We start from the raw sequence: 57,671 nt of genomic DNA, 5'->3' as shown, positions 1-57,671 counted from the left end.
GTCGACGTGCAGGCTCATACCGTCGCCGGGCTGAGCGACGAACGGCTGGTCGCGGCGCTCTCCACGGAACTCCAGGCGAGCGCGGGCGAATAGTGAAGACGGTCATCGTCCCGGAACACAAGAGCCGGCGGGTGCCGGGCCTCTCCCCCACCGCTTCGGATCTCGCCGCCGTCGAATCGGCGGACCTGGCGAAGCGCATCACGATGCGCTGGCTCCGAAACGGCGACCTGGAAATCGTGGCCGGGTCCCATGTCGGCGTGGTCGATCTCGACTGCGTGTCCGTCCACGTCCAGCCGAAACTGGCCGGGTCGGAACTCGGAGTGCTGGAGATGATCGACTATGCCGCCGGGCTGCGCTCTCTTCGAGAGCTTCCACTGCTGAGGCCTCTGGCGACCGGATTGAGCTTGCGCGACCTCGTGTGCCTGCTGCTGACACGGGAGTGGCGACCGGTTGCTCCGTCATGGGTTGCGGCGCGACTACCTGCGGCGGGAGGACGCGCTTCCGGTGGTCCGTGGGCGCCTGCTGGTAGAGCGGCAGGTGACACGGCGATACGGGATGCTCGACCGGCTCGAATGCAGGTACGACGAGCGCAGCGCCGACATACTCGACAACCGGTTGTGCGGAGCGGCGCTGCATTTCGCGGCCCGTGCGGCGAAGGACGCGGAGGTGCGCACCACGGCCCGGCGCCTCGCCGCCGACTTCGGCGGGGTCTGCACCTTCGACGGTTTCGATGTGCGGTCGGCTGCGGAACACCTCACCTACCATCGGGCGAACGAGCACTATCGCGATGCGCACCGGTGGGCCAGGATGCTGCTGGACGGCTCTTCCTTCACCGACCGGCACACCAGAAACAGCCGGGTGACCCACGCCTTCATGGTCGACATGAACGCGCTGTTCGAGGATTTCGTCACGCGGCTGCTGCAGGACGCCTTCAGCGGATCCGACGTCTCCGTGCGAGCGCAGGAGAGTATGCCCAGGGCGATTCGCGGCGAGGGCGGTGGGTCCTACACCGAGATCCGCCCGGACATCCAGCTAGTTCAAGGGCGGGGAGCGAACGCTCGACGCTGCTCCATCGACGCCAAGTACAAGCTCTACGCGGAGAGGAACGTCGCGACGTCCGACCTGTTCCAGGGGTTCGTCTATGCGCAGGCGGCCGGGGGTTCGGCGGCGGCACCGACCGCCTTCATCGTTTACGCGAGCGACCGCAACGTCCCGTCCAGGACGGTCACGCTCCATCGGGGAGACGACGCGGTGGCCGCCCGGGTCACATATGTCGCGGTCAACGTGCCAGAGGTGCTGGGGTCCCTCGCTGCGCGGGACAAACTCCTCGCCGATCTACGCGGCCTGATGGCGCCGTCGCGCCGAGTACCGTCCGCAGTCGGCGCCTCAGCCGGGTAGCGGCCAACCCGCTCTATCGCGCTCCGATGTGCGGGTTCGTAGTTGAGGGTTGACAGCGTCCGCTGGTTGGTATGTGCTCTCAGCACCGCCCTCAATAACGACCCGATCAGGGAGGGATGCCGCGATAGCGATATGTTAGCGATAACATTTCTGCCTTTCAGGGAAGGGCATACAACGCCTGACCCCTGCAGATGTTCCCAAGGCTCGCTGCTCCCACATGTGAGCGCTAACTCACCTGCCGATCAGAGTAGGTACCGCTGCGCGTCCAGCAGCAGGAATGGAGGGTTTGTACGATGATTCTGTTACGGCCGGCGCACTGGAAAAGGAAACTGCTGTTCGTCGCAACGGTCGCCGCGGTCGGGATCGCCGGTCTGGTGGGGATGCCGGGGCGGTCCCTGGCGGCCGGGACGCTGCCGTGCGACATCTACGCGTCCGCCGGGACGCCCTGCGTCGCCGCGCACAGCACCACCCGGGCGCTGTTCGGCTCCTACGGCGGCCGCCTCTACCAGGTGCGCCGCGCCTCCGACAACGGCACCCGCGACATCGGGGTGGTCGGCGCCGGCGGGTACGCCGACGCCGCCGCGCAGGACGCGTTCTGCGGCGGCACCACCTGCGTCATCACGGTCATCTACGACCAGACGTCCCGCCACAACGACCTGACCCCGGCCCCGCCCGGTGGCGTCGGCGGCCAGGACGCGCCGGTCCCCGCGGACGCGCTGCCGATCACCGCCGGCGGCCGCACCGTCTACGGCGCCTCGTTCTCCGGCCACATGGGATACCGCGACAACTCCACGTCCGGCATCGCCACCGGAAGCCAGCCCGAGGGCATGTACATGGTCACCACCGGGACGCATTACAACAGCAGTTGCTGCTTCGACTACGGCAACGCCGAGACCAACAACCTGGACAACGGCAACGGCCACATGGACGCCATCTACTTCGGCACCCTGTGCTGGTTCTCGCCCTGCCACGGTTCCGGCCCGTGGGTGATGGCCGACCTGGAGAACGGGCTGTTCCAGTCGAACACCGGCGGCAGCCAGAACACCGGTTACACGGGCAACCGCAACCCGTTCGTCACGGCGATGCTGAAGAACAACGGCACGAACTACTTCGCCATCAAGGACGGCAACGCGCAATCGGGCGGGCTGTCCACGCGCTATTCCGGGGCCTTGCCCACCTCGCCCTCCGGCTATTCGCCGATGCACAAGGAAGGCGCGATCATCCTCGGCATCGGCGGCGACAACAGCAACACCGCCATCGGCTCCTTCTACGAGGGCGTGATGACCTCGGGCCTGCCGTCCGACGCGGCGGAGAACGCCGTCCAAGCGAACATCGTCTCGGTCGGCTACGGCGCGCCGAGCCCGGTCGCGGCGGGCACGCTCAACCCCGGCTCGACCATTTCACTGCGCGCGACGACGGCCTGCTGCACCACGCGCTACATCCGCCACCAGAACGACGGCGTCGTCACGTCGGAGATCTCGTCGGGCAGTTCGTCCCTCGACAAGAACGACGGGAGCTGGATCGTCCGCAGGGGCCTGGCGAACAACTCTTGCGTTTCGTTCGAGTCGCGCAACTACCCCGGTGACTTCCTGCGGCACTTCGACTACCAGCTCTACCGGCAGCCGATGGACGGATCGGCCATCTTCCGTGCCGACGCCACATTCTGCCCGCAGGCCGGGAAGAGTGGCAGCGGAACGTCCTTCGCGTCCTACAACTACCCGGACCGTTTCCTCCGCCACTACAACGACACCCTTTACATCGCCAGCAACGGCGGCTCGCACGCCTTCGACGCGTCCGCGAACTGGGCCGCCGATGTCACCTGGGCCGTCACCGCCCCCTGGGCTCCCTGAAAGAGCGCGAGCCGCCCCCGGCCTGGAGGGCGGCTCGCCCGCGTCAGGGGACGATGGTCACGGTCAAGGCGTCGACGCGATAGGTGCCCGGCTGGGGGCGGACGGTCTCGGCGATGGCGTGGCAGACGGCGTCCGGGAGGGTGATCTCCAGGGCATGGTCGGCGTCGTTGTGCGTCACGGACTGGCCCGGGAGAAGCGCGATGGGGCGGCCGGGGCCGCGCAGGATCAGCGGGTTGCCGTGCGGGACGCGCGCCGGCAAGACGCGCGTGAACTGCGGGACATGCCTCGCACCGATCTCCAGCGTCACACCGTTCGACGTGTCGGCGCCGAGCTGGTGGAAGAACAGGTAGCCGGTGCCCGACCCCTCACGCCGCGACCCCTCCCGGACGGTATCGGCGACCCCGGGGACGTCCGCGAGAGACGTGCGATCCAGGTTCGTCACCAGCAGCGGGAGGTGCGGCGCCATCGCGTCCATCAGGCCCGCGACGTGCCAGGACTGGGCCGCGTGCAACTCGTCGGTCGTGATGCCGACGAACTGGAGGAAGGCGACCTCGCCCAGGGGCGTCCCGGCGCGGCCGAGTTCGGGGTCGAGGACGAACGCGCCCGCGCAGACCGCCGAACCGGGGCGCTCCGGGTCGAGCGGGTCCGGGAACTCGATGTAGTGGCCCGGCTCGAAGTCGTTGCCGCTGTTCGACACGTACGACGCCAGCTTCTCCAGGTGCGCCATCGCCCAGTTCGGCGCGGCCGTCTCACCCGGGAGGCGCGGGACGCGCAGCGTGAACTCGTAGCCGCGCTCCTCGAACGGCGCGGTCAGCGCGTAGCCGATGAGGTGCCAGTGCGGCACCGGCTCCGTGCGCGGGTAGACGGCGATCGTGTTGGTGACGAACTGCCCCATCGGCATCGGCCCCATCGGCCGGTAGGGCATCGGCGCGTCCCACTCCAGGCGCTCGGCGTCCCCGTACCGCGCGTTGAGCACCCCATCGATCGCGTTCCATCCGTCGACGTTCAGCATCCTGCTCCCTCTGGACGATCACATGTCCAGGTACAGACGCGGGAGAGCTGATCTTGGTTCAGCCGTCGACGTCCGAGTCCGGGGGCTGCAGCTTGGCCGCGATCGCGTAGTCGATCTGCACGTCGCGGTAGGTGACGTGCTCCTCCACCTCGTCCGGGACGTTCGTGCGGTAGCTGCCGGACGACGACTCGGCGGAGGCGTCACCGGAGAACTCCACCGAACTCTCCGGGACGACCTCGAAGCGCAGTTCATCGGCCTTGATGCTGGCTGTGAAGAGGATGTCGGCCGTCCGCCGGACCTCGGCGTCCGGACGCTCGTCGCCGCTCATGAACGCCCCGCCCCGCCGGAGACCAGCCGGAGCAGCGCCCGTCCCAGATCGCGCACGGACTCTTCGGCCTCGTGGAGCGCCTCCTCCATGGATCCCGACCCGCCGGGCTCACCACCGCCATCGCCTTCATCGGGCCCGCTCTCCGGCGGGTCATCGCCCTTGGCGTCCTCGGTTCCCTTGGCGTCCTCGGTTCCCTTGGCGTCCTCGGTTTCCTTGCGGTCGTCGCCGGACTCCTCGGTCTTCTCCGTGGACGCCTTGGGACGTTCCGTTTCGGACGAGGTATCCGCCTCGCCCGCGGCGCCTGCGGCCTTGCCCGCTGCGCCCGCGGCGCCCGCAGCGCCTGCCTTGCCCGCCTCGCCTGCAGCGCCCGCAACGCCCGACGCGGCCGATTCCGCAGCCTGTCCAGTGCCTTTGCCGACACCTTCGACCGCCCCGCCCGCACCCTTGCCGACATCCTGGACCGCCCCGCCCGCACCCTTGCCGACATCCTGGACCGCACCGCCCGCGCCCTCACCGACGCCTTGCACGGCACCACCAGCACCCTCGCCGACGCCCCGCACTGCGCCGCCCGCGCCTTCACCGACCTCTCGCACGGCGCCACCCGCGCCCTTGCCGACGTCCTCGACAGCACCGCCCGCACCCTTACCAACGTCCCGGACGGCACCACCCGCGCCCTTACCAACGTCCTCGACAGCACCGCCCGCACCCTTACCGACATCCCGGACGGCACCACCAGCGCCCTTGCCCACCTCGCCGACGGCGGCGCCGGTCCCGGAGCCGATGTCGCGCGCCGCCGCCTCCACGCCGCGTCCGACATGCTGGAGAAGCTCCGGGTTGCGGTCGAGGGTGGTCAGGACCCGGTCGACGATGACGGCCACGTTGTCCAGCCGGACGTCGAGCCGCGCCTGCGCCTGAACTCCCTTGATCTCCAGCTTGACCCTGCCGAGGAACACGTCCGCGCCGACGTTCAGCTTGAGCAGGTCGAGGACCTGGGCGACGAGCGAGACGTGCGCCTCCAGGTTCTCGACCTCAAGCGAGATCTCCTCGACTTCGACTTGGGGGACGTTGAGGTAGACGTCGGGCCCCTCGCTCTGCTTCCGCTCAAGCTTCTGCCTGCCAGACGCGTCGCTGTCCATCGCTCCCCCAGAGCCTCGGCCGGTCTCTGCCTCCGTGTCACGACCCGCTACCCGACGCCTACCAGCGAAAACGTCGGGGCTCTCAGGCACTGCTCCCGGCCTTCTCCTTGTCGCGGGCTTCCTTCTCGGCCTCCTGGCCCTCTGGCTCCTCCTTCTCCTTCTGGCCTTCCGGCTCCTCCTGGCCCTCTGGCTCCTTCTGGTCCTTCTCCTCCTCCTGATCCTTCTGCTGCTCCTGGCCTTCCTGCTTCTCCTGTTCCTCCTTGAGGGCGTCCTCATGGGTCTTGACGACCTCGCCGTCGCGAATCTCGCCGCGCCAGCCCTCGACTTCCTCCTGCTTGAGGAGAGCCTGGGTCATCATGTGGCGCTTGATGTGCTTGAAGTCCAGGCGGAGCCGGCGCCCCTGGGCCCGCCACAGGTTCGCGGTCTTCTCCACGAAGCCGTCCGGGTGGTACTCGGCGACCAGCAGGATCCGCGTCATGGTCGGGGCCAGCTCATGGAACGTCACGGCGCCGTCGACGTAGCCCTTGGATCCCTTGGACTTCCAGATGATCCGCTCGTCCGGCACCTGCTCGATGATGTTCGACTCCCAGCTGCGATGCGACAGGAAGATCTGCGCCCGCCAGTTGATCTTCTCGTCCGACTCCTGCTCGACGCTTTCGACCTTCCGCGTGATGGTCGGGTAGTCGGCGAACTGCGTCCACTGGTCGTAGGCGACACGGCGCGGCAGTCCCACATCGAACTGCTCGATGATGTTGACCACCTTGGGACCGCCACCGGTCCCCTTGCCGTCCCCGCCGTCCTTACCGCCACCGAAGGGCAGGGCGTTCTTCACCTTCTCCTTCGCGCCGGTCATGCCCGCGCTGACCCCCGCCTTGAGCGGGGACTCCCCCTCGGCGAGCTTCTTCGCGCCCGCGGCGGCCATCTTCGTGCCGGTGTCCCCACCGTCCGCGGCGTCGGTCAGCCGCTGGGTCATGTCCTGGATCTTCCCGCTGGCCCCCGTGATCGCCCGCACCATGAGCGCCTGGACGAGATCCCGGCCGGCTTCCTTGAGCTGCTCAACGGGTAGCTCCTTGCTCTGGTCTCCGCCGCCCGTGTCCGCCATGGTCATCACTTCGCTCGGTAGACGATGCCTCGTACACCCCCGCCATAGCCCCAGAAATCGCCACGAAACGACCGCCCCCCGCCCCTGACCAGCAAAAAGCAAAGATCTACCGCCCCTTGCCACCCCCACCGCGTCTCCACAGCGCCACCCCTTTCGCCGCAGCAGGGCGTCCAGACACCAAACGGCCCCGCCCACATGCACAGTGGGCGGGGCCGCAGGGAACGTCAGGCGAAGAGGTCTTCGGCCTTGTCTACGAGGGCCGAACGCTTGGCCCAACGCTCAAGCTGATCGGTATCCATGCAGCTCGTAACGCGCTGACGCGTCTCGCCCGAGACAGTGATCCCCCGAGCCTCCAACACAATGAGAACCGCCCTCGCCATCCCCTCAGCACGCACCTCAGCACGCGCCTCAGCAAGGCCTTCGGCGCGGCCCTCAGCACGGTGTTTCTTGGCGAAGTCGGACTTCCACTCATAGCCCTCAAGCGTCATCGTGCCCTCCCGCAATATCGGCAGGACTGAACCAACCGTCAGTCCAGCAGGTCCTCAGCCCGGTCAACGACCGCAGCGCGCCTGAGCCAGCCCTCAAGCTGGTCAGAGTCGACACAACTCATGACGCGCTTACGCACCTCATTGGGAACCGCGATCCCACGACCTTCCAGCACCAGAAGGAGCGCCTTCGCCTCCCCCTCGGCACGTCCCTCGGCACGGCCCTTGGCGCGGTGAGCCTTGGCGAAGTCGGACTTCCACTCGTAGCCCGCAAGCGTCATCGTGCCCTCCCGCAGTATGGGCAGTCCGGGCCGGGCGTCAGTCCAGGAGGTCCTCAGCCCGGTCAACAACCGCAGCCCGCTTGAGCCAACGCTCGAGCTGATCGGAGTCGGTACAGCCCAGGACACGCCTGCGCACCTCGTTCGGAACCGCGATCCCGCGACCTTCCAGCACCAGGAGGAGCGCCTTCGCCTCGCCTTCGGTGCGGCCTTCGGCGCGGTGGGTCTTGGCGAAGTCGGACCTCCACTCGTAGCCCACGAGCATCATCGTGCCCTCCCGCAGTATGGGCAGTCCGGGCCGAGCCTCAGTCCAGGAGGTCCTCGGCCCGCTCGACCACGGCAGCGCGCTTGAGCCAACGCTCGAGCTGGTCGGAGTCGGTGCAGCCCATGACACGCTTACGCACCTCATTGGGAACCGCGATCCCGCGACCTTCGAGCACCACGAGGAGCGCCTTCGCCTCCCCCTCGGCGCGTCCCTCAACGCGGCCCTCAACGCGGCCTTCGGCGCGGTGTTTCTTGGCGAAGTCGGACTTCCACTCGTAGCCGGCGGTCTTCACGATCTCCTCCAGGAGCTTTCGGGCGGCTTCGGAGAACTGCTCAGCCAGGTAATCATCGTACAGACAACCGTGGTCGTGCTCCTTGGCTGCGACGACGGCGATGGCGGCGGCCACGCTGGTCAGGACGGCTTCGGCGTGCGGGCCATCGGCGTGGGCGGGGGCGCTGTAGACCGCCAGTTCGGGGAGTTGGCGGGCCTGGTCGGGGTCGGTGACGGGGGGGCAGCATGCCGGGGTGGACGGTCAGGGGCCGCAGCGCCCATTCGGGATGGCCCATGTCGATCGGCTGGGCGCAGCGCTCCGCGACCGCCGCATTGGGGCAGAAGACCAGCAGGGTCGCTCCGCACCTGTGGCGGTGCCGGAGCAGTGCCGCGTAGGCGGGCCAGCTGAAGATCTTGTCCTCGTCGAACTTGAGTTGGGACTCCACGATGATTCCGTGGCTCGGCTTCTTGGGGTCGTCGAGGACGACGGTGGCGTCGCAGCGCAGCTCGGCCGGGCTCAGACCGGCGAACGACTCCGAGGACAGGGTCGCGGCATCGTAGGGGATGTCCAACCCGAAGACGGTCTGCAGGATCACCGGGGCGAGCACGGGCTTCTCACGGACCAACTCGAGTGGCATCTCGTGATCGGTTGATGGCATGACGAGCAAACTAACGGTAATCATAGGCTCGCGGAGCGTTAAAGGCGCTCGGAGGCGGGTCATTTGACGACTTGGCCCGGGTGGACTGTTTCACCTGGTCAGACAGGGTGATGCGAGGTGTCTGCTTTGCCTGTTGGCTGGGGGTAGATGGGGCCAGAAGGGCGAGTGCCGGATGTACGCGACGCCTACGTCGGCGGTCTCGTGGAGGGGGCCGAGGCCGGAGGTGGGCCGGCCTCGGCGGGGTGGGTTGGGGTGGGTCAGATTTCCAGGGCGCCTTGGGGGTGGCCGTGGGCGCGGCCGCAGGCGGTCAGGGCGAGGACGCCGTGGCCCTCGACGCGGGTGTGCGGGCCGAGTGCCTCCGGGTTCACCGACAGCTGCTCGGCGATCGTGGTGGCGTCGGCGGTCTCAAGGTCTTCGGGGAGGTCGTCGTCCCCGAACTCTTCGAGGTCCGGGAGGTGGTGGCCCTCCTCGGCGGCCAGGGAGCCGAACTGCTCCTCCGGCTCCTCGGAGTCGTAGTAGCGGACGATCTCGCCCTTCTCGGCGATGCACCAGGACGTCCATCCGTCGCCGCCGCTCACGCCGTACCAGTGGACGGTGCCGAAGTGGTCGCTCAGGCTCCGGCAGCGGGCGAGGACGATGTCGCGGAAGGCTTCGTCGTCCTCGTCCTCGTTCCCGTCGTCGCCCAGGCCGCTGATCAGGTGGGCGTCTTCAGAGTGATGGCCGAAGACCAGCGTCCAGCCGTCGAAGGCCGGGGAGACGTACACGCGGGAGCAGCCGCCATGCTCGGCGTCCGCGTGGGTGTCGTTGGTCCATGCCGACTGGCCGAGCCGCATCGTCACCGGTTCGGGGTCGCTGAGGCCGAACGCCTCCAGGACGGCCTTCTGGTCGGTCGTCGGGACGGCGTACCAGGCGCCGCAGAGGTGCATGGGTTCCGGCGTCTCGTTCGCGAGCTTGATGCGAATCAGGCGCCGGATGAGGTCCTGGTCGCGGTCCTCCATGGCGGACGGTCCGGCAATGGCGGCGATGGCCTGTAGGGCGGGCACGCGGCGGCGGCCTGCGGTGCTGGAGCGACGGACATCCCTGAGCAGGGGCAGCACCTCGGGGCCGATTCCCTGGAGGGCCCAGATGATGCGCTGCCGGACGTCGGCGTCGGGGTCGTCCAAGAGGGCGATCAAGTCGGGGGCATAAGGAAGAGCAGCCTCGCCCTTCAACTGCAGCGTGTACGCGACGTCCGCGCGGACGGTCGGGCTCGGGTGCCGCAGACCGGGGACCAGCGCCGACAGGTCGTCGAGCTTCAGGCCGCAGAGCGCCCAGCCGCAGCGGCGGGCGACCTCGGTGGTGGGGGCCGCCGCTATCGCTTCGAGCAGCGGGTCCAGGGAAGGACGCCCGATATTGCGCAGCACGGTTGCGCTGGTGCTCCACTCGACCGGTGAGTCCTCGTCGCAGAGGACGTCCAGGACGGGGCGCACGGCCGGGGCGCCGAGCTGGACCAAGGCATCGCTCGCGGACTTGTGGTCCGGTCCGGCCAGTCGCTCTATAAGAGCCTGTATCTCCACGGACAGGATGATTGCATCAGTCAGTGACTTTCAGGATTCCGTGGGCGCCGGATTCGCCGTGTCGCATGTCGTGGTCGACGAAGGGATAGTGGCCCGCTTCGGGGACGACGGTTTCGACGAAGCCGCCCTGGCCGGGGGCCAGGTCGAGGATCTGCGCGCCGCCCGGGTCGCCCTTGCGCAGCAGGTAGGCGCCCTCCTTGTAGAGGGTGTCGAACTGGGCGCCGACGATGTGGAATGCGGTGCTGGAGGAGGGTCCGGCGTCCACCACCCAGACGCGGACGCGGTCACCGGTGCGGGCGGTGAGCGGGGCGTGGTCGTAGCCGGCGGCGGTGCCGTTGAACATCCACGCGTCCGGGCGGCCGTCGCGCATCTTGCCCACCTGCGCCTCCGAGCCGGGCGTGCCGAGGTACAGCTCGCCTTGGACCAGGACGTACTCGCGGTCGGCGCGCGGGAGGTTCGGTGGGTCGATGACGACGGCGCCGTACATGCCGTTGGCGATGTGCTGCAGCATCGGCATCGTCGAGCAGTGATACAGCCACGCCCCGGCATGCTCAGCGGTGAACCGGTACGTCAGCCGCTCCCCCGGCTGGATCGTCCGCATGGGTACGTCCGGGGCCAGGCTGCCGGCGTGGAAGTCGATCCCATGACCCATGGTCGTGTCGTTGACCAGGGTGATCACGAACACGTCCCCGACCCTGCCGCGCAGCACCGGGCCGGGGACGCTGCCGCCGAACGTCCACATCGTCTGCCGGACGCCTGGCGCCACCTCCAACTCCCGGTCGGTGGCACGCAACTCCACCCGATGCTCCTTCGCCCCAGGGGCGGGCTTGAGGGAGGCGTCATAGGGCTTCCAGCCCGCCGACGGACGGGCCGACAGATCGAGCTGGCCGATGCCCATCGCCTGGTGATCCATCGACGGCGCCGCCGATGGATCATGCCCCGCATGCGCGCCGGTCGTCTTGATCTGCATCGTCATCCCGGCAGCACGATGTCCCGGGACAGTGCACCAGCCGTCCACGGCCCCCTTCAACGGCGGCACGGTCAGCGTCGCCGACTCTCCCTGATCCAACATTGGCGTCGCCTGACCCGACGCCAAACGCAGGTCGTGCTGCATCGCATCCTTGTTGGTCACGCGCAACACCAACCGCGTCCCGGGCGCGGCCTCGATCGTCCCCGGCCGGATCCGCATGTTCGCCAACGTCACGTCCACCACACGCGTCCCCGACGCGGCCACGGTCCCGGGAGACGAATCGCTGCTGCCCGCCGCCACCCCCACAGCCAGGGCCGAAAGGACAACCCCGGCAGTAATGCCCGCGACGACCGGTGACGGCCGGTGCGAGCGGAGAATGGTCGCCACCGCCAGCAGGACGAACGCAGCAAGCGCGGCCAGGACGACGATCCAGCCACCCCGGTTCGCCCATGCCGGCACCGGGAGGACGAGCAGCGGCACCGCGACGTTGATCGCCGCCACCCGGACGATCCAGAAGCGCTCGATGAGCCCGGCGTTCGCCTTCAGCGCCGCCGGGCCGCCGCCCAGCACGACCGGGAGCAGGAAGGTCAGCGCGCCCAGGAGCGTCTGCCCCACGAAGCCGACCAGCACGAGCGGGAGCAGCCCCGAGAGGCTCTGCCGGGATGCGTCCGCCAGCAGTGTCACGGCGAACCAGAGTGTTCCGGCGGCGAGCATCCAGGACGCGGGCGTGTGCGGGCGCCGCTGCAGGAGTGTCCGGACGAACGGGACGAGGGCGAGCGCCGCAGCACCCGCGTAGACCACGAGTCCGGCGACGACGATCCAGCGCAGTTCGGCGAGCAGGCCGCCCACCGCGATCCCCAGACCCGGCACGGCGACGCGCAGCGACCAGCGTGCGATGCGGCCCGTGCCGTCCACCATCCGGGTGCGGAGGACGGTCGGCCACAGCGTGAACAGCGTGCCGAGCACCGCGAGCCCGACCCAGCCGAGGATGTTGACGTGGGCGTGCGCCTCGCGCATCGGCGCGTGCCACTGCGACGGGACGCGGCCGGACGCCATCAGTCCGCCCAGCGTCCCGCCCACGATCAGGGCCGCGCCGGCCCACAGGTACCAGCCGACGACGTGCGCAAACCGCCCGCCCAGGGCGCTTCGGCCGCGCAGGGCCAGCACGCTGATGTGCGCCGCGACCACGCCCACGACCGCGACCGCGCCACCGACCGCCACCCACGGGAAGCCTTCGGAGACCCCGTACAGCACCGCGACGATCCCCGCGTTCAGCGCGGCGAGCCGCGTCACCGGCCACCAGTCGGGCGGTGCCGGGACGCGCAGCAGCGCCGACGCGAAGTGCTCCGTCCACGTCACGATGGCGTTGGTCACCGCGCCGAGCAGGAACAGGTGGATGAGCAGCCAGCGCGGCGCGGGCAGCTCGTGCCGGACGAGCGCGGCGGCGACGGTCAGCGCCAGCCAGACGAGCACGACCCCGTTGGCGGCGGCGTGCCAGGTCGCACGCGGGCGGCGCGGCGTCGGGGGCGGCGGGCCCACCTTGGGGCGGATGCCGATGGACGTCATGACCGTTCCCTTTCGACCGGCCGCGGCGCGGCCCCTCCCGCAGGCCGCGGCGCGGCCCCTCCCGCAGGCTGCTGCCTGACGCCTCCCACCAGCCGCGACGCGGCCGCCGCGCACGCGCCGAAGAGCAGCAGCGACACCTCGCCGAGCACTCCCCCGGCCGTCCGCGCCACGGAAGAGCCCGCCAGGTCGCCACCCACGCGCAGCAGCAGCGAAGCGTGCAGCAGGACCAGCGGCGCGTACAGGACGGGGTGGTACGGCAGCCGGATCCGCAGCACGGCGGGCAGGATCACCGGCGCGTGCCCGAACACCATCGACATCACGAAGCCGAGGAACACCGCGTGCAGGGCGGCGTCGTAGGCGCCGCCGCCGGGACGTCCGGCGATGAGCCAGATGGTGCCGGCGGCGGCGAGCCAGGCGTACCCGGCGAGGAGGCAGGCGGCGGCGAAGCGGGGCAGGCCGGTCCCCCGGACGGTGCGGCGGGCGATGTCGTGGACGGCGAGCCAGCCCGCGAGGGCGGCCATGCCGAGGCCGGTGAGGCGCCAGCCCGGTTCGGCCCACCACACGGAGACGGCGGCGCCCGCGCCGATCAGCGCGGCGGTGGCGACGAGGCCGTCGGAGGCGCGGCGGCCGAGGAACGCGACGCGGGCGAGTTCGAGGCGCTCGCCCGCGATCGTGAGGACGAGGAACGCGGCGAGCCACGGGACGATGTCGCCGACGCCGCGGCCGCCGATCCACAGCAGCCCGGCGGCGTACCAGGCGACGGCGCCGGCGGTCTGGACGGCGAGGTCCCGCCCGGTTCGGCGGCCGAGGACGGCGATGTAGACCGCGACGAGCCAGCCGCCGGCGGCGGTGAGGAGCACGCGTCCGGGGGCGGCGAACCCGGCGGCGGTGGTGAGGGCGCCGAGGCCGGCGAGGGCGGGCGACGCGTAAGCCCAGGGGCGGCCGAGGGCGACGGCGCGTTCGAGGGAGATCAGCGTGCCGAGGAAGCCGAGCGCCATCAGCGGGCCGTGCTGCTGCGCGAACGCGGTGCGCGGCAGCGGGACGTCGACGTCCAGCAGGGTGAGGGCGCCCCACAGCCCGGCGATGAGGGAGAGCAGCGCGCCGGCGAGCAGCGGTAGCCGGCGCGCCGCGAGGCGGGGTGCGGCCCGGGGGCTTCGGCCGTGTACCCCGGCTCCCTGATTCTCCATGGCAGCTATTATAAATACAAGCAGCGTTGTGAAAAATACGCCGGCATCGAGGAGTGCGCATGACCACATCGACCGCGAGCCCGCAGCAGGAGACGGTGCGGGCCATCCTGGACCACCACGAGCGGCTCGGCCGGACCCTGGCCGACCACGCGCTCACCATCGCCCGCGCCGTCGACCAGCTCGTCGCCCCCTACGAGCGGCGCGACACGCTCGTCGCGTTCCTGAAGGAGGAGATCGTCCCGCACGCCGAGGCCGAGGAGGCGACGCTCTACAAGGCGGCGGAGGAGGTGCCGGAGGCCCGGCTGCTGCTGCGGGCCATGCTGCGCGAGCACGCCGTCCTGCGGGACCGCGTCGCGGCGCTGGAGGCGGCCCGCACGCCCGCGGAGGCGGTCGGCGCCGCGGCGGCCGTCAACGCCCTGTTCCAGTCGCACCTGGAGAAGGAGAACGAACTCATCCTGCCCGCGCTCGTGGACGCCGGTGTGAAGCTCGACACGCTCCTCGACGGCATGCACGAGATCCTCGGCAAGGACGAGGGGTCCCACGGCGGCGACCACCACTGCACCTGCGGCGGCCACGACGACCCGGGCACGCCGGGCGCGACCGCCGAGGTCGCCGACGGCGAGCTGGACGTGCGGACGCTCGTCCCCGCGCAGCGCCACCAGCAGATCTTCGCCGCGTTCGGCGGGCTCACCGCCGGGACGGCGTTCGTCCTCGTCAACGACCACGACCCGAAGCCGCTGTACTACCAGTTCGCCGCCGAGCACCCCGGCGAGTTCACCTGGGACTACGAGGAGTCGGGTCCCGAGGTGTGGAAGGTCCGCATCGGCCGTCCCTGACCTCGGGCGAGAGCACGCCTGACGGCCGCGGCGCGGCGGCCGTCAGGCGTTTCGCACGTTCGCGAACCCCGTCAGCACGTTCGCGAAGCCCGTCTGGACGTTCGCGAAGCCCGTCAGGACGGGTCGTAGGCGAGGTTCGGGGCGAGCCAGCGCTCGACCTCGGCGACCGGGAGGCCGCAGCGGACGGCGTAGTCCTCGATCTGGTCCTTGCCGACGCGGCCGACCGTGAAGTACCGGGACTCCGGGTGCGCGAAGATCAGGCCGCTGACGCTGGCGGCGGGCGCCATCGCGAACGACTCGGTGAGCTTCATGCCGAGGCGGCCGGCGTCCAGCAGGTCGAACAGCTGCTGCTTCAGGCTGTGGTCGGGGCTCGCCGGGTAGCCGAGCGCGGGGCGGATGCCGCGGAACCGCTCGGCGTGCAGGTCGGCCAGGTCGGGCTCGGCGCCGGGCTCGAACCAGGCGCGGCGGGCCTCCAGGTGGACGTACTCGGCGAACGCCTCGGCGAGCCGGTCGGCGAGGGCCTTGACCATGATGGCCTTGTAGTCGTCGTTCTGCTCCTCGAACTTCGCGGCGAGGTCCTCGGCGCCGAGGATCGTCACGGCGAAGCCGCCGAGGTGGTCGCCGGCGGGGGCGATGTAGTCGGCGAGGCAGCGGTTCGGGCGGCCCTCCGGCTTGGACGTCTGCTGCCGCAGCATCGGGAAGCGCGGCCCGCCCTCCAGGATGATGTCGTCGCCCTCGGAGTGCGCCGGCCAGAACCCGTACGCGCCGGACGCCTCGAACGCGCCGTCCGCGATGATCTGGTCGAGCAGCTGGTTGCCCTCGTCGAACAGCTCGCGCGCGACGGGCTGGTCGAGGATCGCCGGGTACTTGCCCTTCAGCTCCCAGGCCAGGAAGAAGAACTGCCAGTCGATCATCTCGCGGATCGCGGTGAGGTCGGGCTGGACGATCCGGACGCCGGTGAAGTCGGGCGTCGGCAGGTCGGAGAAGTCGACCTTCTCCCGGTTCTCCCGGGCCCGCTCGATGGTGAGCATGGGCCGGCGCTGCTTCTTCTCGTGCTGCTCGCGCAGCCGCGCCTGCTCCTCGCGGTTCGCGGCGTCGAGCGCGGCGGCGCGGTCCTCGTCGAGGAGGTCGGAGACGACGCCGACGACGCGGGAGGCGTCCAGTACGTGCACGGTCGTCGACGCGTAGGCGGGCGCGATCTTCACGGCGGTGTGCTGGCGGGACGTGGTGGCGCCGCCGATCAGCAGCGGCAGCCGCATGCCGCGCCGCTCCATCTCGGCGGCGACGGAGACCATCTCGTCCAGCGACGGGGTGATCAGCCCGGACAGCCCGACCGCGTCGGCGTTCTCCGCGATCGCGGTGTCGAGGATCTTGGCGGCGGGGACCATCACGCCGAGGTCGACGACGTCGTAGTTGTTGCAGCCGAGCACGACGCCGACGATGTTCTTGCCGATGTCGTGGACGTCGCCCTTCACCGTCGCGAGGACGATCTTGCCCTGGCCGCGGTCCTGCTGGACGCGCCCGGCGGCGAGCGCCTCCTCCTTCTCCTTCTCCATGAAGGGCTCCAGGTAGGCGACGGAGCGCTTCATGGCGCGCGCGCTCTTCACCACCTGCGGCAGGAACATCTTCCCGGACCCGAACAGGTCGCCGACGATCTTCATGCCGTCCATCAGCGGGCCCTCGATGACGTCGAGCGGACGGGCGGCCTGCTGCCGGGCCTCCTCGGTGTCCTCCTCGATGAAGTCGACGATGCCGTGCACGAGGGCGTGCGAGAGGCGCTGCGCGACCGGCGCGTCCCGCCAGGACAGGTCGACCTCGCGGACGGTGCCCTTGCCCTTGACGGTCTCGGCGAACGCCACGAGCCGGTCGGTGGCGTCGGGACGGCGGTCGAACAGCACGTCCTCGACGAGTTCGAGCAGTTCGGCGGGGATGTCCTCGTAGACGGCGAGCTGCCCGGCGTTCACGATGCCCATGTCGAGCCCGGCGCGCACGGCGTGCAGCAGGAACGCCGAGTGCATCGCCTCGCGGACGACCTCGTTGCCGCGGAACGAGAACGACAGGTTCGAGATGCCGCCGCTGGTGCGGGCGCCGGGGCAGCGCTCCTTGATGCGGGGCAGCGCGTCGATGAACGCCTTCGCGTAGCCGTTGTGCTCCTCGATGCCGGTCGCGACGGCGAGGACGTTCGGGTCGAAGATGATGTCCTCGGCGGGGAACCCGATCTTCTGCGTGAGCAGGTCGTAGGCGCGCGCGCAGATCTCGACCTTGCGGTCGGCGGTGTCGGCCTGGCCGGTCTCGTCGAACGCCATGACGACGACGCCCGCGCCGAAGTCGCGGATGCGGCGGGCCTGCGCGAGGAACGGCTCCTCGCCCTCTTTCAGGGAGATCGAGTTGACGACCCCCTTGCCCTGGACGGTCTTGAGCCCGGCCTCCAGCACGCTCCACCGGGAGCTGTCGACCATGATCGGGATGCGGGCCACCTCGGGCTCGGTCGCGATCAGGTTGAGGAACGTCGTCATCTCCCGCTCGCTGTCGAGCAGGTCGGCGTCCATGTTGACGTCGAGGAGGTTCGCGCCGCCGCGGACCTGCTCCAGCGCCACGTCGACCGCGGCCTGGTGGTCGCCCGCCTCGATGAGCTTGCGGAACCGCTTGGAGCCGGTGACGTTCGTCCGCTCGCCGATCATGATGAAGCCGGTGTCGGCGCCGATCTCGAACGGCTCCAGGCCGCTGAACCGGCTGGCCTTCGCCGGCTTGGCCACCTCGCGCGGCGCGAGGCCGCGCACCGCCTCGGCGATCTTCGCGATGTGCGCGGGGCCCGTCCCGCAGCAGCCGCCGACCAGGTTGACCAGGCCGGACTCGGCGAAGTCGCGCAGCAGGGCGCCGGTCTCCTCGGGCGTCTGGTCGTAGCCGCCGAACGCGTTCGGCAGGCCCGCGTTCGGGTGGCTGGCGACGTAGGTGCCGGCGATCCGCGCCAGCTCCTCCACGTGCGGGCGCATCTCCGCGGCGCCGAGGGAGCAGTTCACCCCGACGGCGAGCGGGTCGGCGTGCTCGATCGACCGCCAGAACGCCTCGACGGTCTGCCCGGACAGCGTCCGGCCGCTCAGGTCGACGATCGTCACCGAGATCCACAGCGGCAGCTCGGGGGCGACCTCGCGGGCCGCGGCGATCGCGGCCTTCGCGTTCAGCGTGTCGAAGATCGTCTCGATCAGCAGCAGGTCGACGCCGCCCTCGGCGAGCCCGGCGATCTGCTGCGCGTAGGACTCCTTGACCTGGTCGAACGTGACGGTGCGGTAGGCCGGGTCCTCGACGCGGGGCGACAGCGACAGGGTCACGTTGAGCGGGCCGACCGACCCGGCGACGAACCGGCCGCCGAACTCGTCGGCCGCCTGCCGGGCGAGCCGGGCGCCCTGCACGTTCATCTCGTGCACCAGCGACTCCAGGCCGTAGTCGGCCTGGGCGATGCGGGTCGCGGTGAAGGTGTTCGTCGTGGTGATGTCGGCGCCGGCGCCGAGGTACTGCCGGTGGACGTCCAGGATCACGTCCGGCCTGGTCAGGTTGAGCAGGTCGGGGTCGCCGGTGACGTCCTTGGCGTGGTCGCCGCCGACGCGGTCGCCGCGGTAGTCCTCGGGCTTCAGCCCCGCGCCCTGGAGCATCGTGCCCCAGGCGCCGTCGAGCACCGCGATCCGCTCGTCCAGAAGCTCGCGCAGATTCGTGTGGGTCATAGGTTTTCGAGCACCTCCCAGCTCATGTGGGAGGCGCCCTTGCGGAAGTCGGTGTGCCGGGCCCGAGCGTGGCGGGCTGACGCCCGTTGCAGCGCCTCTCGGACCCGTTCCGAGGTTACCTTCCCGAGATCCGGTGTGTCAGTCGCGTCCCACGATGCGGGCACGATGAGGTGATGCGCGCGCGACCGATCTCACCGTCACGGGTGGTCACCGAACTCTCCGAGCGGATCGCCGCCGCCGGGCGCGGTTCACGGCTCCGGGTCGCGGTCGACGGCGCGCCACCTGCGGCTCCGTGGGATCTCGCCGACGCGCTCGCCGCGCCGCTGCGCGCGCTCGGGCGGGACGTGGTCCGGGTGTCGGCGCGCGGCTTCCTGCGCCCCGCGTCGCTGCGCTACGAGTTCGGGCGGGACGACCCCGACGCCTTCTACGACGAGTGGCTCGATGTGAACGGGCTGGTCCGGGAGGTGCTGGCGCCGCTGGAGCCGGGCGGGACGGGGCGGGTGCTGCCGAGCCTGTGGGACGCCGAGCGCGACCGGGCGACCCGGGCCCGGTACGTGGACGTCCAGCCCGGCGGGGTGTGCCTGCTGGACGGATCGCTGCTGCTCGGCCGGGGCCTGCCGCTGGAACTGACCGTCCATCTGACGCTGTCGGCCGGGGCTCTCGCGCGCCGCACGCCGGATGACCGGATGTGGACGCTGCCCGCCTACGCGCGCTACGACGCGGAGGTGGACCCGGTGCGCACCGCGGACGTCGTCCTGAAGGTGGACGACCCCGAGCACCCGGCGCTGATCACCGCCGCCTAGGCCGCTCCGGGGCGCCATTCCTCCTGGTAGGCGGGGTGCGTGGCGTACGGGAGGGCCAGCAGGCGCAGCACCGATTCGCGGACGGCCTGCGCCGCCTCCGACTCGGACGTGCGATGGCCCTGCCCCAGGATCCAGGCGTTCTTCTCGTAGTCGTCGACGATCCGGCGCCTGGCGGCGACCTCGGCGAGCGTCCGGGCCGGGTGGTGGCGGGCGATGTGCTCGGCGTAGGCGTCGTTCTCGGCCTTGGCGACGAAGGCGGGGGCGTCCGCGTCGGTGTCGACGGTCCCGGAGGGCGTGGCCTTCCAGGGGGCGGACGCGCAGTCGCGGGCGATCTGCTCGTCCCGGGCCAGCCGGGCGCGGAGGAACTCCACCAAGTCCATGGGGCCATCCTGCCCTCTGCGAGGACGGGACGGCCCCATGGAGTTCAAGTGATCGGAATCAGGCGGCGCAGTTGCCGGTGACGGGCTTGCCCGCGAACCGGTCGGACAGGAACGCCATCGCGTCGGGCTCGCTCCAGAGCATGCCGGTCGCGTGCTCGGCGAACGTGTAGGTCTTCCAGGTCAGGTTCGCGCCCTTCGCGCACCACGCCTTGTGCAGGGTGTCGGCCTGCGCGAACGGGATGATCTCGTCGTAGACGGCCTGTGTCTGGAACACCGGGACGGACGGGGCGGTGGAGCCGAGCTTGTTCTCGTCCAGCCGCTGCCGCCACTCGGGCGTGGCCAGCGGGTCGCTGGTGGTGTAGTCGCTGATCTTCTTGAACAGCGTCCCGGCGAGGGTGCCGATGCCGTCGACGCTGACCAGGCAGAGGCTCTCGGCCTTCTTCAGCAGCTCGCGGCCGGCGTCGTTGAGGTACTTCTCCAGGTCCAGCTCGGGGTAGGCGGTGTCGTAGCCGACCGCCGCCATGAACATCAGGCCGACGAACGGGGAGCCGTCCAGGCCCTTGGCGACCGCCAGCAGGTCGGCGGGGACGCCGCCCGCGAACGCGCCCTTGATGTCCAGCTCAGGCGCGTAGCTGTCGGCCAGCTGCGCCGCCCAGCCCGAGGACGTCCCGCCCTGCGAGTAGCCCCACAGGCCGACCGGCGAGCCGCCGAGGCCGGCGTCCGGGAGGCGCTGCGCGGCCCGCGCCATGTTCAGCACGGCCTTGCCCTGGGAGCCGCCCACCTCGTAGGTGTGCTGGCCGGGCGTGCCGAGGCCCTCCATGTCGGTGACGGCGACGGCCCAGCCGCGGCTGAGCGCGTCCGCGACGAAGAACATCTCGTAGTCCATGCCCTGGGTGAGGGTGTAGGACGGGGCGCACGCGTCGCCGAGGCCGCGCGTCCCGACGGCGTAGGAGACGAGCGGGCGCTTGCCCGGGCCCGTCCACGCCTTGGTCGGGACGAGCACCATCCCGGACACGGCGGTCGGCGCGCCCTGCACGGTCTCCGACCGGTACAGGACCTGCCACGACGTGACGCCCTCGTACGGCGAACGGCCGATCGGGTCCATGCTGAACACTGCGGGGCGCGACCTGATGACGTCGCCGGGAGCGCCCGCCGGGAGCGGTGGGGGCGGCGTGTAGAACGGATCCTCGGCCGGGGGGCTGGTGTCCTGCGGTGCTGCGGCGGCGGTGCCCTGCAGGGCGGTCGCCGCCATGGCGAGCCCGACGCAGGACGCCGCCACGGTGCGCAGCACCCGGCGGACGGTGATGGACATGGCGGGCAACCCTTCGTCTTCGCCTGCCGTCGGCGTGACGGCCACCCGACCGTAACGTAATTGGACACTTACTCCAATGAAGCCCGGAACACATCGGCGCCGCCGGTTTTGTCGTGCGGCGACAAAAGCGGCGGCCTCAGTCCCGCAGCGGCGCGCGGACCGTGCGCCCCTTCCACGCGCCGCCCCTGCCGGCGCGGTGGCGGCGCGCGGAATCGACCGTCATGGCGGCGTACATGAGCGCCACGAGCGGCAGCCCGAGGGCGCGCAACGGCGACAGGCCGTAGAACCGGAGCATCGGCACATAGGTGAGGGTCAAGAGCGCCCAGGCGACGGCGCCCGCGGCCAGCGCCGTGCTGTCAGCGGCGACGGCCCCGGCGATGGTCGCGGCGGGCGGGACGGCATAGAGCAGCAGCAGGCCGAGGACGGTGCCCGCCAGCAGCGCGGGCGAGTAGCGCAGCTGGTGGTAGGCGCTGCGGGCGATCATCATCCACAGGTCGGCGAGGCGCGGGTAGGGGCGGCGGCTGACCACGTCCCGGCTCAGGTCGAGGCGGCAGCGCCCGCCGGCGCGCTTGATGAGGCGTCCCATCGCGACGTCGTCGATCAGCGCGCCGCGGATCGCCGCGACGCCGCCCGCCTTCTCCAGGACGTCGCGCCGGACGAGCATGCAGCCGCCGGCCGCGGCGGCGGTGCGGGCCCCGTCGCGGGTGACGCGGCGGAACGGGTAGAGCTGCGCGAAGAAGTACACGAACGCGGGCACGATCACCCGCTCCCAGCGGGTGCGGACGCTCAGCGTCGCCATCTGGGAGACGAGGTCGCGCCGCTCCCCGGCGGCCGCGCGGACGAGCCGCCGCAGGGTGCCGGGCACGTAGGCGATATCGGCGTCGGTGAAGAGGTAGAGGTCGGGTTCGCCGGCGGCGCGGACGCCCTCCGCCATCGCCCACACCTTGCCCGCCCACCCCTCGGGGCGCTCCCGCGCGGGGACGGCCCGCGCTCCGAGCCGGGCGGCCGTCTCGCCGGTGCCGTCGCTGCTCCCGTCGTCGACCACGACCACCCGGAACGCGCCCGGATAGTCCTGGGCGAGGAGCGTCGGCAGCGTCTCCGGCAGGATCGCCGCCTCGTCGCGGGCCGGGACGACCGCCGCGACCTCCGGCCACTCGGGCGGGTCGGGCGCGTCCGGCAGGCCGGGCCCGGTGCGCCAGAAGGCGCCGTGGCCGAACGCCAGGTACAGCCATCCGGCCAGTGCCGCCACCGCCGCGACGTCCACGATCACCATTCTCCGCAGCGTGGCACCGCGCCGGGGCGCCGTCCACCAGCCGGGTCAGCTCAGCGCGTCGAACGCCGAGCGGACGAGGGCGCGCTCCTCGGCGGTCACGTCCGCCGGACGGTGCGCGCACATGTTGTCGATCGCCGTCCGCAGCCGCGCCTCGGCGGCCTCGGCGGCGGAGGTGAGCGCGCCGACGACGGCGAGGGAGGTGGCCGCGCCGCGCGTCCCGGCGTCGAGCTTCTGGTGCCGCTCGAACTCCGCGGCGAGGCTGCGCAGCCCGGCCGCCTGGTCGGGCACCGGCAGCACGATCGCTCCGGCGGCGAGTGCCAGGTGCTCGTGGTAGCGGTCCTGCCAGGGCGTCCACCGCCAGCCGGGCCAGTGCGCGCCGGCCTCGTCGAGGACGCGGTCGAGGGTGCGGAGCGTCCAGACGCCCGCGCTCTCGGCATCGGCGTCGAGGTGGACGCCCTCGTCCGGGAAGGCGGGCCAGGAGACGACCGGCGACCAGCCCCGGTAGGCGTCCAGCGAGGCGACGCCGTTCTCGATCACCATGGACGCGGTGGCGCGGGCCATGTAGGCGCGGGTCACGCCGCCCCGGACGACGGTGACCAGGGTCGCCGGGGACGCCTCTTCGGCCGGCCGCACCGGAGGCACCGGGATCGGCAGCTCCCTCGGCAGCTCGCTACCGGGCGGGTAGACGTCGGGGTTCAGCTCGAACTGGGGCAGCGCGGCCATGAACTGCTCGGGGGTGCGGATGTCGTCCGGCACGGGGATGCCGCTCCAGCGGCGCACGCCCCGCTCGTCCTGCCCGACCGCGCCGGCGATCTCGCGGAGGCCGTCGTAGGCCCAGTCGAGCCGCCAGCCCGCCGGCCAGGTCCGCCGGAGGGCGGCGAGCGCCGCGGCCCGGTAGGCGGGGCCGTCGAGGCAGTCGGAGAACCAGAGCAGCCGCCGCTCGCCGCGGTCGATGAGGGCCGCCCCGCTGCACTCGCATTCGTTCATCCACGCGTCCACGCGCCGCTGCCCGCGCGCGAACCGCTCCGCGAACTCCGGCCCGGGGAGCATGTCCAGCTCGATGGAGTACCCGCCCCACTGGGAGTAGTACAGCTCCCAGGAGCCGCCGTCCTTGATCACATAGTGCGCCCGCTCTCCCATGAACGCCGATGGTAATCGAATCATTACACACCGTTGGGACGTTTCCGGGAATCGGCTCGCTTCGGCCGCCGGGCGACGCGGCGGCGGACGCTAGAGTCACGCGGGTGGACGATGCCCTCTGGAAGGCCCTCTGGAAGGCGGCCGGCACGCTGCGGGGCTCGGTCGACGCGGCGCAGTACAAGGACTTCGTTCTCGGGCTGGTGTTCCTCAAGTACGTCTCCGACGCGTCCGGCGAGGGGTCGTTCACCGTGCCGGACGGTGCGCACTGGGCGGACCTCACCGGCGAGCCCAGAGAGCCCGGAGAGCAGGGCGGGCTCGGCGCGCGGATCGACGCGGCCATGGACGCCGTCATGCGGGCCAACCCCGCCCTCGACGGCGCACTCCCGAAGATCTTCACCGGGGTCGACCAGCGGCGGCTCGGCGAGCTCGTCGCGGTGATCGGCGACGTCCGGTTCGGCGGGCGGGCCGCGCGGGACGTGCTGGGCGAGGTCTACGAGTACTTCCTGGAGAAGTTCGCCCGCGCGGAGGGCAAGCGCGGCGGCGAGTTCTACACGCCGCCCTGCGTGGTGCGGCTGCTCGTCGAGATCCTGGAGCCGTTCAAGGGGCGGGTGTACGACCCGTGCTGCGGCTCGGGCGGCATGTTCGTCCAGGCGGAGAAGTTCGTCCTCAGCCACCGGGGGCGGCTGGACGACATCGCCGTCCACGGCCAGGAGGCCAACGAGCGGACGTGGCGGCTGGCCAAGATGAACCTCGCCGTGCACGGGATCTCCGGCGACATCCGCCGTTCCGACACCTTCCACGCGGACGCGCATCCGGACCTTCAGGCCGACCACGTGCTGGCCAACCCGCCGTTCAACATGTCGGACTGGTACCGCGACCCCGGCGACCCGCGCTGGCGGTACGGCGTCCCGCCCGCCGGGAACGCCAACTTCGCCTGGATCCAGCACATCATCTCCAAGCTCGGGCCGGGCGGCCGCGCGGGCGTGGTGATGGCGAACGGCTCGATGTCGTCCCGGCAGTCGGGCGAGGGCGGGATCCGCGAGGCCCTGGTCGAGGCGGGCCTGGTGTCGTGCGTCGTCGCGCTGCCGGACCGGCTCTTCCGCAGCACCCCGATCCCCGCGTGCCTGTGGTTCCTCGACCGGACCCCGCAGGACCGCGTCCTGTTCATCGACGCCCGGCACATGGGGACGATGGTCGACCGCACCGAACGCGTCCTCACCGGGGACGACATCGCCCGGATCGCGGGCGCGTACCGTTCCTGGCGCAGCGGCGGCCACGCGGACGTCCCGGGTTTCTGCCATTCGGCCGGCTTGGACGAGATCAGGTCCCATGACCACGTCCTCACGCCCGGCCGGTACGTCGGCGCCGCTCGGGCCTCGTCCGGTGCGGAGCCGGCGGACGACGAGGTCGCGCGCCTCACCCGCGAACTGCTCGCGCACCTGGACGAGTCGGCGCGGCTCGACGAGGTCGTCCGGACGGAGCTGGGGCGCCTGGATGGCTGACGTGGCGCTCGGCGAGATCGTCACCTTCGCGAACGGCAAGTCGCGTCCCGCCGGGGGCTCCGCCTACCGCACCTTTGGGGCCAACGGAGTCATCGGCACGTCCGGTGACTTCAACGCCGCCGCGCACACGACCATCGTCGGACGCGTGGGCTCCTACTGCGGCGCCGTCCATTACAGCCCGGAACCGTGCTGGGTCACCGACAACGCCATCATCGCGACGCCGAAGGACGGCGTGAACCCGCGCTACGTCTACTACCTGCTGAAACGGCTCGGCCTCAACCGGTACCGCATCGGCTCGGGGCAGCCGCTCCTCACGCACGGGATCCTGAATCGGCTCACGACCGGGCGGCTGACCAGGGCGCAGCAGGACTCGGCGGCGTCCGTCCTCGGCGCCCTGGACGACAAGATCGCGGTGAACGAGCGCATCGCCGCCTGCGCCGACGAACTCGTCCGCGCCCGCTACGCGTCATCCCGCGCCGGGGCCTCGGTCCGCATCGGCGAACTCGGGGACCTCGTCCGGGCGAACGTCCCGCCCGCGCGGATCGGCGGCGCCGAGAACTACATCGCGCTGGAGCACATGCCGAAGCGCCGCATGTGGCTGTCGGCGTGGGCGGACGCGTCCGGCGTCACCAGCGCGAAACTGCGCTTCGCGTCCGGCGACATCCTGTTCGGCAAGCTGCGGCCCTCCTTCCACAAGGCCGGGCTCGCGTTCGTGGACGGCGTCGCCTCGACCGACATCCTCGTCGTCCGGCCGAAGGAGCCCGCGCACCGGGGCTGGCTGCTCGCGGCGCTGGCGAGCGACGAGGTCGTCGCGCACGCGTCCGCCGTCGGCGACGGCACCCGGATGCCGCGCGCCCGCTGGCCCGACATCGCCGCGTTCGAGATCCCGTGGCCGGGCGACGCCCGCGTCCGGGAGTTCCAGGGCTTCGTGGCGCCCCTGGCCACCCGCGTGGAGGCCGCCACGACCGAGACCCGGGCCCTCACGGCGCTCCGCGACGCCCTTCTCCCCCGGCTGATCCCGTGACGTTCCGGCCGGACCGCGCCATCATCGACGGGTGGAGTATCTGCTGAGCAACCGGCAAGTCGAGGCCGGGGACCGGTTCGCCGCCCTTTCGGAGCTGTTCGACCCGTGGACGTTCCGGCACCTGGACGACCTCGGGGTGGGCGAGGGGTGGCGGTGCTGGGAGGTCGGCGCGGGGTGGCCGTCCGTCCCGACCTGGCTGGCCGGACGTGTCGGCGAGAGCGGGCACGTCCTCGCCACCGACATCGACGTGTCGTGGCTCCGGGACGCGCCGGTGGAGGTCCGGCGGCACGACATCGTGCGCGACGCGCCGCCGGAGGGGCCGTTCGACCTCGTCCACGCGCGCCTGGTGCTGGTGCACCTCGCCGACCGGGACGCGGCGCTCCGCACGATGGTCGACAGCCTGCGTCCCGGCGGGGTGCTGCTCATCGAGGACGCCGACCCCGAGTTGCAGCCGCTCGCCTGCCCCGACGAGCGCGGGCCGGACGAGCGCCTCGCCAACAGCGTCCGGCGCGGGTTCCGCAAGCTGCTCGCCGAGCGCGGAGCCGACCTCGCCTACGGCCGCACGCTCCCCCGGGTCCTGCGGGACGCGGGCCTCACCGACGTCCGCGCTGACGCGTACTTCCCGATCGCGTCGCCCGCCTGCGGGCTGCTGGAGGCCGCGACGATCCTCCAGGTCAAGGACCGGCTCATCGCCGGCGGCCACGCCACGAGCGGGGAGCTCCGGCGGCTGCTCGCGGCGATCGCCGAGGACCGCCTCGGTCTCACCCTGGCGCCGCTGATCTCCGCCTGGGGACGGGTTCCGACCGATTAATGCTTTGCCTCCGGAAATGCCGATCTTTAGCGTGTTCGTGAACAGCGTGTAGCTCAGCAGCAGAGCACCGGGCTTCCATCCCGGAGGGCGCGGGGGCGGGACCCGCCACGCTGGCATGGACGAGGAGCTGCGGGCGAACCCCGGCTACGCCGCCGGACAGCTGGCCAAGGCGCTCGTGACCGCGCGGTCGCACGAGGACGCGGAGACGCGGCGCCGGGCCGGTGAGCGGCTGGACCGCTGGTCGCGCGTGCTCTCCGGCATGGGCGACGGGACGCTGCGGATCGGTTCGCGCACCCCGGTCGCGGGCCTGCCCGCCTGGGTGACGCCCGAGGTCGTCAAGGGCGGCTTCGCCACCGGCGCCCCGGCCGCGGGCGGCGACCTGACCGGCCCCGAACTCGACGCCGCACGGCAGGCCGGGATCCCCGCCAACCGCCGCGCACTGTTCGCGCACCACCTGACCGACGCCGGGCTGGCCCGCCTTGACGCGCTGCTCGACAGCGGGCGGTACGAGATCGCCCTGCCCGAGGAGGCGGCGCTGCTGATCGTCGCGTGGCTGCTGCGGGCCGGGGACCGGACGGCGGCGCTGGACGTCCTGGAGAGCATCGGCCCGTTCGCCGGCACGCTGCGGTTCCTGCCGAAGCCCGCCGCGCGGCCGCCCGGCGACGCGTCCCTGGTCAGCCGGGAGACGGCCGGCGACGTGCGGCGGAGCCTGGCGTCGCGGCGCCCGAACCCGGCGGTCGCGGCGATGAACGAGGCGCTGGCGGTCTGGAACCCGTTCGCGGACGAGCTGCTGGCGCACTGGCTGGAGACCGTCCGGGACGGCCGGATCCTCGCCGCGGAGCCGGACGGCTGGCGGGAGCGGGGCGCCGCCCTGCTCACCCGCTACACGGTCCTCGCGGCCGAGCACACTCTCTGCACCAAGCACCGCAAGCCGAAGTCGAACCCGGCGATCCTCCGCACGTCCCTCGCGGAGGTGCTCGCCGGGCGGCGGCCCTCCCCGCTGCTCCGGCATGCCATCGACTCGATGGTGGCCAAGCGCGGCGCGCCCGGCGAGGCACGGCATGCCGCGCTGCGCGACCGGCAGTCCGCCGACGCGGCGCGGCCCACGCACCACGCGCTGGCGCAGGCCGTGGTCGAGCGGCTGGACGCGGTGCCGCAGGACCGGGGCGTCCCGTCCACGGACCCGTTCACCGCGCCCGTCCCGGTCGACGGCCGCGACGTCGAGCTTCCCGACGGAATCCGGACGGTGGTGGACAGGGCGCTGGAGGCACCGGTCAGCACGCTCGCCGAGCGCGGGATCGTCCGGTCCGCGGAGGTGCTGGCGGACCTGGTGCCGCAGCTGGTGGCGTCCACGACGGCGCTCTCCTACCCGGACCCGGCGCTGCGCACCCTGATGGCGTCCGTCCACCGGGCGTTCCGCAACCGGCGGTCGCTGCTCCTGCTGAACCTGGAGCACCAGGTGCGGGTGGACGAACTCCCCTGGGTCGAGGCCGTCCAGAAGTACCGGCGGACGGACGGTGACGCACGGCAGAACGCGCACGCCGTGCTGACGCAGCTCGGCGGCCTGACCCTGCACGCCTTTCCGGGAACGGCCATTCCGAACCCGATGATCAGCCAGCTCTCCGGACTCGCCAAGCAGGCGGGCATCGACGTCCCCTTCGTCGAGGAACTCGCCGTCGACATCTTCATGGGCACGTTCACGCGCAAATTCCTGGACGCGGCGAAACTGGCGGGCGAACTCCTCGACGGCACGCTCTACGCCCGCTACTACGGCATCGATTACGCGGCCGTCGGTGCGATGCGGAAGGGGTTCGACGAGCTCTGCGCGAAGCGTGCCGGGAACCCCGCCGTGGGGCCGTGGGGCCGGGTCGCCGCCAACGGCACGGTGATCGAGCAGGCGCAGATCATCACCACGCACAACCTGGCCGCGCTCGTCCACCCGATCGGCGTCACGCCCCTGGACGGCTGGGACGGCCTCGCCCGCCGCTCGTTCGGCGTCACGCACCGGCTGGTGCGGCGGATCCAGGGCAACCCGCGCCCGCTGCGCACGGTCAAGGACGCCGCCTACGCCTGGCGCCAGACCGTCTTCTACCTGGCGCTCTGCGGCCTGAAGGAGCAGGTCTCCGCCATCGCCTGGATGCAGGACGAACTGGACCGGCAGCCGGCGCACACCGTCCGGCGGCTCGACCCCGTGCTGGCGGGGCTGCGGCACGTCCTGGCCGGCGACACCCTGGACGACGGGACGGCCTCGCACGCCCGCCGCTTCCTCGGCTGGTCCACGACCGGCCACTGGATGGCGCCCCGGGACTAAAACGTCCACTCGGACGCGCACGAGGCCATACCCGCGCGGGGCCGAAGCGAGGACGCTCACGCCGAGTGACGGTTTGCTGGCCGCGGTAGGCGGGTTGCGTGCGTGCAAGGGTTCGTGACTGGCGTGTCCGGAGTGCGTCAGGCTGTGGGTTGTTCCACTTCCACGTCCGACTTCGACTTGGCCTGAGAACTCATGTTCGCTTACAGCCCGACACGGAGACGTGAAGCTTACGCCGCCATGAACGCATCAGACGCGTGCACGGGGGGCCCGCCGCCGGCCCCCGCGCCATCGCTGGAACTCGGGATCCCGTCCGCCTGGCACAACGGCAAGGCGTCGTCGGGACGGCTCATCGGCGAGATCGACCTCGCGGCGACGCCGCCGGCCGTGCGGCTCGCGCGGTCCTACGTCCGGGAGCTCGTCGGGCAGCACTTCGGCGCCGACCGCTCCGAACTCGGCGACCTCGAACTGCTGACCAGCGAGGCCGTGACCGGTTCGGTCCTGCACGGCCGCCCCCGGCGGGACGGGACGATCATGCTGTCGGTGCTGCACCTCGACCGGTACGTCCGCGTCGAGGTCACCGACGGCGGGCCGGCCCCCGGCGGCGCGGAGGACGAGCACCTGCCGATGCGGGGGCGCGGACTCGCGGTGCTCAAGGCGCTCGCCACCGACTTCGGCGCCCACCGGGGCCGCAACGGGACGTTCACGTTCTGGTTCGGGGTGGGCGTGCGGGACGGGTGGCGGCTGCCGTGACGGCGCCGGCGCGGGCCGTCCAGGCGGGCGGGGGCCTCCTGGACGCCCCGCGGTGACATGACGGCCGCGCTGCTCGCCGCCGATCGCCCGCCCCCGGCGGCCGGCGCTTCGCTAGGATCGAAGCGTCGACAATTGCCACCGCGAGGGCGAGCGATGACAGCGGACGGTGCGCCGAAGTCCCTCTCCGACATCACCCGGGACATGGGCCTCAACATGTCCGACGTGGCGGCCTTCTCCGGGCTCGACGAGAGCACGATCTTCCGGCTGTGGGACAACACCGAATGGCTGGACCGGATCAGCGGGCGGTCCCTGCAGAGCCTGATGTCGTCCGTCCCGGGAATCGCCGAGTACTCGATGGCGCACGCCGTCCGGAAAAGGCGGGACGGGCTCGTCGGCGAACTGCACGGCGAAGGGCTCGCGGTCGACCTGGACGCCCTGGAGAACTCCCCCGTCGCGCAGCAGCACCTGCTGAACGCGCTGGAGGCCGCGCTGCACATCGTGCGCGGGCAGGCGACGCAGAAGACGTCGTCCTTCATCGCCCGTTTCTGGGGCCAGGAGCAGGACCGCGCGCTCGAAGCCATCTATTCGACGGACCGCGGCCTCCTGGAGGACCCGCAGAAGCTCTTCGACGCGTCCGTCGACCTGGCCCCGCGGCTGAACCGCAAGACGTACTCGTTCCATTCGATCCTGGCGCTGAACATCCTCACGCACCAGGTCAGCAAGGTGACGGGGAAGCTGGAGGCCGACCTCGGCTTCGAGGTCCCCGGGCGCCAGGCCGCGTTCATGATGCGCGGCGTCGTGATGGGCTCCCTGATCGGCTCGAACGACTTCGAGCTCGCCGAGCGGTACCGCCGGGAGCTCGACGCGACGCCCGTGTACGCGGCGCTGGAGGAATGGGCGTTCCCGACCTACACCAGAGACGGCCGGATCAGCAGCGACTTCACCTTGCCGAGCTCCCTCTCGCTGCGCAACACGGCCACCGAGGTGCTGCGCGAGATAGCGGTGTACAACGACGCCTACCTGTACTACCTGGCGTCCACGTACATTCCGCTGGCGCTGAAGCGCGACCCCGCGTTCGGCGGCAGGCTCGCCGAGCTCGTCCAGGCGCTCGAGCTGCGCGGGGCCGACTGCCGGGACAGAACGACCAGACAGACCTGCAACGCGCTGGTTCGGCGGCTCAAGGGCCTCGCCTGAACCGGACGTGGAACACGGCCGCACGACGGAATGGGGAGCCGGTGGAGGACTCGGCGCAAGCCATCGCGAATCTGACGCGTGAAAGGTGGGAGGCCAACGCGCAGTACTGGGTCAAGGTCATCAGGGAGCGCCGCGACCGGTACCGGACGGAGCTGACCGACGCCGCCGTCCTCGACGCCGTCGGCCCCTGCGCGGGCCTGAAGGTCCTGGACGCGGGGTGCGGCGAGGGCTACCTGTCCCGCACGCTCGCCTCGATGGGCGCCGAGGTGACCGGCGTGGACGCGGCGCAGGGCCTCGTCGACGCGGCGGCGTCCCACCCGTCCCCCGGCGCGACCTTCACCCGCGCCAGCGTCGACGACCTCCCCATGGAGGACGGCCGGTACGACCTCGTCGTGTGCAACCACCTGTTCAGCCACCTGCACGACCCGACGCGCGCGATCGGCGAGTTCGCGCGGGTGCTGAAGAGCGGCGGGCGGCTGGTCCTGCTGACGCTGCACCCCTGCTTCTACGTGGAGAACTCCGAGCAGGGCGCGATGAACAGCGTCCCGGCGTCGCAGTACTTCGCGTCCCGCGGCGTCGACCAGCGGTTCCTGGTGGACGGCCTGGAGTCCCCTTCGCTCATCACGAGCTGGCTCCGGCCGCTGGAGTACTACGCTGGAACGCTCCGAGACGCCGGATTCGTCATCGCGGACCTCCGCGAGCCGCACCCGACGCCGGAGCAGCTGCGGGACGACCCGTGGTGGCGCAAGGGCTTCCCCACGGCGATGTTCATGCTCCTGATCGCGGAGCGCCGCTAGAGTCGCCCGCATGGACGACGTGCCGGCCGAGCTCGCCGGGCATCCGGACAGGCTCCGGTGGAACGGCAAGTACGGCGACGACCCGGCGCTGTCGCCCGTCCATCCGCTGGCGGAGCGGGCGTTGGCGCTGCCGATGCCGGACGGCGCGGTGCTCGACCTGGCGTCGGGGCCGTCCGGTAGCGCGCTGCTGGCCGCCGGGGCCGGGCGCCGCGTCACGGCCGTCGACATCTCCGAGGCCGCGCTCGGCCGGCTCGGCGCGGAGGCCCGGCGGCGCGGCCTCGAACCGCTGATCACGCTCGTCCAGGCCGACCTCGGGACGTGGCGGCCGCCGCACGGCTACGCGCTGGTCCTGTGCACGGGCTTCTGGGACCGCGCCGTGTTCGGGCGCGCGGCCGGGGCCGTCCTGCCCGGCGGCCTGCTCGGCTGGGAGGCGTTCACCGAGGACGCCCGCCGCGACCGGCCGACCATGCCGGCCGAATGGTGCCTCGCGCCCGGCGAGCCCGCCGCGCTGCTGCCGGACGGCTGCACCGTCCTCGACGAGGCCGACGTCCCGGCCGCCCGCAAGCGCCGCCTCCTCGCCCGCTTCCCCGATTGACCCGAGAGTGCGGGCGGCCTGGTGGAGTGGGCGGCCGGCGGCGTCAGTCCAGGTCGACCACGATCGGGGCGTGGTCGGACGGCCCCTTCCCCTTGCGGGCCTCCCGGTCGACATAGGCGGACCGGACCCGCCCCGCGAACGCGTCGTTCCCGTACACGAGGTCGATGCGCATGCCGAGGTTCTTGTGGAAGGCACCGGCCCGGTAGTCCCAGTAGGTATAAGGGTGGGGGCCCTTCATCGGGGTCGGGACGACGTCGTGGAGGCCCAGCTCGCGGAGTTCGGCGAGGGCCTGCCGTTCGGCGGGCGTGACATGGGTGGAGCCGACGAAGACGGACGGGTCCCAGACGTCGTCGTCGGTGGGGGCCACGTTGTAGTCGCCGGTCGCCATCAGCGGCGCCCCCGCCGACAGTTCCGCGGCCAGCGCGTCGCGCAGGGCCGCGAACCATTCGAGCTTGTACCGGTAGTGGACCGACTCCGGGGTGCGGCCGTTCGGCGCGTACAGCGACCAGACCCTTATACCGCCGCATGTGGCGCCGATCGCGCGGGCCTCGGGAACGAGGAGGGCGGGCTCTGTCAGCTTCGCCTGCGCCTCGGCTTCACCCTCATATACGGGCTCACCGGGAAATCCGTTGGAGACGTCCTCAATGCCGACCCGTGAAAGAACCGCGACGCCGTTCCACCGGCCGTCGCCGTGCGCGGCAGTGGCATAGCCGAGTTCCTCGACCTCGGCGGACGGGAACTGGTCCGCGCGGCACTTGATCTCCTGCAGGCAGACGACGTCGGGTTTCGTCTCGTCCAGCCAGGCCAGAAGGCGCGGCAGCCGGGCCTTCACCGAGTTGACGTTCCACGTCGCGAGGCGCATTCCCCCAGCCTGCCATCCAGAGGGCGTGAGTCATCGCGCCGGCGGGGATATCCTGGCGGCTTCTCCTGTCCCCTGCCGGACGGCACCGCGACCCACGCGTGACCGGTAGATTGCGGGTCGGCCTCCTTTGCACGGTTTTCACGCTGCGCTTAGCCCGGCCCTGGAAGGGTGGTCACGTTCGTGATGTCGTCGAACCCGGAGCAAGTGAGGAACCATGTCCGAGGATGACAAGCCCCGGGGCAAGCCGGCGGTCAAGGCGAAGGCGAAGATCCCGAACGCCCAGAGCATCCGCAGCCCCGAATTCACCCCGCACGGCATCAGCGCCGGGCGGGGCAGCGGGCTGAACCGGCCGTCCGCCCCGTCCGCGCTGACCGCCAAGCAGGCGCGCAAGCGGCGGATGATGATGATCGCCGGGATCGTGGTGGCCGCGCTGGCGATCTCCGGCGGCGTGTACTGGTGGGTCAACCGCCCTGACCCGGTGATCGAGGTGACCGGCAAGTTCGCCGCCGAGCCCAAGGTCGAGATCCCGACCAAGCTCGCGCCCGCCACCGGTGTGAAGATCACCAACCCGATCAAGGGCGACGGCCGCGCGGTCGCCGACGGCGACACCGTCTACGTCCAGTTCGCGACCTACAAGTGGTCCAAGGACAAGGACGACGAGAACTCGCGCGTCAAGAGCACCAGCGAGAAGGTCAGCTCGACCTACGAGCAGCAGGCCCAGCAGCCGAGCGGCGCGCGGCCCCTCGTCATCGGCAAGAGCGGCCTGAAGGAGATCGACAAGAACCTGGTCGGCCAGACGGTCGGCAGCCGGGTCGTGCTCCAGCTCCCGCCGTCCAAGGACCTCAGCCAGCTGAGCCCGCAGCAGATCACCGACAAGGACGCGGTGGTGTTCGTCATGGACATCCAGGCCGCCGTCCCGAAGGACCCGAAGCCCGAGGGCACCCCGAAGAAGCTGGACGACAAGAACCTGCCGAAGGTCGAGGACCAGGGCGCCAAGGAGCCCAAGATCACGGTCCCGGACGCGGACGCGCCCGGCAAGCTCCAGGTCAAGACGCTCGTCGAGGGCACCGGCCCGGCGCTCGCCAAGGGCGACGACGCGGTGGTGAACTACGTCGGCAAGATCTGGAAGAGCGGCGACAAGTTCGACTCCAGCTGGGACAACAAGCAGCCCGCGAACTTCCCGATCGGCACCGGGGCGACCATTCCCGGCTTCGACAAGGGCCTCACCGGCGCGAAGGTCGGCAGCCGCGTGCTGCTCGTGCTGCCGCCGGCGGAGGGCTACGGCAAGGAGGGCAGCCCGCCCAAGATCAAGGGCACGGACACCCTGGTGTTCGTCGTGGACATCCTGGCCAAGATCCAGAAGTAGCGCCCGGCGGGCGCGTGACGGCGGCGGGGTGCCCGGATCGGGCCCCCGCCGCTCCGCGTTGCGGGAAAGCGCGCATTGCGACGTCCGTCACGACAACCGGCGGCGCGGATTGCCCGTCCTCCTATTGGGCGGGCACCGGGTCGCGCATTGGGCGTTCGGCGCACGGATCCCCTCAGGTATGGTCGGTAACGCATTAATCACGGGGGGCTTGTGAGCGACAGCGAAAAGGTCCCGGAGGGCGACGCGTCCACCGGGGCCGCCGAGGTGGACCTGCACGGCTCCGAGGCGGGGACACCGGCCGACCAGGACGGTCCGGCGACCGCCACGCTGACCGCGGAGGCCGAGGAATCCGCCCCGGACGCCGAATTCACCGGCGAGGACGGCATATCTCAGAACGGCGATAAGGCTCCCGAATCGGGTGACTCCGGCGACGATGCGGGCGAATCGGCGGCCGCGGAGCGCGACCCGGAAGACGCTCCGGAAGGGGCCCCGGAAGGCGACCGGGAAGGCGACCGGGAAGAGGACGGCGAAACGGCGCCGGGCGAACCAGGTGATCTAGCCGACGAACCGGACGATCCCGCGGGCGAATCGGCGTCCGCCGGTGTCGGAGCGCCGGACGGCGGTGATACCAAGAGCATGCCCGCCGCCTCGTCCAAGCACGGAGGACCGCCGCCGCCCGGAAGCGACGGCGGCGGAGGCGGCGACGGGAGCGGCGGGGGCCGCGGCCGCGGCCCGCGCAAGCCGCGCAGCCGCAAGGCCCGCATCCTGCGCCGGACGGTCTTCCTGCTGCTCGGGTTCATCGGGTTCTGCGTCGCCGCGTTCGGCGTCGCCTACCTGCTGACCCCCGTCCCGTCCCCGCAGGAGAAGGCGATCGCGCAGGGCCCGACGTTCTACTACGCCGACGGCAAGACCGTGATCGCCAAGACCGGCATCAACCGGGACGCGGTCAAGCTCGACCGGATCCCGGAGAGCACCCGCAACGCGGTCATCGCGGCGGAGAACGGCAGCTTCTACGACGACCCCGGCGTCTCCGTGCAGGGCACGACGCGGGCGTTCTGGTCGACCGTCACCGGGCAGCAGCTGCAGGGCGGGTCCACGATCACGCAGCAGATGGTCCGCAACTACTACGGCGGCATCGGCAAGGAGCGCTCGGTCACCCGCAAGCTCAAAGAGATCATGGTCGCGCTGAAGGTCGACCGGGAGAAGTCCAAGGACTGGATCCTGGAGCAGTACCTCAACACGATCTACTTCGGGCGCAACGCCTACGGGGTGCAGGCCGCCGCGCACGCCTACTACGGCAAGGACGTCTCCGCGCTGACGCCCGCCGAGGGCGCCTACCTCGCCGCGGCGATCCAGCAGCCGAGCAACTTCGCCGACCCGACCGGCGCCCAGCGCACCGCCGCCGAGCAGCGGTGGCGCTCCGTCCTCGGCAACATGGCGCGGGACGGCTACCTGACGTCCGCCGACGCCGCCGCGATGGAGTTCCCGACGCCGGTCAAGCAGAAGATCACCGACGTCCTCAAGGGCCAGAAGGGCTACATGGTCAACGTGGCCAAGAAGGAGCTCACCGAGCGCCGCGGCTACAGCGAGGACGAGCTCAACCGCAGCGGGCTGAAGATCACCACGACGTTCGACAAGCGGCTGATGGACGCGATGAAGCGGGCCGTCAACCAGAACACCCCCGACGGGATGAGCAAGAAGATCCGCACCGGGGCGGTGTCGGTCGACCCGGCCACCGGGCAGGTGCTCGCCTTCTACGGCGGTCGCGGCTATCTGGAGGAGGCGCTGAGCAGCGCGTTCGGCGACTGGGCGCAGGCCGGGTCCGGGTTCAAGCCGATCGCGCTGGCCGCCGCGCTGGAGGACGGCCGCTCGCTCAGCTCCACCTACGACGGCAGCTCACCGCAGACGTTCGCGGGGTCGTCCATCCGCAACGACAGCAACCAGAGCTTCGGGTCGGTGAACCTCGTCACCGCCACCCAGAACTCGATCAACACCGCCTACGTCAACCTCGGCCAGGACATCGGCACCGAGAAGATCGCCGAGATGGCCGAGAAGATGGGCATCCCGGCGAGCCAGATGACCAAGGCGCAGCGCGGCGCCGCCACGTTCCCGCTCGGCATCGTGTCGCTGCACCCCGTCCAGCAGGCGGGCGTGTTCTCGACGTTCGCGTCCGAGGGCGTGTACCGGGCGCCGTTCGTGGTGAAGGCCGTCACCGACAACGACGACCACAAGCGCACGTTCACCGAGAAGGGCAAGCGGGCGCTCAGCGAGCAGAACGCGCGGGACGCGACGTACGCGATGGAGAAGGTCGTCGAGGGCGGCACCGGGACGGGCGCCCAGCTGCCCGACGGCCGCGACGTCGCGGGCAAGACCGGCACGACCGACAAGGGCAAGGCGATCTGGTTCAACGGGTTCATCCCGCAGATGGCGACGTCGGTCGCGATGTTCCGCAGCGACGGCAAGCCGCTGAACATCCCGGGCTACGGCGCGTACGGCGGGCAGCTGCCCGCGCAGATCTGGCGCACCTACATGACCGACGCCGTCGACATCAAGGACTACGAGCCCAAGTCGTTCGGGTCGCCGTCGATGCGGCCCGGCACCGGCAACGGCCTGCCGACCCGCCCGACCAGCCCGGACGGGCCGCAGCCGCCCCGCACCACCGGGCCGTCCCAACCGGAGCCGCCCACGGAGGAGCCGGACATCCCGACCCCGCCGACCGGGCTGCCGACCATCATCCAGCCCCCGGACGGCGGGGGCGGCGGTGACGGCGGAGGCGGCGACCCCGGCGGAGGCGGTGACGGCGGAGGTGGTGACGGCGGCGGTACCGGCGACGGCGGCGGTGGCCGCATCGGCGGCTGGACCCGCTCCGGCGTGACCGGCTGAGCCTGCCCGTGCCCGCCCGCTTCGCGCGGGCGGGCGGGCGGGGCTCAGTCGCAGGCTTTGCCGATCTTGGCGGGCGTCTCCTGCATCACGGTGTCGAGCTGGGAGACGTCGCCGGTGCCGACGGCGGGCGCGGCGGCGCGCAGCCTGCCCGCCTCCGCCTTCAGCGCCTTGCTCAGCGCCGCGTCGTCGGCCTGCTTCGCCAGCCCGTCCACGCGTCCGGCGAGCTGCTCGGTCGCCTGCCGCCACTGCGCCGGCTCGGCCGCCGGCACGCTCCGCACCTGGGTGATGTACTGCTGGAAGGCCTTCTTCGTGTCGGCGCACACCTGGTCGGTGTTGCCGCCCAGCATCCCGCACCCGCTCAGGGTGCCGAGCACCATCACGCCCCCGGCCAGCGCCCGCGCCACCCCGTACCGCATCGCATCCCCTCCCGCTTGATCCCAGAACGGACCCGCATATAATTCCGCATTAGGTCATGAGCGCCAGCGTCAAGCCCCGGCTTGCTGGCCGGCAACCCTTCGTCCGCGATGGGGTGCCCCGGGTGAGGACCTGGCCGGACGCACCACCGCGTCCCGGCAAGCGCGGATCCCGGCCTGTGTCCCGGGGTCCCTGACCCCGGAAGGTCCCGGCATGCCCACGCTGCTCGCCCGCTCCCCCATCACGCCCGCTGAGACGCGCACCGAGGGGGTCCGGGTTCACCGGATCCCGCGCGTGATCGGGGCGGACGTCCCGGTGCCGCTGCGCGACGGCCGCCGCGTCCCCTACGCCAACCTCGACTACGCCGCCAGCGCGCCCTGTCTGGAGGTGGTGCAGGACGCGGTCACCCGCGCGCTGCCGTACTACAGCAGCGTGCACCGCGGCGCGGGCTACGCCTCCCAGGTCACTACCGGCGCCTATGAGGAGGCCCGCGAGACCGTCCGCTCGTTCCTCGGCGCCTGGCGCCGCTCCGCCGTCGTGTTCACCCGCAACACCACCGACTCCATGAACCTGCTCGCGCACGCCGTCCCCGCCGGGACGAGCGTCGTGGTCTTCGAGTCCGAGCACCACGCCTCTCTGCTGCCGTGGAAGCGCGCCGTGCGGCTTCCCGCGCCCGCGACGCCGGCCGAGGCCATCACCGCCGCCGACCGGGCGCTGCGGTCATGCCCGGTCGGGCCGCGGCTGCTCGTCGTCACCGCCGCGTCCAACGTCACCGGCGAGCTGTGGCCGGTCGAGGAGCTGGCGCGGGTCGCGCACCGCAACGGCGCCCGCATCGCGGTGGACGCGGCGCAGCTCGTCCCGCACCGGCCGCTCGACATGACCGCGCTCGGCCTGGACTACGCCGCGTTCTCCGGCCACAAGCTGTACGCGCCGTTCGGCGCCGGCGTGCTCGCCGGGCGCGCCGACTGGCTGCGCGCCGCCGACCCCTACCTGAAGGGCGGCGGGGCGAGCGCGTCGGTCGGCGCGACGACGCGGTGGGCGGCGTCCGCCGAGCAGCGGCACGAGGCCGGGTCGCCGAACGTCCTCGGCGCGATCGCGCTGGCCGCCGCGTGCGAGGCGCTCTCCGCGTCCTTCCCCGACCTCGCCGCGCGGGAGGAGGCGCTCGTCGGACGGCTGCGGGCGGGGCTGGCCGCGATCCCGTCCGTCCGGGAGCTGAGCCTGTGGGGCGGCCGGGCGCCGCGCGTCGGGATCGTGTCGTTCATCGTGGACGGCTGGAACGCGCGCGACGTGGCGCTTACGCTGTCGGAGGAGCACGGCATCGGCGTCCGGGACGGGAAGTTCTGCGCCCACCCCTTCGTCCGGCACCTCGCCGGCGGGGACGCCGCCGCCGTGCGCGCCAGCATCGGCATCGGGACGAGCGAGGAGCACATCGACCGGCTGCTCGCCGCCCTCGCCGGGCTGGCGGCGCGCTGACCTGCGGGGACCCGCGGACGGCCGGGCGAATATGCTCTTTGGTCCTGTTCGCCCATGTAGCGTAGGCAGTCGCGCGGGGACGAGCACGGAGGAAACAGGGGGTGGCGACCGTGGCCGACGCGTGGCGACCCACGTCGGAGCTTGAACACCGGCTTCAGGAGACCGTCCGGGCCGGGGACCAGGAGGGCTACTTCCGCCTCCTCGCGGACAGCGAACTCGTCGTCCCCGTCCCGCCGGAACTGGTGGACGGCGTCCTCGCCAACGAGACGCAGCCGTCGTGGCCGACCCAGGAGGAGGACGGCCGCGTCCACGTGCTGGTCTACACGTCGGCGTCGGCGATGCGCGCCTGCCTCGGGCCGTCCTACCGGCACTTCATGACCGTCCGGTTCGGCGACATCGCTGAGACCTGGCCGGACGCCCGCTGGTGGCTCGCCATCGACGCGCCCGCGCACGGCGTCGGCGCCGTGCTGCCGATCGAGGCGCGGATGCCGGCCTGGTTCGTGCGCCAGGTCGCCGAGGGCGACGGGCGGCCGCCGCGGGTCGGCCGCGCGCCCGCCGCCTGGGAGGAGCTCCGCGACCAGCACCGCGAGCTGCCCCGGCAGTCGCCCCGCCCCGAGTTCCAGCCCGCGAACGACGTCGAGCGCGAGCTGCTGCGGGCCGCCGCGAACAACGACCACGACCTGTTCCTGCAGACGCTCGCGGCCACCGACGTGCTGCTGCCCGTCCCGCCCGACCTCGACTTCGCGCTGCGCCCCGGCCGGCCCGGCTTCCCCTGGCAGACCCGCGAGGTGGACGGCTCCACGGTCGTGCCCGTCTTCACCTCGCCCGAGCGGCTCACGGAGGCGTCGCCGCCGGGCACCGAGTACATCACGCTGCCGTTCACCGTCGTCCTGCGCTACTGGCCGAACCACGACTGGCTCCTCGCCATCAACTCCGGCTCCCCCGCGGGCGGCACCGTCCTCGCCCAGCAGCTCCCCGGCCTCGCCACCTGGGCCGACCAGCGCGCCGCGCAGCGCATGACCGACCGCTTCGAGCCGCAGAACGACATCGAGCAGCGCCTGTTCGACACCGCCCGGCGCCGCGACACCGAGGGCTTCTACAAGATCCTGCTGGGCGCGCAGGTGCTGCTGCCCGCCGACGCCGACACCCCGTGGGGCATCGTCCCCGGCGACCCCGAGTTCCCGTGGCGGCCGATCCCCGTCCACGGCCGGACGTCCATCCAGGTGTTCACGTCGCTGAAGTGGATGAACGACGCCATCGGCTCGTCCCGCTTCATCATGCCGAGCCTGCACGAGATGGTCGCCGCCTGGCCCGACACCGAGTGGACGCTCGTCCTCAACCCGGGCACGCCCATCGACGCGTCGATGCCGGGCGAGCAGCTCCGCACGCTGCGCCTCCCGGCGGCCCCGCCGTCGGCGTCCACGCCCCCGCCGCCGGAGACCCCGGCCGTCCCGGTGGCGCCCGCCGTCCCGCCGGACGCGTCCGCCGACCGCGGCCGCCACGCCGGCCCGCCGCACGAGGACGCACCCGCCCCCGAACCGGCTCGCGGCACCGACGCCGGCCACCACGCGGGCTCCCCGCACGAAGCCGTTCCCACCGCTCAGGCGGCCCCGCCCGCCGCCCCCGAGCAGGCAGGCGCACACGGCACCGACCTCCTGAGCCAGCCCGGCCCCACCGCCCCGCCACCACCGGAAACTCCCCTGGGCGGCCCGACCGGCACACCGCCGCCCCCTGCTGCCACGACGCCCGCCGAGGGAACCGGCGGCCACTCGCTCCCGCAGCCGGAAGCCCCCTTGGGCGACCCGGCCGACGCACCCGCCCTCCCCAGCGCGGACAGCGCCGGACCTGCGCGCCCGCAGCCGGAGGTCCCCCTGCCCGGCCCGGCGGCCGCACCGGATCCCTCCGTCACGACGCCCGAAGAGGTCGCGCCCCCGCCGCCGCACGACCTCCCGAGCCGTCCAGCGGACCCCCCCGGCACGCCCTTCACCAACACCGGCGGCCACACCATGCCGCCACCGGCAGCTCCGTTGACCGGCCCGACCGACGCACCCGCCCCACCTGTGACCGGCACAGGCGGCCACGCCACTCAGCCACCGGCAGCCCCCTTGACCGGCCCGAACGAAGCGCCCGCACCACCCGTCACCAGCACCGGCGGCCACGCCACCCCGCCACCGGAGAGTCTCCTGGGCGGCCCGACCGAAGCGCCTGCCGCGGCCTTCGGCGGCGACACCGGCGGGCTCCCAGTCCCGCCGCCCGGCGCACCCACGGGGACGACTCCGTCCGGTGAGGTGCCAGGGCGTCCGGCCGACGCACCCGGTCACGACGTTCCCGCCCCGCACGAGCAACCGCCGACGGCACTCCCCAACAGCGGACTTTCGGGGCTCCCGGCGGACGCCCCCGGCACGGCCGTCTCGCCTGCGGGCGCTCCGGGCGGCTTCGGAGAGCCCGGCGAGCCCGGGGCTCACCGCGCGGACTTCGGCGGCGCTCCGGCGCAGGGCGTCCCATCCGTCGGACGGGACGCGGGCGCCGAATCCCCGTACGGCGACTTCGGCTCGTCCGACGTCCCGGCCCCCCGTCCCGTCGAGCCCGTACCACCGCCAGTCGAGCCCGCATCGCCGCCGGTCGAGTCCGTGCCCGCGCCGGTCGAGTCCGTCCCCCCGGCCGAGCCCGTGCCGCCGGTCGAGCCCGTGCGCTCGGCCGAGCCACTGCAACCGGCCGACCCTGTGCCGCCGGCCGTGGCCGGTGAAGGCGAGGCGGGTGCGCCGGGGCCGCGCGGCCTGCGGGCCGTCGCGGAGCCCGAGCCGGCGTTCGAGCCAGGGAACCGCATCGACCAGGAGCTCTACGAGGCCGCGTCGAGCGGCGACTCCGACGCGTTCCTGCGGGTGCTGCTGAACGCCAACGTGCTCGTCCCCATCCCGGACGAGGCGCCGCTCGAGGTGACGCCCATACAGCACGAGTTCCGGTGGGACGCGGCGCTGCGCGACGAGTCGTCCGTGCGGGTGTTCACGTCGCTGGTGCGGCTGCGCGAGGTGCTACCCGAGTCGCGGTTCGTGTACGCCGACTTCCGCGAGCTGATCGGCGCATGGCCCCGCGAGGACTGGGCGATGCTCCTCAACCCGGGCACGCGCATCGGGGCGTCGCTGCAGGGCGACCAGGTGCGGGCGCTCAGCGAGTGGGCGGTGCGGGTCGGGCTCGTCCCGGCGCGGCCAGAGGTCCCGCTGCTGCCGCCGCCGCGTCCGGAGCCCGAACCGGAACCCGAGCCGGAAGCGACGCGGCTGCCGTCCGACCTGGACGACCGCGTCTCGTCCCCCACCATCATGCAGAAGGTCGTCCCGCACGGGCTCGTCTCCTGGTACCTGGAGCAGGGCTACGACCGGGTCGGCGGGTTCGTGCACTCCACCGGCGACGTCGCCGAACTGCAGACGCCCGGCCAGCTGTACGAGACGCTCGGGCTGCTGTACGACGGCTCCCCGTTCTCAGTCACCGACGACGGCGTGTACGTCATCCGGTGGCCCGCCTACTGCCCCGGCCTCTACCGCGTCCCCTTCGGCGGACGCGACGAGGCGGAACTGGCCGCGTGGGGCGAGTCCGGCTGGGTCATCGAGCGGCCGCCATTCCTCGGCGGCGGTTTCGCCCCGGGAAGCGCCGGCTCCATCCGCGAGTACAAGGTGGACAGCGCCCGCCTCCCGTACGGGGCGGAGATGTACTACCTCGGCCGCGACCGGACCGAGCGGTTCGTGGCGATGTACGACCCCGACCGGCTCGCCTGGCTGCGGCCGGAGGCGAGCCACGAGGGCCGCGACGGACGGACGGAGGCCGCGCAGTGATCCGGGACGGGTACGTCGCGCGCTGGCTCGGCCGCGACTTCGAGGCCGCGCCGGGCGCCGACGGGGAGGTCCGGCTGTACGCGCCGGGCCCGACCGACGGCTTCGAGGAACTGCGGCCCGGCCGGTACCGCCGGATCGTCCCCGCGTCCGAGATCGAGGACCTCCGGTACGTCCGGACGACCTGCCGCTGGCGCGGCGAACGGTTCGTCATCGTCGGCGAGCATGAAAGCTGGCTGCGCGTCGAGTACACGGGAGGACGCGCCCCCGTCGCCGAGAACATGGGGCTCGACCGCATCGACCAGGGCGTCTGGCAGGCGTGGGCTCCCGCCACCGACGTCGAGGACGTCCGGGAAGAGATGATCTAACCCCCGTCGGGGTTGATTTGGCCCGCGGATGCGTGTTCGCTTGACTGTCGAGGCGACCCCTCGGGCTGTGCATATCGGACACGGGCGCCCAACGGCGACGCGACGGAGGTGCTGCGGCAGTGATCTGCCGATCGGCGATCAAACCGGTGTTCATCGGTCTCGGCACGGCGGCCGTCCTCGCCGCCGGCGGCGCATCCGCTATCGCCGCCGAAGCCGCGTCTCCCAAGCTGACCATCACCGTTGATGCCCAGAAGCAGTTGGAGCCGGGGAAGCCGATCTCCGTCACCGCAACGGTCGCCACCACCGCGGAAGTGGCTTCGGCGGTCCGCATCAGCGAGGTCAAGCTCGCCTCCAGCCCCTCAGGGGTGGAGGCGAAGGTCATCAAGGGATGCGACCTCGATAAGACACTGTGCGACTTCGGCGAAGTGAATACCACGAAGGAGACGGCCACCTCCGTCGTTGGGGTCAGTGACGAGCTCGACGCCCCGGTCACCGTGACCGTCACGATGACGGTCGTGGGCAGCTTCGGGGAGGAGCAGCCGACGGCGACCAGCGAGCCGGTTGCTCTGACTTTCAACCCGGTCAAGCCGGATCCGCCGACCGAGACGCCCACCGATCCTCCGTCCTCGACAAAACCGCCGACGACGTCCAAGCCGACGAAGAAGCCGTCGCGGACGCCGTCCAAGCCGTCGCCCACGCCGACGAAGACGGCGGGGGCGAGCGGGAGCAGCGGGTCCGGCAGTGGCGGGTCGGGGTCGGGGAGCGGGTCGTCGAGCGGGACGGGCGGGTACGTGCCGCCGTCGCCGAACTCGTCGTTCAGCCCGAGGAATCCGCAGGTGGCGCTGCCGCCGATCCAGGCGCCCAGCCCTTCGGTGGCGCCGAGTCCGGTGCCCGGGTCGGGGACGCCGCAGAGCCGGTTGCAGGGTAACAAGGCGCCCGTCGCGCAGGACATCACGTTCGAGCGGATGGCGAGTACGCAGATCGCCTGGCTGGCCGCCCTGATGGTCGCGTTCTCGCTGCTGCTGACGCAGTTGCGGCTCGGACGGCGCCGAGTGCCCGCCGGGGCCGCCGCCAAGCGCACGAAGGGAACGCACCGGCGCCCGCGCCGCGGCATGTTCGGCAAGTGACCAGCGAGGATTCCCCCGTCACCGCCACCACAAGGCCCGCGCAGGGACGCTAGCCGCCGCTCTCCTCGACCGTCCTTGGCCTGCGATGCCGCACGCCTTAATACGTCTGGCCGTCCATTCGGCGCTGCCGTCACCAACGGCGACAGAATGACCGGACTACGGGAACGGGTGGCTACGTCCCGATGAGGGCGGACATCGCCGACCTCGGCACGTCCATCCCCGTGCTGGGGTGACCGGTGACGCCCCATCCCCGCGCTCTTGGAATGGCTGATCCCTCCGCCGGCCGCGTCCCGACCGCCGAAGAGATCGGCCGGAGGTTGAACATCCGGACCGCCACCTGAGACGCGAGACCGGCGCCTCCCCTGCTCAGTCCGACTGGGTCGATGGGACTGCCGTCCGCGCCCTCCAGTTCGCACCGGTACATGACCCATCCGGTCAGCGGATCCCTGGTGCAGGTGCGGATGTCGGCGGTTCCCGTGGCCAGGGCCTCCCCACCATTGTCCAGCAGCGCCAGCGCACCGAAAGCGACCTCCAGCGCCAGCAGGATGCCCGGCACCGCGCAGATCACCTTCACAATTCTCGGCGACCGCTCCAAGTAACGCGCAAATCGGCGGCGACCTTTCTCATCCCAGAGCACCATGACGCCGCCGGCTCCTCGCTTCGGAAGGTGGCGACGGCCGGTGCACGGCTACTGGCACGGCCGCCGGCGAGAGGGAAGGAGCGAGTGTACTCGGGCCGCTGGAAGACAAAAAGCGCCGATGATTCACCGGTTTACAGAATGGCCTGATGCGCCATTCGGGTCATGATCTGGTCAGGGCGTAGCAGGCTATTGCGGCGGCGGCCACGACGTTGAGGGAGTCGACGCCGCGTTGCTGGGCGGTCTCGTTCATGGGGATGCGGACGCGGTGGTCGGCCTGGTCCAGCCAGCGGGACGACAGGCCGTCGCCTTCGGAGCCGAGGAGAAGTGCCCGGCGGTCGGCCGGTTTCAGGTCGTCGATGGGTTCGGCATCGGGGGCGGGGGTGAGGGCCAGGAGCTGGAAGCCCGCGTCGCGGATCAGCGACAGGTCGTTGTGCCAGTCGGTCATGCGGGCGTACGGCAGGGCGAACACGGCGCCCATCGAGACCTTCACGGAGCGGCGGTAGAGGGGGTCGGCGCAGCGCGGGGCGAGGACGGCGGCGTCCACGCCCAGGGCCGCCGCGCAGCGGAAGATCGCCCCGATGTTGGTGTGGTCGACGATGTCCTCGCAGATGATGACGCGGCGGGCCGTGGCGAGGACGTCCGCGACCGGGGGCAGCGGGAGGCGTTCGAGGGAGGCCAGGGCGCCGCGGTGCACCGGGAAACCGGTGACCGACTCCATGGCGGCGTCGTCCACGACGTAGACGGGGGCGTCCAGGCCGGACAGGACGTCAGCGAGCGGGTCGGCCCAGCGGCGCGCCATCAGCAGGGAGCGGACGGGGTGGCCGGCGGCGATCGCGCGGCGGATCACCTTCTCGCCCTCGGCGATGAACAGGCCGTGCTCGGCCTCCAGGCTCTTGCGCAGGTTCACGTCGCGGAGCCGGACGTAGTCGGCGAGGCGCGGATCGGCGGGATCCGGGACGGGGATGAGGTCGGCCATGCCCCCAAGTCTGCCGTCCCGGACGGCCGGATCCGGTCGTCGCGGGCGGCCGTCCGCGCCTGTTCGTACCGCCGTCGTCGCGGTCCGTGATGCTCGGGTGCGATGCCAGGTTCGTCGGGACATACGGTGATGACCTGCGTCATTATCAGTTTTGAGTTCTTTGTAACCTCTCGTTCGTACTACTACAGTGCCGGGGAACATCGGCGGGTTTCTGGTGAATCGAGGGCAGGCCATGAGCGGACGTCATCGCAATGACTTCCCTGACGGGGCGGACGGCGGCTACGACCCGTCCAGGCCAGTCTTCGGCCCGGCCAACGACGGGTCGTCCGATTGGTTCGGCGCGCGGGACGGCCAGGGCGCACCGCTCTCCCAGCCCCAGGCCGGGCCGCAGGGCGCGCCGCCCGGCGCGTCGGGCGAGACGCCCGAGTGGTTCACGCCCCGGCAGTCGTCGGAGGAGCCGGTCTACGGGGCCGGCGGGTTCGGCGGCGCGTCCGACGCGGGCGGCTACGGCCTTGGACGGTCCAGCGGCTACCCGCAGGGCGAGGCGTCCGGCGGCTACCCGCGCCGCGAGCCTTCCGGTGGGTATCCGCAGGGTGAGCCGCGGTCGTCGTCCCCGCAGGGGCCGCCGCGCGAGTCCTCACCGCTGGCGGGCACCGGGTACAGCGAGTACGACTCGATCCGCAGTTCGGACGGCGGCCAGTCGGGGTTCTTCGGCGGCGGGTCCGGCTCGTCGAGCGGATCGGGCGGTTACGGCGGCGGATCCGGGGGCTCTGGAGGGTCCGGCGGGTCCGGCGGTTACGGCGGCGGGTCGGGCGGCTACGACAGCGGGTCCGGCGGCTACGAGTACGGGCGCCGCAAGCGCAAGCGCAGCGCGACCGCGCTGATCGGGCCGATGGCCGGGGCCGTGGGCCTCGCGCTGCTGCTCGGCGTCGGCGTCTACGCGTTCGCCGAGAGCGGCGGCGGCTGCTCCGGCGACGACGCGATGAACCTGTCGGTCGCGGCGGCGCCGGACATCGCGCCCGTCGTGGAGAAGGCCGCCGGACGCTTCAACGACAGCAAGCACAAGGTCGACGGCACCTGCGTCAAGGCGACGGTGAAGAAGGTCGAGCCGTCGGCGGTGACGCCGCTGCTGTCGGGCCAGGCCGTGTCGAACGACCGGCCGGACGTGTGGATCCCCGACTCGTCCCTGTGGGTCTCGCTGGCCCAGTCGAACGCCGAGGGCGGCGACGAGGGCGGCGTGGTATCCACCAAGACCTCGCTGGCCAAGAGCCCGATCGTGGTCGGGCTGCCGCAGTCGCTCGCCCTGCAGCTGAAGAAGGAGGGCATCACCGCCAGCCCGTCCTGGGACAACCTACTGAAGGCCGCGGGCGGCGTCGCCGGCGGCGCGGTGACCAAGAACCAGATGATCCCGGCCGGCGCGGTGCGGCTGGTCGTCCCGGACCCGATGAAGAACGCGGCGGGCATGGGCTCGCTCATGGTCACCAGCATGCTGCTGGCCAACGACCCGAACCGCGACTCGATCTTCACCGGCATCGTCCGGACGGTCCGGGAGAGCACCGTCCCCTCGGTGGAGTCGGAGTTCGCGGCGTTCCGCAAGGACAAGGGCGGCAAGAAGCCGATCTCGCTGTCGTCCGAGCAGGCCCTGTACCAGTACAACAGGACGAAGCCGGCGGAGCCCGCGGTGGCGCTGTACCCGATCGAGGGCACGCTGTCGATGGACTACCCGTTCACCGTCACCAGCAAGGACGCCGCCAAGCAGAAGGGCGCCCGGCTGCTGGAGCAGGCGATGAGCACCGAGGCGACCCGCAAGGACGTCCACGACCTCGGCTTCCGCACGACCGACAGCAAGGCGCCGGCGGGCTTCACCGAGGCGGCCGGGGTCAGCCCGGCCAAGCCGCGGCAGCTGCCCACGCCGAAGAGCGCGGACGTCGCGAAGGTCATGCAGGCGTGGTCGAAGCTGTCGCTCGGGCTGCGCATGCTGACGCTGATCGACGTGTCCGGCTCGATGGCGGAGAAGGTCGGCCCCAACACCAACCGGCTGCAGGCCATCGCGCAGGTGTCGCAGGGCGGCCTCGCGATGATGTCGAACGACACCGAGCTCGGCCAGTGGCTGTTCTCCACCAACATGGGCGCCGGCGGCGTCCCGTACCGGATCACGGTGCCGATCGGCCCGCTCGGCGAGCGGATCGGGTCGAGCACCCGGCGCGGGCGCGTCCTCGCGGTGCTGAACCAGATGAAGCCGAAGCCGACCGGCGACACCGGCCTGTACCGGACGATGCTGGCCGCGTACAAGCAGATGAACGACACCTACAAGCCGGAGTTCGGCAATTCGATCCTGCTGCTGACGGACGGCAAGAACGACGACGACGGCGGCCCCACGCTGGCGGACACGCTCAAGCAGCTGAAGGCCATGCAGGACCCGAACAAGCCGATCCAGGTCAACATGATCGGGTTCGGCAAGGGCGTGGACCGCAACGAGCTGGAGCAGATCGCCGCGGTGACGCACGGCAACGTCCAGGTCGCGCAGACCCCGCAGGAGATCTCCAGGATCTTCCTGAAGATGCTGTCCCGGCGGATCCAGTGATCACGCTCCGCTGATCCTACCGACGCGTCAGGTAGTTCTTGATTTTTTCCGGTCCCCGGTGTCAACCGGGGGCCGGGCCCGATCGTCAAACAGTCGGAGGCCCGACGGGGAGCGGGGCCGTCGGGCCTCCAACTCGCTTTCCCCCCGGCCCGTGACGGGGAAGCGCCCGCCGGACCGAACCGGCGGCGGGAGAGCCCACCGCTCCCTCTTGGATCTTCCAGCCCGTCCCTCACGATGCGGACGAGGAATCCGAAAGCAGCCCGCAGGAGGACCTTGTGTCCGGTTGGCCCAGTTTTGATCGCGCGGACGACGAACGTCTGGCGCAGGCGCTGGCCGCAGGCGATCCCAGCGCGCTCATCCAGGTCATGGACCGCTACGCGGCCCGCCTGTACGACTACTGCCACGCGCTGCTGCGCGACCAGGAGCAGGCGGCCGGGGCGCTGCACGACGCGCTCATCGCCGCCTACGCGCACGTCTCCGTGCTGCGCGAGCCCGACCGGTTCCGCGCCTGGCTGTACGCGCTCGTCCGCAACGAGTGCATGCGGCGCCTGCGCGACCCGAACCGGCCCGCCGAACGGCGCGGCGCGCCCGAGGTCGAGGAGGGCTTCCTGGACGAGGCGGAGCTCGCCCGCCGGCAGGAGGCCCGGCGGCTCGTCCACAGCGCCCTGGCGACGCTGCGCGGGCGCGAGCGCGAGTCGATCGACCTCATGCTGCGGCACGGCCTCGACACCTTCGAGGTCGGCTGCGTCCTCGGCCTGGACGGGCAGGAGTCCACGGACCTCACCGGCGCGGCCCAGGCCCGGCTGGACGAGGCCCTCGCCGCCGTCCACCTCGCCCGCACCGGACGCAGCGGCTGCCCCGAACTCGCCGGGATCGCCGAGGACGGCGGCGTCGGCGGCACCCGGCCCCTGCCGCCGCCTGCGGTCCGCGCGCTGGTGCAGCACGTCGCGTCCTGCCCGGTGTGCGGATCCAGCCACGAGCGGACCGCCCCCGCGGCGCGGCTGCTCCAGGTGCTGCCGGTCGCGATGATGCCCACCGACCTGCGCGGGCACGTCATGGCCACCGCCACCGACGCCGCACTGGCTGGCGACCTCAGCTACATCGCGCACCGCGCCGAACCGCTCGACGAGTGGGGCTGGCCCCTCGTCGTCGACCGTCCGGCCCAGCGGGACGACGGCTCCGAACGGCGCGGCCCGCGCGCGCTCTGGCCCGCGCTGGCGGCCGCGGCGGCGGTCATCGTCATCGTGGCCGGGGCGTTCTACGTGATGTCCGGCCGCGGGGAGACGAGCGCGCAGGGGCCCGCGGGCGGGGCGTCGGAATCGGTGCTCGACCCGTCCACACCGCCCGACTCCGAGGAACCGTCCGACTCGCCGACGCCCACGCGGAGCGAGACCCCGACGCCCACCCCCACCACGACGACCCCGACCCCGACGCCGTCCAAGACCCGCAAACCGGCCACCCAGTCCTCCACCCCGCGCCCCACCTTCTCCGCGCCCCAGACAGGCCGGCTCAATGTGGGTTCGTGCACGATCCGGACCGATGGCCCGGGCTCGGGCTCATGCGAGATCACGGTTCGCGCGGTCGGCGGGACGGTCACCTGGTCGGTCGTCCGCGCGTCGGGCGGGATCAGCGCCAGCGGTGGAGGCACGCTTCGCGCCGGTCAGTCGGGCTCGATCCACGTTTCCGGGAACTGCACCCCTCCCGGCGGCCGGGGAACCGTCCTCCTCAGCACGGGCGACACCGGCTCGGTGACGCTGACCTGCCCACCGGGCCAAGAGCCTCCCCAGCCGGAAGGCTGACCAGGCCACCCGATCGCCTTGTGTGACTCAGTTCACATTTTGTGACGCGTGTGCCGTCCGACTAGGACAGATGGCCACGGCGTGTACCGGATTCGTCACTGAAATCCGCACATACGGGAGAAATCTCAGCAACTTGGTGGCAAGATCAGGCAACCAGAGTCGGCCGACGGACGTCGGGGCTCGCCGGGGGCACGTTCTACAACACCATCGAATTCGCTGGGAGGGTTCCCGTGGCCGGTGAGCCAGGGCCCGGGCGAAGCGACGAATCCAGGCTGGCGGACTCGCTGCGAGCCGGGGACGTCATCGCCCTGACCGAGGTTTACGACACCTATGCACCGTTCCTCTTCGACTACTGCCACGGTCTGCTGCGCGACCGGGTCGAGGCGGCCGGTGCGCTCCGCAACGTCGTCATCGCGGCCCGCGAGCACGTGGGACGGCTCACCGAGCCGGACCGGCTGCGCGGCTGGCTGTACGCGATCGCCCGCAAGGAGTGCATGCGGCGCCGCGACAGCCCGAACCGGCACATCGGGCAGGAGGCGCCGGAGGCCGAGGACGAGCTGACCCCCGAGCAGCTCGCCCGCCGCGAGGAGCGGCGGCTGCTCGCGCACAGCGCGCTCGCCGCGCTCAACGGGCGGCAGCGCGAGGCGATCGACCTGTCGGTCCGGCACGAGCTGGACGAGGTCGACCTGTGCGGCGTCTTCGGCATCCCGCTGGAGGAGACGCTCGCGCTGGTCGAGAAGGCCCGCGAGGACCTCGCCGCGGCGCTGCACGCGGCCCTCGTCGCGCAGAACCACTGGAAGAGCTGCCCCAGCCTCGCGGCGCTGACCGAGTCGTGGCCGCTGACACCGCAGACGGCCGGGTCGCTCGTCCGGCATGTCGGGAGCTGCCCGGTGTGCGGGGACCAGGAGACGCCGCCGCTGCCGCCGGACCGGCTGCTGTCCGTCCTGCCGATCGCGGCGATCCCCGCGGACCTGCGGCTGGACGTGCTGACCGCCGCGACCGCCGCGGACCGCGCCGACAACCGCCGCGCCATCGCCGCCTGGACCGAGCCGTTCGACGAGTACGGCTGGCCGCTCCCCTACCAGCCGGCGCCGCCGCGTGCCCGCGACCGGTCGCCGCGGCGGCGCGGTCCGGCGCTCGCCGCCGTCGCGGTCAGCGTCGGGCTGGTGGTGATGTGCGTCGGCGCCTGGTCGTGGCTGCACGACGGGGAGGGCTCGTCGAACGCGTCCGCGAACGGTCCGGCGGTGCCCGGCGACAGCTCCTCGCCGGGGGACTCCCAGGTGCCGGAGCCGACACCGACCGAGCCGTCGCCGACGTCCGCCTCGCCGTCCCCGAGCGAGTCCAAGTCGCCGTCGAAGTCCCCGTCGCCGTCGAAGTCCCCGTCGGAGACGACGTCGACGAAGCCCCCGGCGCCGCCGACGACGCTGGCGCCGAAGCCGCCCAAGCCGGGCAGCCTGTCGGTGGAGGGATGCAGGATCCGCTCCGGCGCCGAGACCTGCACGGTGCGGGTCACCGCCGTCGGCGGGGCCGTGAACTGGAGTGTCACGGGGACGTCCGGCGACCTCAGCGCGGGCGGCGGCGGGCACCTGTCGGCGGGCGAGTCCGCGAGCGTGACCGTGCAGCGCACGGCCGTCATCTGCTGGGGCCGCAAGACCGGGTCGGTGTCGTTCTCACCCGGTGGCGTGTCGGCGTCCGTCCAGTACTGCTGAGCCTGCTGCGACCGTCCTACCGGTGGTTTCCCCCCACGACAGTGCGCGCGGGGGAGACCACCGGTAGGGGCCGTCTAGGAGGAGATGGAGCCGGTGTCCAGGGTGCGGTGGGCGCGCTCCAGCAGGACGGGGACGCCGCCGCCGATCTGGTCGAAGCCCTCGCCGACCGTCGCCTTCTGCAGGAAGCGGGCGTGGATCCCCTCCAGGATGACCGCGAGCTTGAAGCAGGCGAACGCGACGTAGAAGTCGAGGTCGGCGAGGTCGAAGCCGGTCAGCGCGGCGTACCGGTCGGTGAACTCGCGGCGGGTGAAGAAGCCCGGCGCGGAGGTGATCGTCGCGCCGACGGGCAGTTCCTGGGCGTCGGCGGCCTCGGCCCAGTAGACGAGCGTCAGGCCGAGGTCGGACAGCGGGTCGCCGAGCGTCGACATCTCCCAGTCGACGACGGCCGCGATCTCGGGGCGCGGCTCCAGCCGGGCGAGCGCGTTGTCGAGCCGGAAGTCGCCGTGCACGAGCCTGGCGGGGGCGTCCGCCGGCAGCCGCTCGGCGAGCCGCGCGACGAGCCGGTCGTACTCGGGCAGGTCGCGGACGGTGCCGGTGGCCCGGATCGCCTCCTGCGAGCTGTCCCACTGCTTGCCCCAGCGCTTGAGCTGGCGCTCCATGTAGCCGTTCGGGCGCCCGAAGTCGCCCAGCCCGACCTTCTCGACGTCGACGGTGTGGATCGCCGCGAGGGCCTCGGCGAGCGCCTCGGAGAGGCCGCGCGCCTGCTCGGGGGTGATCCCGGCGGCGTCCTCGCGGGTGCGCAGGACGCGGCCGTCGACGAAGTCCATCAGGTAGAAGCGCGCGCCGATGACGTCCTCGTCGTCGCAGAACGCCAGGGTCTTCGGCACCGGCACGGCCGTCCCGGCGCCGAGCGCGGACAGCACCCGGTACTCGCGGCCCATGTCGTGGGCCGTCGGGAGGACGTGGCCGAGCGGCGGCCTGCGCAGCACGACGCGGCGGCCGCCGTCCAGGGTGATCCCGTAGGTGAGGTTCGAACGCCCGCCCGCGATCAGGTCGATCGCGGTGATCCGCCCCGAGCCGGGCAGCGCGCGCGCCAGCCAGGCCGCGAGGCGGGGGACGTCGATGCCGGGGACCCCGGCCGGCAGTTCTGCGTCAACGGTCATGACGCCCTATTAGAACGCGGCTCGGTCCGGACTGGGAACCCCACCCCCGTACCCGGCACCGAGGACGCCTATACGCGCCGTAAGTTGTCGGCCACTTCCGGCCGACTTGCAGGGAGGCTTCACCTGACCTTCAGCATTGGTGCTGACCTGCGCGAACGATGAGCGCTTCGGGCACGGGCGTCCGCTTCCCCGAAACTCCCAGGAGAAAAACCAGCCTCAAGGTGGAATCTTTGGACACCTGGGGTACTCCTCAGCGACGACACCCGAGCACGCTGGGTCGCCACCCGGCACGGAGGTCGACAGCCGTCACATCGGCCCATGAGACGGCAGGCTGGACTTATGAGTCTCGCTTGGGCTAAAGAGAAGAGGACTAGACCATTCGGGACTAGACCGCCCGATTGGGGGGGACGCACCGTGGCAGACGCATGGCTGCCAGGAGCCGGCCGCATGCCGGCACGACACGACGGCGGAGCGTTGCGAGGGGGTGCTCCCCGGGTCGTATGGTGCGCCGGAGAGCACGATCCGCGCAGCGTCTCGGCGCGCTCGGTGGCCGCCGACCTCGTCAAGGAGGACCGGCCCCCGCACCTGGTGTGGCACCCCGGCACCGGCGAGATCGTCCAGCTCCTCCCGATCACCCGGGCGGCCCGGCTGCTCGGCGGCGGCGTCGGCCGCGAGGGCCGCGTCTGCGCGCAGATCATGGTGGTCGGCCAGGCCCGCACGCCGTTCACCGGCTCGCTGCTGACCGGGCTCGACGCGATCGTCCAGTGGCTGGACGCGTGGGGCGTCGCGCGCCGCTGGCCCGCCGGGCCGCCGCTGCCGTCCCCGCAGTCCTACCACTCGCTGCGCGCCCGCAAGGACTGGGCGCGCGGCGGGCACTACGGGGCGTCCCAGGTGCCGACGCTCGACCGGCCCGACCCCGGCGGCATCGACATCCGGCGCATCACCGGGCCGGACACCCCCGTCGCGCCCATCCCGAAGCCCCGCGCCCCGAGCGCGCCCGCCGGGACCCGGCTGCTGCCGCCGCGCCCGCGCACGCCCGACCCCGTCCGCACGGCCGCCCCGCAGAACGACTCGCCGCTGCGTCCCGCCTCGGAGCCGGTCCCGGTCGGGCAGACCGCCATGTCCAACTGACCCCGGCCGCGCCCGCTACCCGGCGAGGGCGCGGACGATCTCGCAGCCCTTGCGCAGTTCGGTCGTGGTGGCGGCCGAGCCGTACCCGATCACCAGGCCGGACGCGCGGCTCGGACCCATGTGGTGGCGCTCCAGGGTCTCCACGAGGACGCCCCGCTCGCCGGCCGCCGCCGAGATGCGCCGCGCCTCGGGCTCCGGGACGTCCACCACCAGGTGCAGTCCTGCGGTGTCGCCGCGCAGCGGGAGGCCGTCCAGCGCCCGCACCACCACCTCCCGGCGCCGCGCGTACTCGGCGCGCATCCGCCGGACGTACCGGTCCAGATCGCCGCGTTCCAGCAGGATGCGCAGCGCGTCCTGCGGGACGACGGCCGTGCGGTCGTTCAGCCGCTCCCGGCGCAGCGCGATCTCCGCCACCAGGTCCGGGCGCCCCGCCAGCCAGCCGACGCCCATGTCCGTCGTAAGGATCTTCGCCGTGGTGCCGAGGTAGACCACCACGTCCGGGTCGAGGCCGTACAGGGCGGGCAGCGGCGCGACGTCGAACCGGAACTCGCCGTCGTAGTCGTCCTCGGCGATGAGCGCCCCGTTGCGCCGCGCCCATGCCAGCAGGCCCTGCCTGCGCGGGATGGGCAGGACGCCGCCCATCGGGTACTGGTGCGACGGCGTCGTGTAGACGATGCGGAGGTCGTCCGGCAGGCCCTCGACGATGAGGCCGTGCTCGTCGACCGGGCACGGCACCAGTTCCGCGCCACGCCCCTCCAGGACGACGCGCGCCTTCTTGTAGCCGGGCTCCTCCACTCCTACGCGGTCGCCTGGACGAAGCACGGTCGCGGCAAGCAGGTCGAGCCCGTTCGTCGCTCCACGCGTCACCAGGAGCCCGTCCAGGGGGCACGCTACGCCGCGACTGCGCCTGATGTAGCCGGCGAGTGCCTCTCGGAGTCCCGGCAGGCCGTACGAGTCCTGGCGCTGCTGCGGCGGCATCCCCGCAGCCAGCCGCCATGCGCGGCGCCATGCCGGGGTGTCCAGGGCCCCGATCCACGCGGTGCCCGGCCGCAGGTCGATCTCGTGCGAGGCCGCCGACCTCCGCACCTGGCTCGTCACCGGCTTCTCCTGCTTCGGCACAGGCTCGGCAGCCACGCCCTCGGTCACATACGTCCCGGACCCGTGCCGCCCTTCAAGCCACCCCTCCGCATACAACTGCTCATACGCCTCGGTGACGACCGTCCTGCTGACGCCCAGCAGGCTCCCCAGCGCCCTACTGGACGGAAGCCGCTCCCCTGCCGCAAGCCGCCCCTCCGCCATCGCCTCCCGCAACTGGCCGACGAGCTGCGCGCTCATCGGCTCCTTGGCGTCCCGGTCAACGACGAGGGGCAGATCGATCGACAAAGTGGTCTCCGGCTATACGCACCAAGTGGCCATACCTACCAGGCCACTTTTCTTCTAGCGTAAACGGCCATGGATCCACTCTCCTCGACCGCCCGCACGCGCGTGGGCAGGCTTCCCGAACGCTCCAGGACCGACCGCTCCGCCCTCTACGACATCCTTGACGCCGGTCTGGTCTGCCACCTGGGCATCGTCGTGGACGGCACCCCGCGCGTCCTTCCCACCGGATACGGCCGCGTTGACGACACCCTCTACATCCACGGCTCCACTGGAGCGAGCAGCCTGATGGCGGGCCCGTCCCAAGAGGTGTGCGTCACCGTGACCCATGTGGACGGCATCGTCCTGGCCCGTTCGGCGTTCCACCACTCCATCAACTACCGGAGCGCGGTCATCTACGGCACACCGCAAGCGGTGACCGACACCGACGCCAAGCTCGCCGCACTCCGGGCCGTCACTGAACAACTCGCCCCCGGCCAGTGGGATCTAATCCGCCAACCCACCCGAAAGGAACTCGCCGCCACCTCCGTCCTGGCGATTTCCCTTTCGGAGGCTTCGGTCAAGGTCAGGCAGGGCCCGCCCGGCGACGACGAGCCCGACTACGCGCTCGACCTGTGGGCCGGCGTCCTCCCCGTCCGGCAGACGTTCGGGACCCCGTCCCCCGACCCGCTGCTGCGCCCCGGCATCCCCATTCCCGGACATATCGCCCAACGCGTGACGCGCTAACTCGATCGGGCTCGATGCCCCGCGCAGTCGTCCATGGCCGTAGGGTGAATCCATGAACGAGCGGCTGGTCTGGATCGACTGCGAGATGACAGGACTCGACCTGCGCAACGACGCGCTCATCGAGATAGCCGCACTGGTCACCGACAGCGAGCTCAACATCCTGGACGAGGGCGTCGACGTCGTCATCAAACCGCCCCCCGAGACGGTGACCAAGATGACCAAGGTCGTCCGGGACATGCACACCACGTCCGGCCTGCTGGAGGCCCTCCCCTCGGGCGTCACCCTCGCCGAGGCCGAGGACACCGTCCTCAGCTACATCCGCGGCCACGTGAAGGACGCCAACAAGGCGCCCCTGTGCGGCAACTCCATCGCCACCGACCGGTCCTTCCTGGCCCGCGACATGCCCGCCCTGGACGGCCACCTCCACTACCGCATGGTGGACGTCTCGTCCATCAAAGAGCTGGCGCGCCGCTGGTACCCGCGCGTGTACTTCGCCAGCCCGGAGAAGAAGGGCGGCCACCGGGCGCTCGCCGACATCACGGAGAGCATCCAGGAGCTGCGCTACTACCGCGCCGCCGTCTTCGTCGCGCAGCCCGGCCCCGACTCCGACACCGCCCGCCGCATCGCCGGCATGGTGTCCTCCGGCTGACCCACCCTCCCGGAGCCGCTACACTACTTGGAGCCGGGAGCGATTCCGGCCATGGTGGGTGTAGCTCAGCTGGCAGAGCACTTGGTTGTGG

The 57,671-nt window shown here is 71.9% G+C and carries 47 protein-coding genes, 2 tRNA genes and 2 riboswitches (2 of these 51 only partly in view); of the genes, 27 read left to right on the top strand and 22 right to left on the bottom strand.

The annotated features are described in order from the left end of the window. From AB0K34_RS03565 to AB0K34_RS03555, 3 genes are all read left to right on the top strand, one after another. Positions 1 to 93: the 3' end of an AAA family ATPase gene (locus tag AB0K34_RS03565; protein WP_364545046.1), read on the top strand. 2,373 nt of this gene lie to the left of the window's left edge; only the last 93 of its 2,466 coding nucleotides appear in the window; its start codon lies off the left edge, out of view; it ends in the stop codon at positions 91 to 93. A gap of 357 nt (positions 94 to 450) precedes the next feature. Then, positions 451 to 1,398, top strand: coding sequence for a hypothetical protein (locus AB0K34_RS03560; protein WP_364545043.1), 948 nt, complete (start codon positions 451 to 453; stop codon positions 1,396 to 1,398). 293 nt (positions 1,399 to 1,691) lie between these two features. Then, positions 1,692 to 3,248, top strand: coding sequence for an alpha-L-arabinofuranosidase B (locus tag AB0K34_RS03555; RefSeq protein WP_364545040.1), 1,557 nt, complete (start codon positions 1,692 to 1,694; stop codon positions 3,246 to 3,248). A gap of 43 nt (positions 3,249 to 3,291) precedes the next feature. Here AB0K34_RS03555 and AB0K34_RS03550 read toward each other — a convergent pair whose 3' ends face one another. The 11 genes from AB0K34_RS03550 to AB0K34_RS03500 all read right to left on the bottom strand — a co-directional run bounded on the left by AB0K34_RS03550 (position 3,292) and on the right by AB0K34_RS03500 (position 14,062). Further along, on the bottom strand, positions 3,292 to 4,260 hold the full coding sequence (locus AB0K34_RS03550; protein ID WP_301174424.1) for a suppressor of fused domain protein: 969 nt from the start codon (positions 4,258 to 4,260) through the stop codon (positions 3,292 to 3,294). Between the two features lie 58 nt (positions 4,261 to 4,318). Continuing rightward, on the bottom strand, positions 4,319 to 4,588 hold the full coding sequence (locus AB0K34_RS03545; protein WP_301174425.1) for a hypothetical protein: 270 nt from the start codon (positions 4,586 to 4,588) through the stop codon (positions 4,319 to 4,321). Beyond that, positions 4,585 to 5,724 carry a hypothetical protein gene (locus AB0K34_RS03540; RefSeq protein ID WP_301174426.1) on the bottom strand — a complete coding sequence of 380 codons (1,140 nt, stop codon included), beginning with the start codon at positions 5,722 to 5,724 and terminating at the stop codon, positions 4,585 to 4,587. Before AB0K34_RS03540 ends, AB0K34_RS03545 begins: the two co-directional genes overlap by 4 nt. An 82-nt stretch (positions 5,725 to 5,806) precedes the next feature. Then, positions 5,807 to 6,832, bottom strand: coding sequence for an SRPBCC family protein (locus AB0K34_RS03535; RefSeq protein ID WP_301174427.1), 1,026 nt, complete (start codon positions 6,830 to 6,832; stop codon positions 5,807 to 5,809). Positions 6,833 to 7,050: 218 nt separating this feature from the next. Then, a complete protein-coding gene (locus AB0K34_RS03530) occupies positions 7,051 to 7,314 on the bottom strand; it encodes a hypothetical protein (RefSeq protein WP_301174428.1) in 264 nt (87 codons plus the stop codon). Between the two features lie 38 nt (positions 7,315 to 7,352). After that, complete coding sequence (locus AB0K34_RS03525; RefSeq protein ID WP_301174429.1) at positions 7,353 to 7,592, bottom strand: hypothetical protein; 240 nt, start codon at positions 7,590 to 7,592, stop codon at positions 7,353 to 7,355. A gap of 37 nt (positions 7,593 to 7,629) precedes the next feature. Beyond that, the gene (locus tag AB0K34_RS03520; protein ID WP_301174430.1) at positions 7,630 to 7,857 is read right to left on the bottom strand and encodes a hypothetical protein; all 228 of its coding nucleotides are present in this window, start codon (positions 7,855 to 7,857) and stop codon (positions 7,630 to 7,632) included. A gap of 37 nt (positions 7,858 to 7,894) precedes the next feature. Next, on the bottom strand, positions 7,895 to 8,260 hold the full coding sequence (locus AB0K34_RS03515) for a hypothetical protein (RefSeq protein WP_301174431.1): 366 nt from the start codon (positions 8,258 to 8,260) through the stop codon (positions 7,895 to 7,897). A gap of 780 nt (positions 8,261 to 9,040) precedes the next feature. Continuing rightward, complete coding sequence (locus AB0K34_RS03510) at positions 9,041 to 10,339, bottom strand: HEAT repeat domain-containing protein (protein WP_364545034.1); 1,299 nt, start codon at positions 10,337 to 10,339, stop codon at positions 9,041 to 9,043. A 16-nt stretch (positions 10,340 to 10,355) separates the two neighbouring features. Next, a complete protein-coding gene (locus AB0K34_RS03505; RefSeq protein WP_364545031.1) occupies positions 10,356 to 12,875 on the bottom strand; it encodes a multicopper oxidase domain-containing protein in 2,520 nt (839 codons plus the stop codon). Then, positions 12,872 to 14,062: a hypothetical protein gene (locus tag AB0K34_RS03500; RefSeq protein WP_364545028.1), complete on the bottom strand. Its 1,191-nt coding sequence runs from the start codon at positions 14,060 to 14,062 to the stop codon at positions 12,872 to 12,874. Before AB0K34_RS03500 ends, AB0K34_RS03505 begins: the two co-directional genes overlap by 4 nt. A 59-nt stretch (positions 14,063 to 14,121) precedes the next feature. On the opposite strand from AB0K34_RS03500, the gene AB0K34_RS03495 reads away from it, so the two are divergent. After that, a complete protein-coding gene (locus AB0K34_RS03495) occupies positions 14,122 to 14,898 on the top strand; it encodes a DUF2249 domain-containing protein (protein WP_138640416.1) in 777 nt (258 codons plus the stop codon). Positions 14,899 to 15,011: 113 nt separating this feature from the next. Here the strand turns inward: AB0K34_RS03495 and metH are convergent, their stop codons facing one another. Then, a complete protein-coding gene (gene metH / locus AB0K34_RS03490) occupies positions 15,012 to 18,617 on the bottom strand; it encodes a methionine synthase (RefSeq protein ID WP_364545025.1) in 3,606 nt (1,201 codons plus the stop codon). A gap of 24 nt (positions 18,618 to 18,641) precedes the next feature. Continuing rightward, positions 18,642 to 18,723, bottom strand: a riboswitch (S-adenosyl-L-homocysteine riboswitch). Positions 18,724 to 18,790: 67 nt separating this feature from the next. Between metH and AB0K34_RS03485 the strand changes: the two genes are divergently transcribed. Continuing rightward, positions 18,791 to 19,420, top strand: a complete 630-nt coding sequence (locus tag AB0K34_RS03485; RefSeq protein ID WP_364545022.1) for a uridine kinase — start codon at positions 18,791 to 18,793, stop codon at positions 19,418 to 19,420. Here the strand turns inward: AB0K34_RS03485 and AB0K34_RS03480 are convergent. The 4 genes from AB0K34_RS03480 to AB0K34_RS03465 form a co-directional block, all read right to left on the bottom strand. Further along, on the bottom strand, positions 19,417 to 19,800 hold the full coding sequence (locus AB0K34_RS03480; RefSeq protein WP_364545020.1) for a DUF6221 family protein: 384 nt from the start codon (positions 19,798 to 19,800) through the stop codon (positions 19,417 to 19,419). The two genes, AB0K34_RS03485 and AB0K34_RS03480, sit on opposite strands and share 4 nt — an antisense overlap. Before the next feature lie 58 nt (positions 19,801 to 19,858). Continuing rightward, positions 19,859 to 21,112 carry a lipase family protein gene (locus AB0K34_RS03475; RefSeq protein ID WP_364545017.1) on the bottom strand — a complete coding sequence of 418 codons (1,254 nt, stop codon included), beginning with the start codon at positions 21,110 to 21,112 and terminating at the stop codon, positions 19,859 to 19,861. 136 nt (positions 21,113 to 21,248) lie between these two features. Continuing rightward, positions 21,249 to 22,385: a glycosyltransferase gene (locus tag AB0K34_RS03470; RefSeq protein WP_364545015.1), complete on the bottom strand. Its 1,137-nt coding sequence runs from the start codon at positions 22,383 to 22,385 to the stop codon at positions 21,249 to 21,251. A 45-nt stretch (positions 22,386 to 22,430) separates the two neighbouring features. After that, on the bottom strand, positions 22,431 to 23,525 hold the full coding sequence (locus tag AB0K34_RS03465; protein ID WP_364545013.1) for a hypothetical protein: 1,095 nt from the start codon (positions 23,523 to 23,525) through the stop codon (positions 22,431 to 22,433). Between the two features lie 104 nt (positions 23,526 to 23,629). Here AB0K34_RS03465 and AB0K34_RS03460 point away from each other — a divergent pair, with 104 nt between their 5' ends. From AB0K34_RS03460 to AB0K34_RS03420, 9 genes are all read left to right on the top strand, one after another. Beyond that, on the top strand, positions 23,630 to 25,027 hold the full coding sequence (locus tag AB0K34_RS03460; protein ID WP_364545010.1) for an N-6 DNA methylase: 1,398 nt from the start codon (positions 23,630 to 23,632) through the stop codon (positions 25,025 to 25,027). Then, on the top strand, positions 25,020 to 26,051 hold the full coding sequence (locus tag AB0K34_RS03455; protein ID WP_364545007.1) for a hypothetical protein: 1,032 nt from the start codon (positions 25,020 to 25,022) through the stop codon (positions 26,049 to 26,051). Before AB0K34_RS03460 ends, AB0K34_RS03455 begins: the two co-directional genes overlap by 8 nt. A 31-nt stretch (positions 26,052 to 26,082) precedes the next feature. Continuing rightward, a complete protein-coding gene (locus AB0K34_RS03450; RefSeq protein WP_205719471.1) occupies positions 26,083 to 26,862 on the top strand; it encodes a methyltransferase domain-containing protein in 780 nt (259 codons plus the stop codon). A 42-nt stretch (positions 26,863 to 26,904) separates the two neighbouring features. Continuing rightward, positions 26,905 to 26,976: transfer RNA gene (locus tag AB0K34_RS03445), tRNA-Gly, on the top strand. Between the two features lies 1 nt (position 26,977). After that, a complete protein-coding gene (locus tag AB0K34_RS03440) occupies positions 26,978 to 29,173 on the top strand; it encodes a transcriptional regulator (protein WP_301174444.1) in 2,196 nt (731 codons plus the stop codon). Between the two features lie 237 nt (positions 29,174 to 29,410). Continuing rightward, positions 29,411 to 29,923 (top strand): ATP-binding protein, encoded by a 513-nt coding sequence (locus AB0K34_RS03435; protein WP_171069247.1) that lies wholly within the window; start codon positions 29,411 to 29,413, stop codon positions 29,921 to 29,923. A gap of 153 nt (positions 29,924 to 30,076) precedes the next feature. Continuing rightward, positions 30,077 to 31,117, top strand: coding sequence for a hypothetical protein (locus tag AB0K34_RS03430; protein WP_171069246.1), 1,041 nt, complete (start codon positions 30,077 to 30,079; stop codon positions 31,115 to 31,117). Between the two features lie 41 nt (positions 31,118 to 31,158). Then, positions 31,159 to 31,914, top strand: a complete 756-nt coding sequence (locus tag AB0K34_RS03425) for a class I SAM-dependent methyltransferase (protein ID WP_301174445.1) — start codon at positions 31,159 to 31,161, stop codon at positions 31,912 to 31,914. A gap of 10 nt (positions 31,915 to 31,924) precedes the next feature. Then, complete coding sequence (locus AB0K34_RS03420; RefSeq protein ID WP_301174446.1) at positions 31,925 to 32,509, top strand: class I SAM-dependent methyltransferase; 585 nt, start codon at positions 31,925 to 31,927, stop codon at positions 32,507 to 32,509. A 43-nt stretch (positions 32,510 to 32,552) separates the two neighbouring features. Here AB0K34_RS03420 and AB0K34_RS03415 read toward each other — a convergent pair whose 3' ends face one another. Continuing rightward, positions 32,553 to 33,371 (bottom strand): exodeoxyribonuclease III, encoded by an 819-nt coding sequence (locus tag AB0K34_RS03415; RefSeq protein WP_138639227.1) that lies wholly within the window; start codon positions 33,369 to 33,371, stop codon positions 32,553 to 32,555. A 214-nt stretch (positions 33,372 to 33,585) separates the two neighbouring features. On the opposite strand from AB0K34_RS03415, the gene AB0K34_RS03410 reads away from it, so the two are divergent. Together AB0K34_RS03410 and AB0K34_RS03405 are read left to right on the top strand one after the other, a co-directional pair. Next, the gene (locus AB0K34_RS03410; RefSeq protein WP_364545001.1) at positions 33,586 to 34,737 is read left to right on the top strand and encodes an FKBP-type peptidyl-prolyl cis-trans isomerase; all 1,152 of its coding nucleotides are present in this window, start codon (positions 33,586 to 33,588) and stop codon (positions 34,735 to 34,737) included. Positions 34,738 to 34,947: 210 nt separating this feature from the next. Continuing rightward, entirely contained in the window at positions 34,948 to 37,620 is a 2,673-nt protein-coding gene (locus AB0K34_RS03405) for a transglycosylase domain-containing protein (RefSeq protein WP_301174447.1), read from the top strand. Between the two features lie 44 nt (positions 37,621 to 37,664). Here AB0K34_RS03405 and AB0K34_RS03400 read toward each other — a convergent pair whose 3' ends face one another. Beyond that, positions 37,665 to 38,036, bottom strand: coding sequence for a hypothetical protein (locus tag AB0K34_RS03400; RefSeq protein ID WP_301174448.1), 372 nt, complete (start codon positions 38,034 to 38,036; stop codon positions 37,665 to 37,667). Positions 38,037 to 38,088: 52 nt separating this feature from the next. After that, positions 38,089 to 38,205: riboswitch (SAM riboswitch) on the top strand. Positions 38,206 to 38,247: 42 nt separating this feature from the next. Between AB0K34_RS03400 and AB0K34_RS03395 the strand changes: the two genes are divergently transcribed. The 4 genes from AB0K34_RS03395 to AB0K34_RS03380 all read left to right on the top strand — a co-directional run bounded on the left by AB0K34_RS03395 (position 38,248) and on the right by AB0K34_RS03380 (position 44,826). After that, positions 38,248 to 39,507, top strand: coding sequence for an aminotransferase class V-fold PLP-dependent enzyme (locus tag AB0K34_RS03395; RefSeq protein ID WP_301174449.1), 1,260 nt, complete (start codon positions 38,248 to 38,250; stop codon positions 39,505 to 39,507). A 101-nt stretch (positions 39,508 to 39,608) separates the two neighbouring features. Continuing rightward, complete coding sequence (locus AB0K34_RS03390) at positions 39,609 to 43,334, top strand: SseB family protein (RefSeq protein WP_301174450.1); 3,726 nt, start codon at positions 39,609 to 39,611, stop codon at positions 43,332 to 43,334. After that, entirely contained in the window at positions 43,331 to 43,699 is a 369-nt protein-coding gene (locus AB0K34_RS03385; protein ID WP_301174451.1) for a hypothetical protein, read from the top strand. The genes AB0K34_RS03390 and AB0K34_RS03385 overlap by 4 nt, the downstream gene beginning before the upstream one ends. Positions 43,700 to 43,845: 146 nt before the next feature. After that, positions 43,846 to 44,826, top strand: a complete 981-nt coding sequence (locus AB0K34_RS03380) for a hypothetical protein (RefSeq protein ID WP_301174452.1) — start codon at positions 43,846 to 43,848, stop codon at positions 44,824 to 44,826. Positions 44,827 to 44,998: 172 nt separating this feature from the next. Here AB0K34_RS03380 and AB0K34_RS03375 read toward each other — a convergent pair whose 3' ends face one another. Further along, positions 44,999 to 45,466: a hypothetical protein gene (locus tag AB0K34_RS03375; RefSeq protein ID WP_138641670.1), complete on the bottom strand. Its 468-nt coding sequence runs from the start codon at positions 45,464 to 45,466 to the stop codon at positions 44,999 to 45,001. Positions 45,467 to 45,626: 160 nt separating this feature from the next. Then, positions 45,627 to 46,442, bottom strand: a complete 816-nt coding sequence (locus AB0K34_RS03370) for an RNA methyltransferase (protein WP_138641671.1) — start codon at positions 46,440 to 46,442, stop codon at positions 45,627 to 45,629. 232 nt (positions 46,443 to 46,674) lie between these two features. On the opposite strand from AB0K34_RS03370, the gene AB0K34_RS03365 reads away from it, so the two are divergent. The 3 genes from AB0K34_RS03365 to AB0K34_RS03355 all read left to right on the top strand — a co-directional run bounded on the left by AB0K34_RS03365 (position 46,675) and on the right by AB0K34_RS03355 (position 52,534). After that, entirely contained in the window at positions 46,675 to 49,026 is a 2,352-nt protein-coding gene (locus tag AB0K34_RS03365) for a substrate-binding domain-containing protein (RefSeq protein ID WP_138641672.1), read from the top strand. A 275-nt stretch (positions 49,027 to 49,301) separates the two neighbouring features. After that, on the top strand, positions 49,302 to 50,825 hold the full coding sequence (locus AB0K34_RS03360) for a sigma-70 family RNA polymerase sigma factor (RefSeq protein WP_364544994.1): 1,524 nt from the start codon (positions 49,302 to 49,304) through the stop codon (positions 50,823 to 50,825). Between the two features lie 230 nt (positions 50,826 to 51,055). After that, the gene (locus AB0K34_RS03355) at positions 51,056 to 52,534 is read left to right on the top strand and encodes a sigma-70 family RNA polymerase sigma factor (RefSeq protein ID WP_138637886.1); all 1,479 of its coding nucleotides are present in this window, start codon (positions 51,056 to 51,058) and stop codon (positions 52,532 to 52,534) included. Between the two features lie 74 nt (positions 52,535 to 52,608). Here the strand turns inward: AB0K34_RS03355 and AB0K34_RS03350 are convergent, their stop codons facing one another. Further along, positions 52,609 to 53,697 carry a phosphotransferase family protein gene (locus AB0K34_RS03350; protein ID WP_301174454.1) on the bottom strand — a complete coding sequence of 363 codons (1,089 nt, stop codon included), beginning with the start codon at positions 53,695 to 53,697 and terminating at the stop codon, positions 52,609 to 52,611. 447 nt (positions 53,698 to 54,144) lie between these two features. Between AB0K34_RS03350 and AB0K34_RS03345 the strand changes: the two genes are divergently transcribed. Continuing rightward, positions 54,145 to 54,828: a hypothetical protein gene (locus AB0K34_RS03345; RefSeq protein WP_364544991.1), complete on the top strand. Its 684-nt coding sequence runs from the start codon at positions 54,145 to 54,147 to the stop codon at positions 54,826 to 54,828. 15 nt (positions 54,829 to 54,843) lie between these two features. Here the strand turns inward: AB0K34_RS03345 and AB0K34_RS03340 are convergent, their stop codons facing one another. Beyond that, entirely contained in the window at positions 54,844 to 56,211 is a 1,368-nt protein-coding gene (locus AB0K34_RS03340; RefSeq protein WP_356948725.1) for a PLP-dependent aminotransferase family protein, read from the bottom strand. A 69-nt stretch (positions 56,212 to 56,280) separates the two neighbouring features. Between AB0K34_RS03340 and AB0K34_RS03335 the strand changes: the two genes are divergently transcribed. From AB0K34_RS03335 to AB0K34_RS03325, 3 genes are all read left to right on the top strand, one after another. Further along, entirely contained in the window at positions 56,281 to 56,931 is a 651-nt protein-coding gene (locus AB0K34_RS03335; RefSeq protein ID WP_364544988.1) for a pyridoxamine 5'-phosphate oxidase family protein, read from the top strand. Positions 56,932 to 56,983: 52 nt separating this feature from the next. Then, complete coding sequence (orn, locus tag AB0K34_RS03330) at positions 56,984 to 57,580, top strand: oligoribonuclease (RefSeq protein ID WP_138637881.1); 597 nt, start codon at positions 56,984 to 56,986, stop codon at positions 57,578 to 57,580. Between the two features lie 54 nt (positions 57,581 to 57,634). Further along, a tRNA-His gene (locus tag AB0K34_RS03325) sits at positions 57,635 to 57,671 on the top strand; it runs 39 nt beyond the window's last position.

It is taken from the genome of Actinomadura sp. NPDC049382, from assembly GCF_040677125.1.
GTDB classification, from domain to species: Bacteria; Actinomycetota; Actinomycetes; order Streptosporangiales; family Streptosporangiaceae; genus Spirillospora; species Spirillospora geliboluensis.
The sequence above is the reverse complement of the archived record's forward strand: the minus strand, read 5'-3'. Positions and strand labels throughout refer to the sequence as shown.

Coding starts and splice junctions, on each gene's coding strand:
- AB0K34_RS03555 (WP_364545040.1), top strand. CDS start 1,692: ATGATTCTGTTACGGCCGGCGCACTGGAAAAGGAAACTGCTGTTCGTC.
- AB0K34_RS03550 (WP_301174424.1), bottom strand. CDS start 4,260: ATGCTGAACGTCGACGGATGGAACGCGATCGATGGGGTGCTCAACGCG.
- AB0K34_RS03545 (WP_301174425.1), bottom strand. CDS start 4,588: ATGAGCGGCGACGAGCGTCCGGACGCCGAGGTCCGGCGGACGGCCGAC.
- AB0K34_RS03540 (WP_301174426.1), bottom strand. CDS start 5,724: ATGGACAGCGACGCGTCTGGCAGGCAGAAGCTTGAGCGGAAGCAGAGC.
- AB0K34_RS03535 (WP_301174427.1), bottom strand. CDS start 6,832: ATGACCATGGCGGACACGGGCGGCGGAGACCAGAGCAAGGAGCTACCC.
- AB0K34_RS03530 (WP_301174428.1), bottom strand. CDS start 7,314: ATGACGCTTGAGGGCTATGAGTGGAAGTCCGACTTCGCCAAGAAACAC.
- AB0K34_RS03525 (WP_301174429.1), bottom strand. CDS start 7,592: ATGACGCTTGCGGGCTACGAGTGGAAGTCCGACTTCGCCAAGGCTCAC.
- AB0K34_RS03520 (WP_301174430.1), bottom strand. CDS start 7,857: ATGATGCTCGTGGGCTACGAGTGGAGGTCCGACTTCGCCAAGACCCAC.
- AB0K34_RS03505 (WP_364545031.1), bottom strand. CDS start 12,875: ATGACGTCCATCGGCATCCGCCCCAAGGTGGGCCCGCCGCCCCCGACG.
- AB0K34_RS03500 (WP_364545028.1), bottom strand. CDS start 14,062: ATGGAGAATCAGGGAGCCGGGGTACACGGCCGAAGCCCCCGGGCCGCA.
- AB0K34_RS03495 (WP_138640416.1), top strand. CDS start 14,122: ATGACCACATCGACCGCGAGCCCGCAGCAGGAGACGGTGCGGGCCATC.
- metH (WP_364545025.1), bottom strand. CDS start 18,617: ATGACCCACACGAATCTGCGCGAGCTTCTGGACGAGCGGATCGCGGTG.
- AB0K34_RS03485 (WP_364545022.1), top strand. CDS start 18,791: ATGCGCGCGCGACCGATCTCACCGTCACGGGTGGTCACCGAACTCTCC.
- AB0K34_RS03480 (WP_364545020.1), bottom strand. CDS start 19,800: ATGGACTTGGTGGAGTTCCTCCGCGCCCGGCTGGCCCGGGACGAGCAG.
- AB0K34_RS03475 (WP_364545017.1), bottom strand. CDS start 21,112: ATGTCCATCACCGTCCGCCGGGTGCTGCGCACCGTGGCGGCGTCCTGC.
- AB0K34_RS03470 (WP_364545015.1), bottom strand. CDS start 22,385: ATGGTGATCGTGGACGTCGCGGCGGTGGCGGCACTGGCCGGATGGCTG.
- AB0K34_RS03465 (WP_364545013.1), bottom strand. CDS start 23,525: ATGGGAGAGCGGGCGCACTATGTGATCAAGGACGGCGGCTCCTGGGAG.
- AB0K34_RS03455 (WP_364545007.1), top strand. CDS start 25,020: ATGGCTGACGTGGCGCTCGGCGAGATCGTCACCTTCGCGAACGGCAAG.
- AB0K34_RS03440 (WP_301174444.1), top strand. CDS start 26,978: ATGGACGAGGAGCTGCGGGCGAACCCCGGCTACGCCGCCGGACAGCTG.
- AB0K34_RS03435 (WP_171069247.1), top strand. CDS start 29,411: ATGAACGCATCAGACGCGTGCACGGGGGGCCCGCCGCCGGCCCCCGCG.
- AB0K34_RS03430 (WP_171069246.1), top strand. CDS start 30,077: ATGACAGCGGACGGTGCGCCGAAGTCCCTCTCCGACATCACCCGGGAC.
- AB0K34_RS03420 (WP_301174446.1), top strand. CDS start 31,925: ATGGACGACGTGCCGGCCGAGCTCGCCGGGCATCCGGACAGGCTCCGG.
- AB0K34_RS03415 (WP_138639227.1), bottom strand. CDS start 33,371: ATGCGCCTCGCGACGTGGAACGTCAACTCGGTGAAGGCCCGGCTGCCG.
- AB0K34_RS03410 (WP_364545001.1), top strand. CDS start 33,586: ATGTCCGAGGATGACAAGCCCCGGGGCAAGCCGGCGGTCAAGGCGAAG.
- AB0K34_RS03400 (WP_301174448.1), bottom strand. CDS start 38,036: ATGCGGTACGGGGTGGCGCGGGCGCTGGCCGGGGGCGTGATGGTGCTC.
- AB0K34_RS03395 (WP_301174449.1), top strand. CDS start 38,248: ATGCCCACGCTGCTCGCCCGCTCCCCCATCACGCCCGCTGAGACGCGC.
- AB0K34_RS03375 (WP_138641670.1), bottom strand. CDS start 45,466: ATGGTGCTCTGGGATGAGAAAGGTCGCCGCCGATTTGCGCGTTACTTG.
- AB0K34_RS03370 (WP_138641671.1), bottom strand. CDS start 46,442: ATGGCCGACCTCATCCCCGTCCCGGATCCCGCCGATCCGCGCCTCGCC.
- AB0K34_RS03365 (WP_138641672.1), top strand. CDS start 46,675: ATGAGCGGACGTCATCGCAATGACTTCCCTGACGGGGCGGACGGCGGC.
- AB0K34_RS03350 (WP_301174454.1), bottom strand. CDS start 53,697: ATGACCGTTGACGCAGAACTGCCGGCCGGGGTCCCCGGCATCGACGTC.
- AB0K34_RS03345 (WP_364544991.1), top strand. CDS start 54,145: ATGCCGGCACGACACGACGGCGGAGCGTTGCGAGGGGGTGCTCCCCGG.
- AB0K34_RS03335 (WP_364544988.1), top strand. CDS start 56,281: ATGGATCCACTCTCCTCGACCGCCCGCACGCGCGTGGGCAGGCTTCCC.
- orn (WP_138637881.1), top strand. CDS start 56,984: ATGAACGAGCGGCTGGTCTGGATCGACTGCGAGATGACAGGACTCGAC.